At 34.5% G+C, this 57,671-nt stretch carries 44 protein-coding genes and 2 tRNA genes (2 of these 46 cut by a window edge); 27 read left to right on the top strand and 19 right to left on the bottom strand.

The genetic code is table 11. The features are described from left to right. Positions 1-355 carry the 5' portion of a LemA family protein gene (locus tag ACQKCJ_RS09070; RefSeq protein ID WP_271335504.1) on the bottom strand. Its footprint begins 203 nt before the window's first position, so only the first 355 of its 558 coding nucleotides appear in the window; its start codon is at positions 353-355; its stop codon lies beyond the left edge, outside the window. Positions 356-1,108: 753 nt separating this feature from the next. Then, positions 1,109-1,858, bottom strand: a complete 750-nt coding sequence (locus ACQKCJ_RS09065) for a DeoR/GlpR family DNA-binding transcription regulator (RefSeq protein WP_271335506.1) — start codon at positions 1,856-1,858, stop codon at positions 1,109-1,111. A gap of 224 nt (positions 1,859-2,082) precedes the next feature. Here ACQKCJ_RS09065 and ACQKCJ_RS09060 point away from each other — a divergent pair, with 224 nt between their 5' ends. The 22 genes from ACQKCJ_RS09060 (at position 2,083) to ACQKCJ_RS08955 (ending at position 26,823) form a co-directional block, all read left to right on the top strand. Beyond that, complete coding sequence (locus ACQKCJ_RS09060) at positions 2,083-5,145, top strand: SusC/RagA family TonB-linked outer membrane protein (RefSeq protein WP_427401877.1); 3,063 nt, start codon at positions 2,083-2,085, stop codon at positions 5,143-5,145. A 15-nt stretch (positions 5,146-5,160) separates the two neighbouring features. Continuing rightward, the gene (locus ACQKCJ_RS09055; protein WP_271335508.1) at positions 5,161-6,438 is read left to right on the top strand and encodes a RagB/SusD family nutrient uptake outer membrane protein; all 1,278 of its coding nucleotides are present in this window, start codon (positions 5,161-5,163) and stop codon (positions 6,436-6,438) included. A 68-nt stretch (positions 6,439-6,506) separates the two neighbouring features. Then, entirely contained in the window at positions 6,507-7,328 is an 822-nt protein-coding gene (gene murQ, locus ACQKCJ_RS09050) for an N-acetylmuramic acid 6-phosphate etherase (RefSeq protein ID WP_271335509.1), read from the top strand. Positions 7,329-7,353: 25 nt separating this feature from the next. After that, positions 7,354-8,859: a sodium:solute symporter gene (locus ACQKCJ_RS09045; RefSeq protein ID WP_427401876.1), complete on the top strand. Its 1,506-nt coding sequence runs from the start codon at positions 7,354-7,356 to the stop codon at positions 8,857-8,859. A gap of 69 nt (positions 8,860-8,928) precedes the next feature. Beyond that, positions 8,929-10,137: an anhydro-N-acetylmuramic acid kinase gene (locus ACQKCJ_RS09040; RefSeq protein ID WP_271335512.1), complete on the top strand. Its 1,209-nt coding sequence runs from the start codon at positions 8,929-8,931 to the stop codon at positions 10,135-10,137. A 299-nt stretch (positions 10,138-10,436) separates the two neighbouring features. After that, positions 10,437-12,008 carry a glycoside hydrolase family 10 protein gene (locus ACQKCJ_RS09035; RefSeq protein WP_271335514.1) on the top strand — a complete coding sequence of 524 codons (1,572 nt, stop codon included), beginning with the start codon at positions 10,437-10,439 and terminating at the stop codon, positions 12,006-12,008. After that, a complete protein-coding gene (locus tag ACQKCJ_RS09030) occupies positions 11,995-13,260 on the top strand; it encodes an MFS transporter (protein WP_427401875.1) in 1,266 nt (421 codons plus the stop codon). The genes ACQKCJ_RS09035 and ACQKCJ_RS09030 overlap by 14 nt, the downstream gene beginning before the upstream one ends. A 20-nt stretch (positions 13,261-13,280) precedes the next feature. Further along, on the top strand, positions 13,281-13,622 hold the full coding sequence (locus ACQKCJ_RS09025) for a hypothetical protein (protein WP_271335516.1): 342 nt from the start codon (positions 13,281-13,283) through the stop codon (positions 13,620-13,622). Positions 13,623-13,646: 24 nt separating this feature from the next. Next, a complete protein-coding gene (locus tag ACQKCJ_RS09020) occupies positions 13,647-14,096 on the top strand; it encodes a GNAT family N-acetyltransferase (protein WP_271335517.1) in 450 nt (149 codons plus the stop codon). A gap of 10 nt (positions 14,097-14,106) precedes the next feature. Next, positions 14,107-15,714, top strand: a complete 1,608-nt coding sequence (locus ACQKCJ_RS09015; RefSeq protein ID WP_276598210.1) for a glycoside hydrolase family 3 protein — start codon at positions 14,107-14,109, stop codon at positions 15,712-15,714. Positions 15,715-15,849: 135 nt separating this feature from the next. Beyond that, positions 15,850-16,488, top strand: a complete 639-nt coding sequence (locus tag ACQKCJ_RS09010; RefSeq protein ID WP_271335518.1) for a peroxiredoxin — start codon at positions 15,850-15,852, stop codon at positions 16,486-16,488. A gap of 175 nt (positions 16,489-16,663) precedes the next feature. Then, on the top strand, positions 16,664-16,972 hold the full coding sequence (locus ACQKCJ_RS09005) for a thioredoxin family protein (protein WP_041519142.1): 309 nt from the start codon (positions 16,664-16,666) through the stop codon (positions 16,970-16,972). Between the two features lie 108 nt (positions 16,973-17,080). Beyond that, complete coding sequence (locus ACQKCJ_RS09000; RefSeq protein ID WP_017495510.1) at positions 17,081-17,338, top strand: DUF6952 family protein; 258 nt, start codon at positions 17,081-17,083, stop codon at positions 17,336-17,338. Between the two features lie 718 nt (positions 17,339-18,056). Then, positions 18,057-18,554 (top strand): thiol peroxidase, encoded by a 498-nt coding sequence (gene tpx, locus ACQKCJ_RS08995; protein ID WP_427401874.1) that lies wholly within the window; start codon positions 18,057-18,059, stop codon positions 18,552-18,554. 10 nt (positions 18,555-18,564) lie between these two features. Beyond that, positions 18,565-18,939: a diacylglycerol kinase gene (locus ACQKCJ_RS08990; RefSeq protein WP_427401873.1), complete on the top strand. Its 375-nt coding sequence runs from the start codon at positions 18,565-18,567 to the stop codon at positions 18,937-18,939. Between the two features lie 18 nt (positions 18,940-18,957). Next, positions 18,958-21,405, top strand: a complete 2,448-nt coding sequence (locus ACQKCJ_RS08985) for a DNA translocase FtsK (RefSeq protein WP_271335526.1) — start codon at positions 18,958-18,960, stop codon at positions 21,403-21,405. 7 nt (positions 21,406-21,412) lie between these two features. Continuing rightward, positions 21,413-22,105 (top strand): LolA family protein, encoded by a 693-nt coding sequence (locus tag ACQKCJ_RS08980; RefSeq protein WP_271335527.1) that lies wholly within the window; start codon positions 21,413-21,415, stop codon positions 22,103-22,105. 8 nt (positions 22,106-22,113) lie between these two features. Beyond that, entirely contained in the window at positions 22,114-23,568 is a 1,455-nt protein-coding gene (locus ACQKCJ_RS08975) for an LptF/LptG family permease (protein ID WP_427401872.1), read from the top strand. Between the two features lie 2 nt (positions 23,569-23,570). Further along, positions 23,571-24,704 (top strand): 3,4-dihydroxy-2-butanone-4-phosphate synthase, encoded by a 1,134-nt coding sequence (ribB, locus tag ACQKCJ_RS08970; RefSeq protein WP_427401871.1) that lies wholly within the window; start codon positions 23,571-23,573, stop codon positions 24,702-24,704. A 9-nt stretch (positions 24,705-24,713) separates the two neighbouring features. Continuing rightward, positions 24,714-25,112: an acyl-CoA thioesterase gene (locus ACQKCJ_RS08965; protein ID WP_271335530.1), complete on the top strand. Its 399-nt coding sequence runs from the start codon at positions 24,714-24,716 to the stop codon at positions 25,110-25,112. Between the two features lie 139 nt (positions 25,113-25,251). Continuing rightward, positions 25,252-25,339, top strand: a tRNA-Ser gene (locus tag ACQKCJ_RS08960). A 260-nt stretch (positions 25,340-25,599) separates the two neighbouring features. Next, positions 25,600-26,823, top strand: a complete 1,224-nt coding sequence (locus tag ACQKCJ_RS08955) for a site-specific integrase (RefSeq protein ID WP_427401870.1) — start codon at positions 25,600-25,602, stop codon at positions 26,821-26,823. 1,179 nt (positions 26,824-28,002) lie between these two features. On the opposite strand, the gene ACQKCJ_RS08950 is transcribed toward ACQKCJ_RS08955, so the two are convergent. From ACQKCJ_RS08950 to ACQKCJ_RS08935, 4 genes are all read right to left on the bottom strand, one after another. Then, entirely contained in the window at positions 28,003-28,956 is a 954-nt protein-coding gene (locus tag ACQKCJ_RS08950; RefSeq protein ID WP_427401869.1) for a HipA domain-containing protein, read from the bottom strand. Next, positions 28,943-29,278, bottom strand: coding sequence for a HipA N-terminal domain-containing protein (locus tag ACQKCJ_RS08945; RefSeq protein WP_095384031.1), 336 nt, complete (start codon positions 29,276-29,278; stop codon positions 28,943-28,945). The genes ACQKCJ_RS08950 and ACQKCJ_RS08945 overlap by 14 nt, the downstream gene beginning before the upstream one ends. Beyond that, positions 29,253-29,477: a helix-turn-helix domain-containing protein gene (locus ACQKCJ_RS08940; RefSeq protein ID WP_095384033.1), complete on the bottom strand. Its 225-nt coding sequence runs from the start codon at positions 29,475-29,477 to the stop codon at positions 29,253-29,255. The genes ACQKCJ_RS08945 and ACQKCJ_RS08940 overlap by 26 nt, the downstream gene beginning before the upstream one ends. 663 nt (positions 29,478-30,140) lie before the next feature. Further along, positions 30,141-31,202 (bottom strand): HNH endonuclease domain-containing protein, encoded by a 1,062-nt coding sequence (locus tag ACQKCJ_RS08935; protein ID WP_427401868.1) that lies wholly within the window; start codon positions 31,200-31,202, stop codon positions 30,141-30,143. Between the two features lie 301 nt (positions 31,203-31,503). Here ACQKCJ_RS08935 and ACQKCJ_RS08930 point away from each other — a divergent pair, with 301 nt between their 5' ends. After that, positions 31,504-32,829, top strand: coding sequence for a hypothetical protein (locus ACQKCJ_RS08930; RefSeq protein ID WP_427401867.1), 1,326 nt, complete (start codon positions 31,504-31,506; stop codon positions 32,827-32,829). A 645-nt stretch (positions 32,830-33,474) separates the two neighbouring features. Here ACQKCJ_RS08930 and ACQKCJ_RS08925 read toward each other — a convergent pair. From ACQKCJ_RS08925 to ACQKCJ_RS08905, 5 genes are all read right to left on the bottom strand, one after another. After that, positions 33,475-35,169: a hypothetical protein gene (locus ACQKCJ_RS08925; RefSeq protein WP_427401866.1), complete on the bottom strand. Its 1,695-nt coding sequence runs from the start codon at positions 35,167-35,169 to the stop codon at positions 33,475-33,477. 44 nt (positions 35,170-35,213) lie between these two features. Next, positions 35,214-35,807, bottom strand: a complete 594-nt coding sequence (locus ACQKCJ_RS08920) for a hypothetical protein (RefSeq protein WP_427401865.1) — start codon at positions 35,805-35,807, stop codon at positions 35,214-35,216. 343 nt (positions 35,808-36,150) lie between these two features. After that, positions 36,151-37,872 (bottom strand): hypothetical protein, encoded by a 1,722-nt coding sequence (locus ACQKCJ_RS08915; RefSeq protein ID WP_427401864.1) that lies wholly within the window; start codon positions 37,870-37,872, stop codon positions 36,151-36,153. Between the two features lie 2 nt (positions 37,873-37,874). After that, on the bottom strand, positions 37,875-39,755 hold the full coding sequence (locus ACQKCJ_RS08910) for a hypothetical protein (protein ID WP_427401863.1): 1,881 nt from the start codon (positions 39,753-39,755) through the stop codon (positions 37,875-37,877). A gap of 448 nt (positions 39,756-40,203) precedes the next feature. Continuing rightward, positions 40,204-41,430 (bottom strand): hypothetical protein, encoded by a 1,227-nt coding sequence (locus tag ACQKCJ_RS08905; RefSeq protein ID WP_427401862.1) that lies wholly within the window; start codon positions 41,428-41,430, stop codon positions 40,204-40,206. Positions 41,431-41,825: 395 nt separating this feature from the next. On the opposite strand from ACQKCJ_RS08905, the gene ACQKCJ_RS08900 reads away from it, so the two are divergent. Beyond that, positions 41,826-41,913 (top strand) — tRNA-Ser (locus ACQKCJ_RS08900). Between the two features lie 172 nt (positions 41,914-42,085). Here the strand turns inward: ACQKCJ_RS08900 and ACQKCJ_RS08895 are convergent. From ACQKCJ_RS08895 to mobA, 4 genes are all read right to left on the bottom strand, one after another. Further along, the gene (locus ACQKCJ_RS08895; RefSeq protein WP_089048976.1) at positions 42,086-42,367 is read right to left on the bottom strand and encodes a DNA-binding protein; all 282 of its coding nucleotides are present in this window, start codon (positions 42,365-42,367) and stop codon (positions 42,086-42,088) included. A gap of 43 nt (positions 42,368-42,410) precedes the next feature. Then, positions 42,411-42,836: a hypothetical protein gene (locus tag ACQKCJ_RS08890; protein ID WP_427401861.1), complete on the bottom strand. Its 426-nt coding sequence runs from the start codon at positions 42,834-42,836 to the stop codon at positions 42,411-42,413. 359 nt (positions 42,837-43,195) lie between these two features. Continuing rightward, positions 43,196-44,476, bottom strand: a complete 1,281-nt coding sequence (gene mobB / locus ACQKCJ_RS08885; RefSeq protein ID WP_427401860.1) for a conjugal transfer protein MobB — start codon at positions 44,474-44,476, stop codon at positions 43,196-43,198. After that, positions 44,473-44,904 carry a conjugal transfer protein MobA gene (mobA, locus tag ACQKCJ_RS08880; RefSeq protein ID WP_068843448.1) on the bottom strand — a complete coding sequence of 144 codons (432 nt, stop codon included), beginning with the start codon at positions 44,902-44,904 and terminating at the stop codon, positions 44,473-44,475. Before mobA ends, mobB begins: the two co-directional genes overlap by 4 nt. A gap of 1,702 nt (positions 44,905-46,606) precedes the next feature. Here mobA and ACQKCJ_RS08875 point away from each other — a divergent pair. Further along, positions 46,607-48,118: a DoxX family protein gene (locus ACQKCJ_RS08875; RefSeq protein ID WP_427401859.1), complete on the top strand. Its 1,512-nt coding sequence runs from the start codon at positions 46,607-46,609 to the stop codon at positions 48,116-48,118. Between the two features lie 88 nt (positions 48,119-48,206). Further along, positions 48,207-48,488 (top strand): DUF6520 family protein, encoded by a 282-nt coding sequence (locus tag ACQKCJ_RS08870; protein ID WP_163399689.1) that lies wholly within the window; start codon positions 48,207-48,209, stop codon positions 48,486-48,488. A gap of 74 nt (positions 48,489-48,562) precedes the next feature. On the opposite strand, the gene ACQKCJ_RS08865 is transcribed toward ACQKCJ_RS08870, so the two are convergent. The 3 genes from ACQKCJ_RS08865 to ACQKCJ_RS08855 form a co-directional block, all read right to left on the bottom strand. Then, a complete protein-coding gene (locus ACQKCJ_RS08865) occupies positions 48,563-51,217 on the bottom strand; it encodes a prolyl oligopeptidase family serine peptidase (RefSeq protein ID WP_427401858.1) in 2,655 nt (884 codons plus the stop codon). A gap of 1 nt (position 51,218) precedes the next feature. Beyond that, on the bottom strand, positions 51,219-52,580 hold the full coding sequence (locus tag ACQKCJ_RS08860; protein ID WP_427401857.1) for a RagB/SusD family nutrient uptake outer membrane protein: 1,362 nt from the start codon (positions 52,578-52,580) through the stop codon (positions 51,219-51,221). An 84-nt stretch (positions 52,581-52,664) separates the two neighbouring features. Further along, positions 52,665-55,691, bottom strand: a complete 3,027-nt coding sequence (locus ACQKCJ_RS08855) for a SusC/RagA family TonB-linked outer membrane protein (protein ID WP_427401856.1) — start codon at positions 55,689-55,691, stop codon at positions 52,665-52,667. 605 nt (positions 55,692-56,296) lie between these two features. Here ACQKCJ_RS08855 and ACQKCJ_RS08850 point away from each other — a divergent pair. Then, on the top strand, positions 56,297-56,551 hold the full coding sequence (locus ACQKCJ_RS08850) for a helix-turn-helix domain-containing protein (protein ID WP_163399686.1): 255 nt from the start codon (positions 56,297-56,299) through the stop codon (positions 56,549-56,551). Positions 56,552-56,713: 162 nt separating this feature from the next. On the opposite strand, the gene ACQKCJ_RS08845 is transcribed toward ACQKCJ_RS08850, so the two are convergent. Beyond that, positions 56,714-57,671: the 3' portion of a patatin-like phospholipase family protein gene (locus ACQKCJ_RS08845; RefSeq protein WP_427401855.1), read on the bottom strand. The gene runs 230 nt beyond the window's last position; only the last 958 of its 1,188 coding nucleotides appear in the window; its start codon lies beyond the right edge, outside the window; it ends in the stop codon at positions 56,714-56,716.

Here is a 57,671-nt window from a genome sequence, read left to right as displayed (position 1 = left end):
GCAAATTAGTAAAGCTTGAGTTCGCCTTTAGATCGGGATAATTCTCAACATTTACCATTAAACCTCTTACAGTAGTACTCAATTCAGCATCAAGACTGGCTTTTTCTGTATCGCTAATCGCTCCGGAAGTTGCTTTGGCACGAAGCTCCACAATTTTAGTCAATGTACTTTGTTCGTAATTGGTATATTGTTTTACAATTTCAACCAAATTCGGGATTAGATCAAAACGTTTTTTCAGCATTACATCGATTGCCGAAAAAGCATTCGTTACCTGATTTCTTTTTCCGATAAGTGAATTGTAATAAAATATCCACAAAAATATAAAGATGATAATAATTGGTAATATGACAAACATGAATTTAGTTTTATTAGTTTGGTCAAATATAAATAAAAACGAAATAATACTACGTTTAATTTTATAAACTAAATCTTACTTTTAAGGAATCTATAAATTTTCCTGAAACAAGAGCTGAAATTTACAACCTTAAGTTTTGGAAACCACGAAATTACCTTAAAAAAATAAGAGGGCTCCTATTAATCCTCTTCCACAAAATCTAATTCCCTATTTTTCCTGTTTCTAAAATAATTGATCAGAAATACGATAAAACCCGAAAAGAGATTCAATAAAATCATAAACAAAAAAAACTGAAAACCTAATAAATTCCTACCTATAATCAGGTCTAATTTGGTAGATATTATCTGCTGATGATTGTAAAATTGCCAATTCTCATAATCACTATAGTCATTAGAATTTCTATTTATTACTTTGAGAAACCAAGCGCATAGTACAAAAATGAATACCGATAGGAATATCGATACTTTATGGTTTATATAATAAATAATACCAGAAAAAGTTGCGTTTGTAACAATACAAATAAGTAATACCGGCACAAAAAACATAGCAAACATAACGGGAGAACTAAAAAAAGCGATTATAGCCAGCATCACAATGACACTATTTGAAATTATAAATTGAATACCAAACTGTTTCATTCTTTTTTAGCTGTAATGGTTATACTGTTTCCCCGAAAATAAACTTCAAATATATCATTCTTTATTAAACTCAGGAATAGGATTGATTATTACCGCTGCAAAAAAACATTTTTAGTTAAAACAAACGAGCACCGGCATCTGCAAAGTTTTTAATTCGGGGGCTTGTAGGACTCAACTCTGTTACTATGGCATCTATTCTATCAAGTCCGCAAACTTTATGAGGCATTTTGCCGTTGATCTTGTCTGAAGTTGCTAAAACAATAATCTTGTCTGAGGCGTTGATCATTTCTTTTTTGATGATCGAAACTTCATAACCCATTTCTGTAAGTCCCTGATTGACATCTAAACTACTTACGCCTATAAAACAAACATCAGCTTTGATTTTCGACAAAACCTGAACCACATCGATACCAACAGTTACCATTGCATTTTTTTGCAGTTTTCCACCTATAAAAATCAATTCAATATTAGGATGTTGTGACAATTGCATCGCGATAGGCAAACTATAGGTATATATTGTAGCAGAGAAATCAATTGGAATGAGTTTACAAAACGACAAATTGGTGGTACCTCCTGTCATAATAATTACTTGACCTTCGCGTAAAAACGACAACGCTTTTTGGCCTACAATTATTTTTTTATCTTCATTGACGATATTGATATCAAATATATTACGCGACTTATCCTTTACCAGAAAGGCACCTCCATATACTTTTTCAATAAGTCCTTTGTTGTGCAATTCATTGAAATCCCTGCGAATTGTATCCTCAGAGATCTCTAATTCGAGAGCGAGATCGATCGTATTTACTTTATCGGCCTCTTTGAATTTATCCATGATAAATTGATGCCTTTCTTTTTTCAACATTTTCTTTTTTTAAACAAATATAAAAGATAATGCATTATTATGCACGTTTTAATTGAACAAATTTAAAAAATAGGAGTTTTATTATGAAATTTTTTTGATTTAAAACGATTATAATGCGTTATTATGCATTATCAAACATTTTATTTTAAAATATCGCACAAAATCGCATTAATTAAAAAAAATGTTTATATATTTCGGTTCTCTAACTAAACAAAAATTATAAAATGAAAAAACTATTATTTATTTTATTTGGAATTATTTTGTTTGCGCAACCCATATTTGCCCAATCAAAAACCGTAACCGGTACAATTACAAGTGAATCTGACGGACTTTCTCTACCAGGAGTATCTGTTCTTATTGAAGGAACATCTAAAAGTACGGTAACAGATTTAGATGGAAAATTTAGCATCGCTGTAAACCAGAATGAAACACTGGTTTTTAGCTTCGTTGGATTTGCTTCTAAAAAAGTTAAAATTTCAACTAACTCCAGTGTAGTCAATCTTAAAATGGCAGAAGAGACGAACACACTTTCTGAAGTTGTTGTATTAGGATCTACTGTGCGTGCTACTCGTAAAGAGTTAGGAAACGCAGTGACAAGCTTAAAAGGTGAAGATTTAGTAAAGGCGCAACCAGGCGGACTTTCTACAGCTTTGCAAGGTAAGATTGCCGGAGCTCAGGTTTCTCAAAACTCAGGTGATCCAGCAGGTGGTTTCAGCATCAAACTTAGAGGAACTTCTTCTATATTAGGTTCTTCTGACCCATTATATGTTATTGATGGTGTTGTTTTGAATAATGCAACTACAAACGTTACCAACCTGAATGTAACTTCCGGAAACTCTAATATGCAAATTGGTCAAAACAGATCGTCTGATATTAATCCTAACGACATCCAGAGTGTTGAAGTATTAAACGGAGGAGCCGCTGCAGCGATTTATGGCTCAAGAGCTGCAAATGGTGTTGTTTTGATTACTACTAAAAAAGGTGTTGCAGGCGAAACTAAATATACTTTCTCTACTAGTGTAACCTCAAATCAAATTAGAAAAAAATTAGACATGAATATGTCTGACAAACAATTTGTGAGTACTTCGCCAGCTTTGTTTCCTATCCAGGGCAATCCTGCAAGCGCAACTACTGTAAATGTATTGGGAAGAGATCTTGAAACCAGAACTACAAACGTTCAGCGATATGATTATCAAGATGATATTTTTACTACAGGTGTAGGAACTGACACTTACTTCTCTCTACAAGGCGGAGACGAAAAAACAAAATATTTTGCTTCGCTTGGTTATTTAGTAAACGAAGGAATTATAAAAAATACAGATTTTAAAAGAGCCGGTGCAAAAGTAAGATTGAAACATGACTTCAATTCGAAATTATCTGCTACTGTAGGATTGAATTATATTAATTCAGGCTCAAATGAAAAACCGGATGGAAACGTTTTCTGGAGCCCAATAAACTCTATAAACATTACCAACAATACTTATGATATCAAACAAAAAGATGCCAACGGTAATTATTTAGCTGTTGATCCTAACAGGATTAATCCGCTTTCTATCATAGACGATTTTAAAATCAAACAAAATACAGACCGTATTATTACAGATTTACAATTGAACTATGTTCCGTTTAAAAACTTCAATGCCGATATGATTTTTGGTTTAGACAATTACAACCAAAGAGGAAATGTATTTATCCCAAGATATACCTACACCGTTAACCCTGCTTATTATAATGATGGATATGTTTCTGAAGCAACTAACAGAGTAGTGCAATTCAATAATGATTTAAATTTAAGATACCTTTATAATATCAACTCAAACTGGAAAGCAACAACTTACGCGGGTTATAATGTACAAACTTACCGTGATAATTTCGTAGCGATTGAAGGACGTAACTTAAAACCATTTATCGAGACTATAAATGCTTTTAATACTTTAATTCCGGGTTCACCAAGTTCAAGCCAGTCAAAATACAATTTATGGGGTTACTACCTTCAGGAAACGATTGGTTATAAAGATAAATTATATCTGACTGTTGCCGGAAGACAAGATGCTTCGACCATTTTCTCAAGCGATAACAGATCTCAGTTTTATCCAAAAGCAAGTTTGAGTTATGTACTTTCTGATGAAACATTCATGGAAAGCATTCATGATGTAGTAAGCTCTGTAAGACTTAGAGGATCATGGGGTAAATCAGGAAGTTTAACAGCTATTAAACCTTATGCACGTTTTACCAATTATTCTACAGGAACACTTTTAGGAAACAGTACTTTTACTATCGAAGGTTTCAAACAAGGAAATTTAGATTTAAGACCAGAACAAAGTGTTACTTATGAAGTTGGTGGTGATTTTGGATTCATAAAAGATCGTTTAAACTTATCATTCAGTTATTATAATGCTGACATTGACGACTTATTGTTACCTGTTCAGTTAGCAGCTTCTGAAGGTGCTACAAACACTATTAAAAACATTGGACAAATGAACAATAAAGGATTCGAATTGAATCTTAAATATGCGCTTATCCAAAAAGAAAACCTGCATCTTGATGTTTTTGTAAACTATAGCAGCAACAGAAATAAAGTAACAGGATTACCACAGCAACGTTTTAAATTAGACAGCAATTTAGCAGGAGCTCCTGTTTTTGTTGAAATGGATAAACCAGTTGGAATTTACTACGGTACTTATTTTGCAAGAAACACTGATGGAAGTTTATTGTTGACTGCTAACGGATATCCTCAAACTGAAAAAGGAGACGTAAATACCGGAGTAGCACAAAGAGATGCTAACGGACAACCAACAGGAACGATTTTGAACAAACAAATTGGAAATCCAAATCCGGATTATATCATTTCGTTTGGGGCGAATTTAAACTACAAAAAATTCAGTTTATCTGTATTATTTGATGGTGTTCAGGGCGTAGATGTTTTTGATGCTGATTACAGAACAAGACAAGGTGTTGGTTCAGGAGCATTGGTTCAAAAAGAACTTAACGGAGAATTGCCTCGTGGATATATCTGGTCTGTTTATAATGTTGAAGAATTTAGAGTTGTTGACGGAAGTTACCTGAAATTAAGAGAAGTTTCTTTGAGTTATTCTTTTGGAAAATTAAACAATTTCTTTAATGATTTAAGCATTACCGGAAGTGGTAGAAACCTGATTTCATGGGATAAATTTACCAGTTTTGATCCTGAAACAAATTCAGGCGGACAATCTTCAGTTGCGAAATACAATTTTGGAACAGTGCCAATTCCTAGTTCATATTCATTGGCCGTTAAAGTTCAATTTTAATCAAATAAAAACATCATGAAAAAAATATTCATCCCTATAGTTGCTTTTGCATCCCTTTTTGTTAGCTGCAACGAAGATTATTTAGACCCAACAAAACCGTCTCAGGAATTAGTTTTTGGATCCAGAGAAGGTATTATTGGTGCGGCAAACGGATTGCAACAGCTTTGGTCTGTAGACAGAACAAGCCCTGTTTACAATACCATTACCGGTAACGGATTTACAACAAAAGAACTCCGACTTATAAATGCAGGAAATGTTGACGAAGGTGAACTTTCTGTTGGTGGCGAGGTTCTTTCTACCAAAAATGCCGTAGTAAACAATCTATGGTCGCAATGTTTGGTGATTAAATCTGAATCTCAAAAAGTAATCGATCATATTGATGTTCTAACAGCCGAAACTGAAAGATCAAGTGTTCTTGTTCATGCTACTATTTTTAAGGCAATGGCGCTTACTACTCTTGTACAATATTTTCAGAGTGTTCCGCTAAAAACGGCAAAAAATGCTACTTTCGATTCAAGAACTGATGTATTAAATGAGGCTATTAAGATATTAAAAGCAACAGAGCCTTTGCTGGATAAAGCAACTGGTGCACCAGGTTTAGTTAGCACACTTAATTATAAAAACACAGTTTATGCTCTTTTAGCCAGAACGTATTTAATGGTGGGAGACTATGATAACGCCATTGCTTATGCCGCTAAAGTTGATCTTGCTGCAAAATCAGTATTTGCTTTTGATCAAATAAGCCCTAACCCAATTGCTTATGTTTCGATCACGACTAATAACGTATTCCAACCAATAGATTTAACATTGGGATTACCAGCATCTTTAGCTCCTGCAAGTACTGACGGAAGATTGAATTTTTACATCAAACCGGGTTCAAACCCTACACTTGCAACTGGATTTTTTGATTCTAACATAAAACCAATCCCTGCTTATTTACCGGGAGAAATGACATTAATTACAGCGGAATCATATGCCCGAAAAGATAATTTACCTCAGGCAGTTATTGAATTAAATAAAGTTTTGACTAAAACTGCAGCGGCTGATGCTTACGGAATTGGAGCAAACCTTGCACCATATACCGGAGCAGTTACCAAACCTGCTATTTTGACTGAAATTTACAGAAACCGTTGTATCGAAATGTACATGTCCAGTTTAAAATTCGAAGACAGCAGAAGATTTGAGCGTCCTGCCGCCGGAACAACCGGAGCTGAGAGAAACCGTAACTGGTATCCTTATCCGGACTCTGAAAGAAACAACAATTCTAATACTCCGGCTGACCCAAAAATTTAAGACCCTCCTAAAATCGGGGCATCCTGTTATGCCCCGATTTTTTATACTATAACCCCAATTTATTTGTTATGAAAAATAAAAATCCAGAAACTGAGCAAGAATCTTTATATAAAGATCTAGATCAAATGACCGTTAAAGAGCTTCTTAAAAACATCAATACAGAAGACAAAAAGGTACCGCACATTATCGAACAGCAAATTCCCAAAATTGAAAAACTGGTAAAAGCGATCGTAAAAAAGATGCAGCTCGGTGGAAGATTGTTTTATATTGGTGCCGGAACTTCAGGACGTATCGGAATTCTGGATGCTTCTGAGTGCCCTCCTACTTTTGGAGTGCCACATGATATGATTATTGGTATTATTGCAGGAGGAGATACCGCTATTAGAAAAGCAGTTGAAAATGCCGAAGATGACACAGAACAAGCCTGGAAAGATTTGGCTCAATATCAAATTTCAAGTTTAGATTTTATCATAGGAATCGCAGCTTCCGGAAATACTCCTTATGTTTTGGGCGGACTTGAAAAAGCAAAAGAAAACAATATTAAAACGGGAAGCATTTCCTGTATCAGCAATGGCCTTATTGCTCAGGTTGCAGATCACCCGATAGAAGTTGTTGTTGGACCGGAATTTTTAACCGGAAGTACCCGTATGAAAGCCGGAACAGCTCAAAAGTTAACCTTAAATATGATCTCAACATCGGTGATGATTAAATTAGGAAAAATCAAAGGCAACAAGATGGTAGATATGCAATTATCTAACGAAAAATTAGTAAAAAGAGCCATTAAAATGATTATGGAAGAACTCAACATCGAATCTGATTTAGCAGCAGAACTTCTTCAAAAACACAAAAGTGTACGAGCCGTTTTATTAGACCATAGTGCTAAAAAATAATTTCCTCAACTAACCAAAAACCAAAATGTCTTCAAGCACAATATTAATTTTTATAGTCGTCTATTTTGGACTTTTGCTATTCATTTCTCATGTTATCAGCAAAAAAGGACAAGACAACGATTCGTTTTTTAAAGCCAATAAAAACTCGAAATGGTACTTAGTCGCTTTTGGAATGATTGGTACAGCATTATCCGGAGTTACATTTATATCGGTTCCCGGTGAAGTGGGATCTCCAAACGGAGAACAATTCAAGTATTTTCAGTTTGTATTAGGTAACGCAATTGGTTTTATTATCATCGCAAAAGTACTGCTTCCTCTCTATTACCGAATGAATCTTACTTCTATTTACAGCTATATCGAACAACGAATGGGTGTGAATAGTTATAAAACAGCCGCATCTATTTTCCTGGTAAGCAGAACCGTAAGCTCCGCTTTTAGATTGTATCTCGTGATTATTGTCTTGCAGCGCTATGTTTTTGATTACTATGGCATTCCGTTTCCAATGACAGTATTTTTAGCCTTAACACTTATTTTTCTGTATACCTACAAAAGCGGTTTAAAAACGATAATTATTACAGATACTTTACAAACGTTCTTCTTGGTAACCTCTGTTTTTATCACCATTTATTTTGTGTGCGACAGCCTTAATTTGAGTGTTATAGAATCCATTTCGACCATTAGAAAAAGTAATTATTCACAAGTTTTTTTCTTTGATGATTTCATGACCAGTAAATATCATTTTGTAAAACAAATTCTGGGGGGAATTTTTGTTACTATTGCAATGGTTGGTCTTGATCAGGATTTAATGCAAAAAAACCTAAGCTGTAAAAACATTGGAGAAGCACAAAAAAACATGTTTACCTTTACAGGAGTATTTGTACTGATCAATATTATTTTTTTAAGTTTAGGTGCTTTATTGTACATCTATGCAAACAAAAACGGAATATCAGTACCGCTTGATTTAGTGACTAATAAACCAAGAACTGATTTACTTTTTCCTGAAATTGCGCTCAATCATTTATCACTTGTTCCTGCTTTTATTTTTCTTTTAGGAATTATCGCAGCAACATTTGCAACAACAGATTCAGCCCTAACTGCTCTGACAACTTCATTTTGTGTAGACTTTCTGGGAATGGACAAAACCGAAAATGCCTCTAATACTAATAATGTAAAAAGAAGACATCTGGTACATTTCGGATTTTCTATATTGCTGTTTCTGGTTATTATTATTTTAAATTCTTTCAACGACAGTTCTGTAGTTACCCTGATTTTCAAAGCTGCTTCTTATACTTACGGACCACTATTAGGATTATACGCTTTTGGATTATTGCAAAAGTCAAGGCGTGTAAACGATAAATTAGTTCCGGTAATTTGTATCATTGCTCCAGTTTTGACTTATTTTATCAGCGAACATTCAGCCTCACTTATCGGATATACATTTGATAATGAACTCATCATACTAAACGGCCTTTTTACTTATATTGGACTTTATTTTACCAGCAGCACTTCTGAAGAAAGAATATCTTTTTAATTAGTTTGTATTTAAAATAATCTGATTTTAGCATTTCAATTGAAACCGTTTTCATAAAATTCAATTTTCATGAATAAAAATATTAATGCACTTTATAAAATTGCACAAAAAGAAACCCGAAAAATTATTGGGTTAATGTCAGGAACCTCTCTTGACGGACTTGATATCGCTTTATGCGAAATTTCAGGCTCCGGTGAAAAGACAACCGTTAAATTAAGTCAATTTGAAACGATTGATTATTCCGAAGATATCAAAATCGAAATCCGCGAAGTTTTTGCCAAGAAAATTATCGATTTTCAGCACTTGGTTGTTCTCAACGAATGGATTGGTCTTTTGCATGCTGAGATGATCAATAATTGTCTTCAAAAGTGGAATATTCCATCACAAGAAGTTGATCTGATCGCCTCACACGGACAAACTGTTTTGCATGCTCCTAAGTTTTTACACCAACTTGAAAAATTTCCAAACGCCACATTACAAATCGGAGATGGCGATCATATAGCTGTAAAAACAGGAATTATCACACTATCTGATTTTAGACAAAAACATATTGCCGCTGGTGGCGAAGGTGCACCGTTAGCTGTTTATGGGGATTATTTTTTATTTGGAAAAAAAGGCGAAAACCGCATTATGCTTAACATGGGTGGTATTGCCAATTTTACATTTTTACCCGCTTCCCTAAACCCCGAAGAAACTTTTGTAACAGATACAGGAACCGGAAACACTTTGATTGACCTTTTTGTAAAACAATACTATCCTGAAAAAAGCTACGACAAAGACGCTGAAATAGCACAAAAAGGAACATTGAATCAGGTATTATTAGACAATTTAAAAGACAATGCTTTTTTTGTCCAGCAATTTCCAAAAACGATTGGCCCGGAACTTTTTGGGGCCGATTATGTAAAAGCAGCACTCTCAAAAAGCAACATCAACAATATTTCTGCTCCTGATTTATTAGCTACTTTAACGCGTTTTAGTGCCGAAACAATTGCTGAAGCCATCCAGTATTCTGTAAAAAACTCTTTAGATAAACTTGAAGATTTCAAAATCTATATGTCTGGCGGAGGCACGCATAACCCGCTGCTAGTAAAATGGCTGAAAGAATTATTGCCTTGCAAATTTCACAAAAGTGATGATCTCGGCATTTCCGGAGATGCTAAAGAAGCCGTTTTGTTTGCTATTTTAGCCAATGAAACTGTCGCCGGAGACGGCTTTAATTTTGGCACTCAAAAAGGAATTCCATCTGTTACTATGGGCAAAATTTCATTACCAGACTAAATACAATTTAAATTAAAAAAAATAAAAGACCGTATCATTTAATCAGCTGCTTCAAAAGCAATAATCGTACGCTTATAATTATGCTTATTCTTTTGAATTAGCGCCATTTTCGAGAATCAAATACCGGAATCATTAAGCTACCTATACTTTATACTCTAATTTAGAGTTTAGTATTATGTTATTTTTATAAAAAAGGCATGGTTTTTAAGGTGTAAACTATTAAAAATATCACATCAAAATTATAATTTCAAATAGTCCGCTAAAAAAACTATTTTTGGATTCTGTTAAAAAAGATTAAAATGCATAAAAATCAGCACTTAATATTTCCTTTTCTATTTTTATTGTTCTTTAATTGGAGCGCCAATTCACAAGAAAAAATACTATACCCTAAAAACGAATTCAGAGGGGTATGGATTGCAACTGTGGTCAACATCGACTGGCCAAAAACGGCTATTGATGGCGTAGAAAAAGAAAAAGCAGATTATCTGGAAATTTTAGATGCGTACAAAAAACTAAATTATAATGCAGTAATTGTTCAGATCAGAAGTGTTGGTGATGCTTTTTATCCATCAGAATTTGCTCCCTGGTCCCGTTTTTTAACAGGTAAAGAAGGTGTAGCTCCAAACCCATATTACGATACATTGGCGTGGATGATTGAGGAAGCGCATAAAAGAGGCTTTGAGTTTCATGCATGGCTGAACCCGTATCGCGCTACTTTCGATTTAAACAAAAATCTTTTAAGCCCTAATCACGACATTTTCAAACATCCGGAATGGATGATAGAATATGCCGGAAAACTATATTACGATCCGGCATTGCCTGAAGTGCAGGAACATTTAACCAAAGTCGTAAAAGAAGTTGTTGACAAATACGATATCGATGCGATTCATTTTGACGATTATTTCTATCCTTATACAGTTCCCGGAAAATCATTTAACGATACCGCTTCGTTTAGAAAATATGGTGCAGGTTTAAGCCTTTCTGACTGGCGTCGTGCGAATGTGAGCAATTTTGTACACACAATTTCGACTACTATCAAAGCAAGTAAACCATGGGTTCAATTCGGAATTAGTCCGTTTGGAGTTTGGCGTAATAAATCAGCAGACCCTAAAGGCTCTGAAACACAATCGACATCAAATTATGATGATTTGTATGCCGATCCTGTTTTATGGATGGATCAAAAATGGATCGATTATATCTTACCTCAATTGTATTGGAGCATGAACAACCCAAGAGCTTCTTATTCTAAATTGGTAAAATGGTGGTCTGAAAATTCTAATAATACTGCACTTTATATTGGTCATGCATCGTACAAAATCAGGGGCGATAGCGATAAAAGCTGGAATTTTATAAATGAAATCCCAACCCAAATCGACTTTGCCAGAAGTTTCAAAAAAGTAAGCGGAAGTGCTTATTTCAGTTCAAAATGGTTCATGAACAAAAACTTTGATCTTGTACGTATTTTAGAAGAAAACCAATACAAATATCCTGCGCTTCCTGCTGCAGTTCCTAATTTAAAACACATTGTCATCGATATTCCTGTCGTAAATGAATATCAAAAAGACAGTATACATTATGCTTTCAACATAAAAGCGCCGTTGAATACAAAAGTGCGTTATATGGTAATATATGGAGGAGAAAGCACATCGAAAGTTGACATTAATGATCCATCAAAAATAATTGATAAGATTACAGTTTGTGAAACCAACGGAACTATTCAGTTTTCTATCCCGGCTGAAAAAATGAATCAATACAAAGCTTGCGCTGTAACATTTATAGATTATTATGCAAACGAAAGCACTCCAACTACCATCGATTTAAAAAAGACATTTAAAATTTATACACCTGCACAACCTAATGAAAACAGATAACAAACCCTGGTTTTGGATTCCTCTTCTTAATTTTGCATCTGGCTTGCCGTATGCTGTAATTATCTCCGTATCAGTAATTATGTATAAAAATCTGGGGATTTCAAATGAAGATATTGGCGTCTACACCAGTTTATTGTATCTGCCTTGGGTTATAAAACCACTTTGGAGCCCTCTTATCGAAATCGTAGGAACCAAAAGAAAATGGTTTCTGACCATGCAGCTTATTATTTCTATTGCCTTTTTATTGGTTGGACTGGCAATCCCAACCAGCGGTTTTTTTATGATGACCTTAGCCATATTTTGGGTTGCTGCTTTTGCATCAGCTTCAAATGATATTGCCAGTGACGGATTCTATTTATTAGTATTGCCAGAAGATAAACAATCTTTTTTTATAGGAATCAGAAGTACTTTTTACAGACTCTCAATGCTGGCCGGAAACGGATTAATCGTGCTTTTAGCAGGATATCTCGAACATAAATATGGTGATAATACCAAAGCCTGGTCATACACCATGATTTTTGTAGGTTTACTAATGACTTTTATTACGATATATAATTATTTTTCGACTCCAAGAACAGAAATAAATGCAGGAGAAAAACCAAAAGACGTTAACGAGAAAAGCTTCATCACCATCTTTATCAGCTTTTTCAAGAAAAAGCAAATTGGCTTAATACTCTCTTTTATATTGTTGTTTAGATTAGGAGAATCTCAATTAATCAAAATGTTAAGTCCTTTTTTAATTGATCCGGTAAATGTGGGCGGAATGGGATTAGATACTCAGGATGTTGGAATCATTTACGGGACTTTTGGAGTTGCAGCTTTAACCATTGGAGGAATCTTAGGCGGAATTGCAATCTCTAAACAAGGGTTAACCAAATGGATGCTACCAATGATTTTAACGATGCACCTGCCTATTATTGGTTTCATATTATTGGCACATTTTCATCCTTCATCAGTTTATTACATCTATGCCGTTGTTATTATAGAACAATTTGGTTACGGTTTTGGTTTTGCCGCTTTCATGATGTATTTAATTCATGTGGCAGAGGGAGAATCGAAAACAGCACATTACGCTCTTGCAACTGGTTTTATGGCATTAGGAATGATGTTACCCGGAATGTTAAGTGGTTTTATTCAGAAATATTTAGGCTACGGAAATTTCTTCATTTGGGTATTTCTGGCTACAATTCCCGGAATTATTTTATCCCTATTTATAACTTTTCCAAAAGATTTCGGTAAAAAAACAGCATAACAGCTATACATATAACGCCCATGGAAATCAATGAAAACATCCAGGTTGAACGAAACCTGAAAGCAATTGAATTTGAAAAAGCAGGAGAGATTGAGAAAGCAATTGCGTTATACGAACAAAATATTACCGAAGGTTTTAAAGGAAATCATCCTTATGATCGATTAGCGACAATCTACAAAAACCAAATCGATCTTGATAATGAGATTCGGATTCTAGAAAAAGCCATTATTGTTTACGAAGAAATTACACTGGAAGACCGTCTGGAAGGTTTACCAAAACTTTTCCGTTTCAAGAACCGACTCGAAAAAGCCTTGCACACTAAGGCTCAACTTGCCAAACAAAAGAAAAGCAAGCTCAAATAAAAATAAATTTTAGTACATTTTATTATGATCACCTTAAAAAGAACGAATTCTGACGATATCGATTTTAAAAATCTGGTTGTTTTATTAGACCGCGATTTAAAAATCAGAGACGGAGAAGATCACGCCTTTTACAATCAGTTTAATAAAACCGATGCTATAAAACATGTAATTGTTTTTTACGAAAATGATATTGCCGTGGGTTGCGGTGCTTTTAGAGAAAAAGAAAATGATACCGTCGAGATCAAACGGATGTTTGTACATCCTGACTATCGCAAAAAAGGAATTGCAACAACTTTGCTCGAAGCATTAGAAATTTGGGCTACCGAAGTAAACTATAATTATACCATTCTGGAAACAGGAAAAAAACAACCCGAAGCAATTAATCTATACCAAAAACTAGGCTATTCTGTAATACCTAATTATCCACCGTACGAAAGCATGGATAATAGTGTTTGCATGAAAAAAGCGTTATAATATTATAAAAATGAAAAATCAAACCTTAATACAAAAAGTGGGACAATTCTTTTTTCCCGCAGTATTTATAAACGACACCGAAGAAAACATTCAGGAAACAGAACGTTTAATAAAAGAACATAATATTGGCGGATTGACTTTTTTTCATAGTCGTGCCAGCGCAGCAACCAATTTCGAAAGCAAAAAGAAAATTGTTTTTAATGACGACAGTTATCAAAAAATCAAAGACCTTATTGTTCGTTACCAAAAAGCCGCTCCTACTCCACTCTTAATCAGTATTGACGCCGAATGGGGTTTAGCAATGCGTATCGAAAAAACACCGCAATATCCTTACGCCATTACACTTGGCGCTTTGCCTGAAAGTAAAGCGAACTTGGTTTACGAGGTTGGAAAACAAATTGGACTAGACCTAAAAGCAGCTGGAATTCATTATAATTTATCTCCCCTTGCAGACATCAACAACAACCCCAATAATCCGGTTATTGGCTATCGTTCTTTTGGAGAAGACAAAAAGAAAGTAGCTGATTTTTCTGTAGAATATCTCAAAGGAATGTCAGAAGTTGGCGTTTTAGGCTGTCTGAAACACTTTCCCGGACACGGAAACACCAATGTCGATTCGCATTTGGGATTACCGGTTTTAAATGAAACTCTGGAAGAATTAATGCAAAACGAGTTATACCCTTTTATTAAAGGAATCGAAAATAATGTCGATTCAATTATGATCGGACATCTTGCCGTTCCAAGTTTAAATGACGGAAAAAATACGTCGGCTACTTTATCAAAACCTATTATCGAAACACTTTTACGCGAGCAATTAGGTTATGATGGTTTGGTAATTTCTGATGCGTTAAACATGCACAGCGTTTCTAAACTATACGATACAAAAGGAGAATTGGAATGGGAAGCCTTCAACGCCGGAAACGATATTTTATGTTTTGCCGAAAATGTTCCCGAAGGAATTCAGGCAATCCTTAAAAATGCTTCGCCGGAACGTATCGAAGAAAGCTTCAACAGAATCATAAACGCTAAAGAAAAAGTGGGGATTTTATTTACTGACACTTTTACTTCCGGAGAATTGGACTTCGAAAAAGCATCAGCACTAAATTTTGAAATTGCTCAAAATTCAATCACAAAAATTATTGATAATTCGAATACTCAATTAGCTTTTGAAGCACATAAAAACAATCAGTTAGCCAAACTAAGTTTATATAAGAACACAGAGAATACTTTTTTCCAGACTTTAAATTCAAAATTAGATTCTCCTGAATTTGCTTTTGAAAGTTTAGAAGCTTCTGATATAAAATCTATTGCAAATGATTTAGAAAATTTCCAAACAATTATCATTTCATTATTTGTTCCAAAAGCAAAACCAATGAATAATTTCGAAATCAATGATGAAGTTTTAGGATTGCTTTCGAACTTGCTGCAAACTAAAAAATGTATTATTTACGTATTCGGAAATCCATATGCATTGCCTATTATTCCTAATATTAAAAAGGCTTCAGGATTAATTCAGGTCTATCAGGATTTTGAGGAGTTTCAAAAAAATGCGGGAATTCAATTTCTTGAAAATTCAGTTTGCAACGGAAAACTCCCTGTAAATATTGACTTACACTAAGTTATAAAAACAAAACCTACACAATAGTCAAATACTATCAATATATAAATATTTATAATCACTTCTTATTGCAAGAACACTTAGTTATGCGCTACTTTTGCACCAGAAATAAATTTTTAACGTAAAACGAAAAATATGTCTTTAGTAGGAAAAAAATTCCCAAGTATTGCAGTAGATGCTATTTCAGAAATGGGTGATAATTTAAAAATCAACATTCTTGAAGAAGCAGTAAACAACAACAAAAAAGTATTATTGTTCTGGTACCCAAAAGATTTTACTTTTGTATGCCCAACTGAATTACACGCCTTTCAAGCTGCATTACCAGAATTTGAAAAAAGAAATACAATCGTTATTGGAGCTTCATGCGACACAAACGAAGTACACTTTGCTTGGTTAAACACTCCAAAAAACAATGGTGGAATCGAAGGTGTAACGTACCCAATCTTAGCTGATACAAACCGTAATTTAGCTAACATTTTAGGTATCCTTGATATCGAATCTACAGAATACAGCGAAGAAACTGATTCAGTTATCATCGAAGGTTCAAACGTAACTTACAGAGCTACTTACCTTATTGACGAAACAGGAAAAATCTTCCACGAAAGTGTAAACGATATGCCATTAGGCCGTAACGTAAACGAATACTTACGTATGGTTGATGCTTATACTCACATCCAGGAAAAAGGAGAAGTTTGTCCTGCAAACTGGGAAGCTGGTAAAGAAGCAATGTCTGCTGACAGAATCAGTACTGCTGAGTACTTAAGCGCAAACTAAATTTTTATAAGTTGACAAGATACTAAGTTGCTAAGGTTCTAAGTTTTTTTAGCTTATAGCCTTAGTAACTTAAAATCTCACTGCCTAAAAATATCAAAAGAGAACTGAGAAGATATGCTAAAAAAAACTTAGCAACTTAGATACTCAGCACCTCAGAACCTTAAAAAACAAAACTATGTTAATCGACTTAAACGAAGATACGTTAGCAGATTTAGTTGCTAAAAACGAAAAAGTAGTAGTACAATATTCAGCTTCATGGTGTGGAAATTGCCGTATTATGAAACCAAAATTCAAAAAATTAGCCACAGAAAATGAAGCTATCACTTTTGTTTTGGTTGATGCTGAAAATTCTCCGGAATCAAGAAAATTAGCCAATGTAAGCAACTTGCCTACTTTCGCTACTTTCGTAAACGGAAAATTAGTTGGAGAAACTCAAACTAACAAACAAGAAGTTTTAATCGACTTGGTAAACGCTATTGCTTAATGAAATTGGTTAGACTTGCTTAGATTTTTAGACTTCTTAGATGTTGTCTAAAGTTTCAAAAAAAATCTAAGAAGTCTAAGAATGTCTAAAAATCTAAGAAATCTAATTATGAAGTTACCCGTAATAAAGCAATTAACCCAATTCATCGAAGAAAACGATCAGGATTATATCATTGAAACGATAGAAGTTCTTGAAGCAATGACTGAAATTCCTTCTCTAAAAGATGAAGAATTAGATGTAATTGGCGAATTAATATCCAATATGTATGGTGCACTTGAAGTACACAAAATGGTAGTTCAGGGCACAGATAAAAAAGAAGCTTTAAATGCGTTCATGAAACGTGTTTTAGGCTCTATCGATAAATAATCGAGCACTACAAATTAAAAAAACATGACCTAAGAAACGCTTTCATTCCAAGAAAGCGTTTTTTTTGTTTCAAACTTTCAGTTGTAGCTTTCAATTTATCTCAACTTCCTCATCCTGAGACATGCATTATTATCTTTTGTCACCCTGAGCGGAGTCGAAGGGCGCGCCAATTGGAACGTGAGCTTCGACTCCGCTCAGCCTGACAAACTGCATAAATCTTAAAATCTAAATTCTAAAAATCATTTGAGCGAGAGCAAGAAAATGGTTTTCATTCTCAGTCTCAGTTTTCAGCGCAATCTTGTCATTGCGATTTCCATGATAACACCAAATCTTTTGTTCTTTTCAACGGATTAAAATCTATCTTTCGCAATCATAACCGCAAGCAAAGTCATTGCGAGGAACGAAGCAGCTACATTTACAAAATCAATTTTATGTCTCATCGTTAGTGAGATTGCTTCGTTCCTCGCAAAGACACCTAAATCAAATAATCGCTTCCGGAGATCCCACATTCCCCGGGATAACATAAAACAACAATAAAATCCGTAATAATCCGTTTAATCTGCGTTATCCGCGGGCAAAATATGCGCAATCCTATATGAGATTGCTCAGTTCTTCGCAAAGACAAATTCACATCTTAATCTATACTTAAACCCACAACAAATACTTTTAGATTCAAATATTAATCCTTACTTTTGAACCTCATAAAAAATTAAAAATCATGGCTTCAATAACATTGGGAGGAAATCCTATTCATACTTCAGGCGAATTACCAACAGTTGGATCACAACTTGCTGATTTCAAATTAGTACAAAACGATTTATCAGTTGCTTCATTAAGTAACTTCGCAGGAAAAAAATTAGTTTTAAATATTTTTCCAAGTATTGACACAGGAACTTGCGCAACTTCTGTTAGAAAATTCAACGAAAGTGCAAGCAATTTAGAGAACACAACTGTTTTATGTATTTCAAGAGATTTACCATTTGCTCAAAAACGTTTTTGTGGAGCTGAAGGATTAGAAAATGTAGTTAACTTATCTGATTTTCAAGCCGGAACTTTTGGAAAAGCTAATGGCTTAGAAATCATTGACGGACCTTTGACTGGTTTACATTCAAGAGCGATTATTGTTGTTGATGAAAACGGAAAAATCACTCACACGGAACAAGTTGCTGAAATTGCAAATGAACCAAATTACGAAGCTGCTTTAGCGGCACTATAATATCCTTTAAATGGAATTTCAAAAAGATAATACTTTTTTTACTGGCCGATTAAAAAGCATGTCTTATGCTTTTAACGGGGCTGTAAAACTTATTCGAACGGAACACAGCATTATGGTTCAATTCTCATTGGGGATTTTAATGACCATTGCCGGGTTTTATTTTCATATTTCACAAACCGAATGGCTATGTCAAACATTAGCCATAGGTTTAGTTTTAAGTGTTGAAGGACTGAATACGGCAGTAGAAAAAATTGCCGATTTCATTCACCCTAATTATCATGAAAGAATCGGTTTTATTAAAGATATTGCTGCAGGAGCGGTATTTTTTGCCGCAATGACAGCAATAGCAATAGGCTTGATCATTTATATCCCAAAATTCATATAGGCAACAGGCAACGCAAGAATGGCAAAAACAACAAAAAAAGAAACTTTAGACAAAAAAAACGGATTAAAAACTGAGACGCTAAAATCTTGGAGACCCAACAAACAGCAACGTTTTGTTTTGGGCTGTCTTTTGGTACTATTTTCTATCTCATTATTAGTCGCATTTATTTCTTTTTATGTCAACGGACAATGGCAGACTGACCAAAGCGCGGTAAGCCAACTTGGCGATCGCTCTGAAGTGGTACAAAACTGGCTAGGAAAATTTGGCGCTTATCTTGCCGATTTACTCGTATACAGAGGTTTCGGTATCGCTTCATTTTTACTGGTTCGACTCTTTTTCTTAACGGGAATGTTTCTAGCTTTAGAGCTATCTCTGAAAAAACTAAAAAACATCTGGTTCTGGGATATATTTGCCATTATTATAGTTTCAATTTTATTTGGCTTTTTCGCAACTTCAGCACCTGAACTTGGCGGAACAATTGGATATGAGTTAAATCTATTTCTGCAGGATTACATCGGAAAAACAGGTACTTTACTGACATTGCTTTTTGGATTAATTATTTATCTGATCTTTAAAATTAAATTATCTCCCGAGAAAATTCAGTCCTATTTTGATTCTACTAAAAAAGAGTTCAAATCAGAATTGGGTTCTCTAAAACCGCAACAGGCAGAAAGTGCTTATAATCTTGAAGAATTTGTTATTGAAGAAGATCCCGAATTAGATAATATTCACTTAAAATCTGATGTTACACAATTCGAAATCAACAAAGAAGCCCTAAAGCCTACTATTTCTCATTCATCAGAAATAGATTTGAATCCGGTTGTAAAACCTGTTCAAATGGAAATAAAACCGGCAACAGTAACTCCTCCTGTACACGTAGAAGAATTTGTTATCGAAAAAGCCGAAGAAGAAGATATTATCGAAGAAAACCTGGCTTCACGTCTGGTTGCTGATTTTGGATTATTTGATCCAACATTGGATTTATCGAATTATAAATTCCCAACCATCGATTTATTAAAAGAATATTCGACTGGAGGAATTACAATTAATCAGGAAGAATTAGAAGAAAATAAAAACAAAATTGTAGATACACTTCGTAACTATAAAATTGAAATTGCACAGATTAAAGCAACCGTTGGACCATCGGTAACTTTATACGAAATTGTACCGGAAGCCGGAATCAGAATTTCTAAGATTAAAAGTTTGGAAGATGATATCGCTTTATCACTTTCGGCACTAGGAATTCGTATTATTGCTCCTATCCCAGGAAAAGGAACGATTGGTATCGAGGTTCCAAACAAGAACCCAACAATGGTTTCTATGAAAAGCGTTATCGGTTCTGCGAAGTTCCAGGAAGCTGAAATGGAATTACCAATTGCTTTGGGAAAAACAATTTCAAACGAAACTTTTGTTGTCGATTTAGCAAAAATGCCTCACTTATTGATGGCAGGAGCTACAGGACAAGGAAAATCTGTTGGATTAAATGCCGTTCTAACTTCACTTTTATACAAAAAACATCCAGCCGAAGTAAAATTTGTCCTGGTAGATCCGAAAAAAGTAGAGTTAACATTATTCAATAAAATTGAAAGACATTATTTAGCCAAACTTCCGGATACTGATGATGCAATTATTACAGACAATGCGAAAGTGGTAAATACCTTAAACTCACTTTGCGTTGAAATGGATAATCGTTATTCATTATTGAAAGATGCAATGGTTCGTAATATCAAAGAATATAACGATAAATTTAAAGCCAGAAAATTAAACCCTGAAGCCGGACACAGATTCTTACCGTATATTATATTGGTTGTCGATGAGTTCGCCGATTTGATAATGACAGCCGGTAAAGAAGTCGAAATCCCGATTGCGCGTTTGGCTCAATTGGCGCGTGCTATTGGTATTCACTTAATTATCGCAACACAAAGACCATCTGTAAACGTTATTACAGGTTTGATTAAAGCGAATTTCCCTGCCAGAATTGCTTTTAGGGTAACATCAAAAATTGACTCCAGAACTATTCTGGATACACAAGGAGCTGATCAGTTAATTGGTCGTGGAGATTTATTATATACCAACGGAAATGATGTCGTTCGTGTACAATGCGCGTTCATTGACACTCCTGAGGTAGAAAAAATCACGGATTTTATTGGTTCGCAAAAAGCATATGCCACAGCTTATTTGCTTCCCGAGTTTGTTGGAGAAGAAACTGGCATTAATCTTGATGTGGATATTTCCGACAGAGATACCTTATTTAGAGAAGCTGCTGAGATTATTGTCAATGCACAACAAGGTTCTGCTTCATTATTGCAAAGAAAATTAAAATTAGGATACAACAGAGCCGGTCGTTTGATCGATCAGCTGGAAGCAGCTGGAATTGTTGGTCCGTTTGAAGGCAGTAAAGCAAGAAGTGTGAACATATCTGACTTAAGTGCTCTTGATCAATTTTTTAATAATGAACAAAATTAATCCTATCATGAGAACAAAAATTCAGGAAATCCCAAACAATTCTATTACTAAGTTGACTAAAAAGTGCTTTCAAATGGCTGTTATATTGCTATTGAGCTTCACTTCTACTCAGGCTCAGGATAAAAAAGCCAAAGATTTATTGAACGAAGTGACTGCCAAAATAAAAAGTTACGACAATATTGTTATTGATTTTAAATATTCTTTGAATAATGCCAAAGAAAACATCAATCAAGACAGTAAAGGAAACGTAACGATGAAAGGCAATCAATATGTTCTTAATTTCATGGGGGTTACTAAAATATTTGATGGTCAAAAAACATACACTATAGTTCCCGAAGACGAAGAAGTTACGGTTTCTAAAGTAAACGAAAAAGATGATGCCGCTATAACACCGTCAAAAATGCTTACTTTTTTTAATTCCGGATACAAATACAATATGGATATTGTACAAAATGTAAAAGGAAGAAAAATTCAATACATTAAATTAGCACCTACAAACGCAAAAGATCAAAGAAAAGAGATTCTCTTAGGTATTGATGTTCAGACAAAACACATTTACAACTTAATCGAAACTGGTAAAAATGGAACAAAAACCACTTTAACCGTTAATTCTTTTAAAACCAATCAGCCTTTATCAAAAAATCAATTTACATTTGTAGCGAGCAAATATCCAAAATACTACATCAATAAATTAGACTAATTACAAGGTTGAAAATTTTAGACAAATATTTACTAAAAACATTTCTGATTACATTTACTACGGTATTTGTAATCCTTTTTTTTATATTCATACTTCAAACTGTATGGCTCTTTATTTCTGAACTTGCAGGTAAAGATCTTGATTTGATTTTGATTGTAAAATTCCTTCTATTCTCGATGCCCCGAATAATTCCTTTGGTTTTACCCTTATCGGTTTTACTGGCTTCTATTATGACTTTTGGAAATTTAGCTGAGAATTATGAATTCGCAGCCATGAAATCTTCCGGAATATCTCTTCAGAGAGCCATGAGGGTTTTGATTGCTTTTATATTTGTCTTAAGCATCGTGGCATTTTGGTTCGCCAACAATGTGATTCCCTACGCCGAATATAAATTTATAAATTTCAGAAAAAACATCGCCCAGGCTAAGCCCGCAATGGCAATTGCCGAAGGTCAGTTTAACGATGTTGGCTTTTATAACATCAAGGTAAATAAAAAATCAGGTGAGAACGGAAACATTCTGACCGGAGTTACTATTCACGAAAAACCAAATAACGTTGGCGAAAACAAAACCGTTATCAAAGCGAAAGATGGTAAATTAATGAGTAGCGAAAAGTCAAGTATTTTAAAACTGGTTTTAAATGATGGCTATTACTATCAGGATGTAACCCCAAAAAAATATGAAGACCGCACTAAACTTCCTTTTATAAAAAGCTCTTTTAAAAAGCAGATTATTAACATTGATTTATCTGAATTAAACAAGGTCGACGAAGACAAAGAAAATACAGGAAGCACCAATGCAATGCTGAATGTTAACGAATTACGCTATACTTTAGATTCGTTAAATAAAAACATGGAGAATGAAATTATCTCATTTTCAGAAAACATCAATCAGCGTGTTGGAATTAGAAAATCTCCAATTCCTGTAAAAACTGATAAAAAGAAAAAGGCTTTGCCTAATAATATTTTATCTTTATATACAAATAAACAAAAGGCCGATATTCTAAAAATGGCCGGCAGCAATGTTACCAGCAATATCTATTCGATTGAATCAACTCAAAAAGATTTAAAAGACAAGCAGCGGGAAATCAATAAACATTTAACTGCTTTATACGAAAAATTCGTAATTGCATTTGCTTGTTTCTTAATGTTTTTTATTGGAGCTCCATTAGGTGCTATTATTCGAAAAGGCGGACTTGGTTTACCAATTGTTTTTGCCGTTTTAATCTTTATTACTTTCCACTTTATCAATACTTTTGGAAAAAGACTCTCCCAAGAAGCTGCAATGTCTCCATTTATGGGTTCATGGATGTCCTCTTTTGTATTATTACCATTAGCTGTATTATTAACGTATCGCGCAACAAACGACAACGGATTAATCAACTTTGATGCTATTACAACTCCAATTTTACAATTATTCCAAAAAATTTCAGAGCGGTTTTTCCCTGCTCAAAACAAAAAATAACTATGTCAACAACAAAAATACAACTGAATACCATTGAAGAAGCTATAGAAGATATTCGTCAAGGTAAAGTAATCATTGTAGTCGATGATGAAGATCGAGAAAATGAAGGTGATTTTTTGGCAGCAGCCGAAAAAGTGACTCCTGAAATGATCAATTTTATGGCTACTCACGGACGCGGATTAATTTGCGCTCCATTAACTGAAAGCCGTTGCAAAGAATTGGATTTAAGACCAATGGTTACCAATAATACCGATCATATGGAAACTGCCTTTACAGTTTCAGTTGATTTAAAAGGACATGGAGTTACAACAGGAATTTCTGCTGCTGACAGATCTAAGACAGTTTTAGCGTTGACAGATCCAAATGTAAAACCACATGAATTAGCACGACCAGGACACATTTTTCCATTAGTAGCTAAACAAGGTGGTGTTTTAAGAAGAACCGGACACACAGAAGCTGCAATTGATTTTGCAAGATTAGCCGGATTTAAATCGGCTGGTGTAATTTGCGAAATTCTAAATGAGGACGGAACCATGTCCCGTTTACCTGAATTAGTAAAAGTCGCTAAGAAATTTAATTTAAAATTAGTTTCAATCGAAGATTTGGTTGCCTACAGAATGCAGCACGACAGCCTAATTGTAAAAAAAGAAGATTTTGATATCGAGACTCGCTTTGGGACTTTTAGACTTAGAGCTTACGAACAAACTACAAACAAACAAATTCATATTGCTTTAACAAAAGGAACATGGAATCTTGGGGAACCGATCTTAACGAGAATCAATTCTTCTCAGGTAAATAATGACTTATTGGGAACTTTGACCAATAATGCCGAGCAACAATTAGATGATATGTTTAAAGTTATCAATGAAGATGGCAGAGGTGCCGTTTTATTCATTAACCAGGATATGACAGCAGTAAACTTATTGAATAGAATTACTGAGCTTAAAACACTTCAGGCAGAAGGTATAATGAAAGCACCAAAAGTGATCATTGATAGCAAAGATTACGGAATTGGAGCGCAGATTTTGCATGACATTGATATTTCTAAAATAAGATTAGTTTCAAACACTGAACAAACAAAACGCGTGGGAATGATTGGATATGGACTTGAAATCACAGAATACGTAAGCTACTAATATATGAATATGGGGACTTTAGAAGAAAGAATTGTAAAATCTGAGACACGTATTTTTAAAGCGGTTTTTCCGAGCACTACAAATCATTATGACACTTTATTTGGAGGTACAGCATTACATCTCATGGATGAAGTTGCTTTTATTTGTGCTACCCGTTTTAGCCGTAAAAAAGTAGTAACAATATCTACAGGTCAAATTGACTTTAAAAAAGCAATTCCGGCCGGTACTTTAATCGAATTGGTAGCAAAAGTTGATAGCGTTGGAAGAACAAGCTGTAAAATTCACGTTGATATTTTCATGGAACAAATGTATTCAGAACTTCGCGAAACGGTAGTTTCAGGAACTTTTTCGTTCGTTGCGGTAGACGAAAACAAAAAACCAACACCGATTTTAGACGATTTGGAATAATTTTTATCAAAATCTCTTTTTCGGAATACTGGTAATTAGACACTTAAAAATTATCTTAAAAAAATCACCGAAAAAGTTTTTATAATCGGAAAAGCGCACTATATTTGCACTCGCAATCATCAAATGATCGCAACATACTGGAGAAATGGCAGAGCGGTCGAATGCGGCAGTCTTGAAAACTGTTGACTGTAACAGGTCCGGGGGTTCGAATCCCTCTTTCTCCGCCAGTAGAAGTTTCAAAAGAAACTTTAAAAATCAAAAGCCTTTAAACACTAGTGTTTAAAGGCTTTTTCGTTTTTACACACTTTTCAAAAAGCACATGTTTTATCAAAGAATGGTTACCCTATTAGTTACCCAGTCTTTTTTTGAATCTTTTTTTCAAAAATGGGTAACTAAAATAAAAGAATTCCCCGGGAATTCCCTGCTATCAATGGGCTCTCTTAAAATTTTTAATTCAATTTGATTATTAATTTTAAAACTAGATAACATGTTAAAAGTAATTTTTTACCAGAAATCCGACAGAGTAAACAAGAACGGCGAATCTCCAATCTATGCCCGTTTGAGCTACAATGACAAACAAATTTCAATGTCAACCGGGCAAGCCATTTCAAAAGAAAGATGGGCCTGCACAAATAACCTTAGAAATCCGCTTAAAATTGAAAAGGAAATAGTAATCAAAAATCTACTTGATCTTTTCCAACTTAATGCAGCCAAAAAATTTACTGAACTCTTCAGAATTGATCCTGAGGTTAATCTTCAATTATTAAAAGCTGAACTCACAGGAAAAGTCAAAATCGACCAGCCTGAAGGCCCAACCATAATTGAGATTATGGACACTTACACCTTATTTTTTACCAAAAGAGTCAACTCAGGAGAGCGCGCACCAGCTTCTTTGCAGAAGTATAAAAGAGCAAAAGACTTGCTTTTGAGTTTCATCAATAGCAACTATAAAAAGGAAGACTTGCCCGCATCTGAGATATCAAGCTCATTTGTCTTTAAACTGGAACAGTTCCTTAAATACGAAAGCAGTTTCAAAGACCAGACAGGCATCAAAAACAATTCAGTGGTAAAGTATATGAAAATGTATAAAACTGCCTGCAATTATGCCATTAAAATGGATTTGATCATTAAAAATCCCTTCAACGTTTATGACGGAAGGCTGAGTGTCAAGGATGCTGTTTTCCTAACCCAGCTGGAACTGAATACGATCGAGAATAAAATATTTTCAACGCCCCGCCTTGAAAAGGTCAAGGATATATTTCTTTTCAGCTGCTATACAGGATATGCGCCGGTCGATGCAATGGATCTGTCCGAAAGAAACTTATCTGAAGATTCAAATGGAAATTTGTGGATTATGACCAGCAGAGCAAAAACTGCTATTAGAGCCAATGTTCCGGTACTACCTACCGTTGAGAAAATTATTTCTAAATACAAAAATCAGCAGAAAGGTCTTATCCCGAAAATTTCCAATCAGAAAATGAATGCCTATCTAAAGGAAATTGCTGATGTCTGCGGCATAAACAAACACCTTACCTGGTATGTTGCCAGACATACTTTTGCAACCACAGTTACTTTAGGAAATGGAGTAAGACTGGAAAACGTATCAGCCATGATGGGCCATACCAATACCAAGCAGACACAGCACTATGCAAAGGTTTTAGATGTTAATATAATGGAAGATATGGAAAAACTTAAATCTAAGTTTAAGTGATATTTTATTAAAAACAGTCTTCTATTTCGAAACCTCTTTTCGCTCGTAGTTACCTTTAAAAATCTGATTATTTATTTTTCAAGTATGACCGAATTACGGTGAGTCACATCGAAAAACAAAACTTAAGTAAAATCATGAGATCAAACTCTAGATTCGAATCACAGACATCCCTTATATCGCATATTGCGATATGCAATATGCGATATAAATAATTTGTTTATCAATAAAATATAACTAACTAACATCTCCAATTGCGTCCGCATTGCGGACGCAATTAAACTAGACAGAAGATAAACATTTTAATATCTCTTCTTAATCAAGAAAAAAAAGAGCTTTATATTGTCAAAAGCATTAAAAAACAACCGGACATTGCGCCAGCTGGAATGCAAGATAAGCACCAGTTTAGAAGCATCTTTTAATAAGCAATGATAAAGAAAGTGATTGACAGCTCATAATCTAGTGTATTCCTTTTTTTTTATTTTAGAATGCGACTAGTTATTTATTGCTAAAAACTTCATAGATAATCGGAATTTTTCCGATTATAGTATAAAAAATTAACAGTAATGGACTTAAAATATTCCAAATAATCTTTAGTATAACCCGTGTAAACCTTCACATTTACAAACCTTTACAATTGTGTCCACATTGCGGACACAATTGAGCGGGACAAAGTATAATCTTTGCTATTAATTGATAATAAACAAAAAAATAGATTTCTATAATACTGAAAGCGTTAAAAATAATTACACATTATGCCCATTTGAACGGCATATGAAAAAGGAATTGACGATAAGAAAAATCAAGATATAGGAGATAGTAAAAATAATAATTCTAAAAGAAAACAATTACTATAAATAATCCTAAAGATCATATAGCATTAACTTCTGAAAAATAAAAACATCTAATAATGTTTGTTATTATGAACATAAACGCTATTCTTGTTCATAATAATGAACATTTAACGAGATGAACAGAAAAAACAAACCATTTTTCTTAAGCAGATTATCTTAGAAAAAGAGGCGCCACCTGTATCGAAAGCGCCAGTAACACTGGCTGTTATGTCAAAAATGAAAGGGTACTAACAGGGCTGTCTTAAAATTAGTGGGTTAACTAACCTCTGTAAATGTAAAAAAAAACGAGAAAATTGCTGAGAAGCTTCAAAAAAGCAGGGTGCAACTTTTAAATTTCAGTAAATAAATTAGTGCGTTTTTTTATCAGATCCTTATACTGCAATTTTAAATCTTCGTCTAAAAAAGAAATGCTAACAAGTTCGATGGCTTTTGGAAGCCAAATGCTGAATCTTCGATAAACATTATTGACCTGCCTTGGATTTAATTTTAAAAAACTGCCCAGCCTGTCAAAATACACTTTGTTGAAATTTTTCTTTTTGCCTCCAAACATCAAGGCGGTATCTTCGTCATCTTTTGGCAATATTATTTTAACATTCAAAAGGTCATACGCGGGTGATAGTATCCAGCCAAATTCTGAATGCCACATTGAAAAATTTTTCAAATGCATATCATTGTTTCCTATGATAAAATTAAAAATTGCCAGTTCAAAAAATCGAACTTTATCGAGCAGTGAATTTACAGATAATTCACCGATAGTTTGTCCGAGAATTTCCATTGATCCCTTGTATTTATCACCTAATTCCAAAATTTGCAAAAAATCAATCATATGAATTTTTGAACCGTCATTTTTCCGATCAATCCGTTTTGTAATATAACATAACTCGCCTGATATAAGCCGAATCATATTCGAAGGAACTGTATCTATTTTATACAGTTCTGCAAGTTTCATTGAAAGATGCTCATTTTCAGGCATCTGTTTGTATTGGAGATTTTGAGGTTTTAAGATATAATTTCCGTCTAATGCATCTAGTATGGTCAAACGTCCATCATGTCCGTTTTCCAGAAATGTTTTAATCCATCCTAATGATAATTTAGGTTGAACTCCGGGAACGGATATCGAAAGTTCAACTGCTTCTTTGGCCAATTTTTCCATATCCTCCAGTCTGTATGGCAGGACAGGAGGCTGGCTGGTACCATAGAATGCTATGCTGCATTTTGAATGATAATCAACTTGATCCTCATCAAGTTCCAGGTAACAATATAGGCATTTATTCATTTTCATTTTCATTTAAGGGATGAACGCTGACTGCTCCAATAGCATTTTGACAGCACGCCAGCAGAAGCGCCATACGATCATTTTTGTTTATTTTCCAGCTTTCAGCCGCTATATTTAAAAGCCAGCCTTCGGGAATTAGTCCATCAAAAAAAGGAAATAGTCTTTTGCTTTTATAAGGGCGTACGCGGACCGGCATATCAAAAGTTATAAAAAGGCCTGGAAAGTTTGCTATATAATCCTCATTATATGTAAATTCATATTCTCCGTCAGCAGATTCGCTTAAAATTCCAGTTGGAATTGAATTATACTTTATTAGTGCCTGGCGCATAATTATTTTCTGTTATTGGTCCGAGAATATGCCCAAACATTTTTAAGACCTGGTTTACTTTTGATAAACTTAAATTTTCTTTTCCCTGCTCTATCTTTCGAATAACGGTTAATGCTACACCAGTTTTCAAAGCAAACTCTTCCTGAGTAAGACCAGCTTGTTTTCGTCTTTTCTTAACGAATTCTGCAATTAAATCCATTTTATATGTTTTTGAATATAAAACTAATCAAAAATTTTCAATTATATGCTTTTGGATATAAAAATTTACAAAACTCTAAAAATATATGTTTTTGCATATAAAATTAGTCGATTGTTGCCTATTATATGCATTAAGATATAAATAATATTAATTTAATTTTAAAGAGGAAGAAAAGTAATATTTATCGTTTTGTCGTTCTAAGTTTATGAGACAATTCGTAGAGTTATTTTTACTGCATAACGCACTCTTTTTTAGCACACCGACCAGTAAGTTTTCGAGGATACCTTCATAAATCAAAAGATTCCATCTGGCTTTTTGATTTTATAATTTTTTGATCCAGTTTGTTAGTTTTTATAAAATCAAAAAGCCAGATAAGGCATAGCGAAGTTAGGCATTTTTTTTTAAAATGTCAACTGTTTGCAAAACACTACCTTTTATAGGGTCTAAATTTTGTAATCTGTTTATCGTGTTTGAAACTTCCGGAATTTTTGGCAGTTTCAGATTTATGTTGCGGAGTCTGAAGTTCCGTCATACGTTTTTTTCGAGTGCAGCTTCAAGAGTTTATTTGTAATTCTGAGATAATGAAGTATTTTTAACTTTTCATATGCGTCAGCATACTTGAAAATCAAATCAAACTTTCTACTAATTTTTTAAGAATAAAACTCATTTTAGATATCCAAATCCATTATTATGGGCTATCGTAATCAGCGGTTGAATACTTTCTTTATATCTTATATAGTCAAAACCATTTATATTGACTAAATCTGGAAATATTCCAAGATACTCTTCAAGCAATTTGTTTTTCGGAGCATGATCGGTCATAATCTCAAAAGCTGTTTTTTGTATTTCGAAAAAGTTTTCAAAGTGATTTTCCATTATAGGTAGTTTATCACTCTTTATGGAGTTGAAATGAATATCAATAGGAACCAAATTCCAAATCAAATCATGAGACACAAAAGCATGCGGAACAAAATGATCCAAAGCATATTGACCAATTGTCAATGTTTTACCGGTAAAGATACAATTAACTGTCCCCAACTCTTTAAATACAATATCCCAATAGTTTTTCCGCTGGTTATATAGAGAACCTCTAAGAGGTGGTTTAATAAGCTTATTGGCTAAATCTGGAATATTAGGGTTGCGTACCTGCAAAAAAAGAGTCAGGTTCCAATAAATAAAATCCTTAAGTATTTTTGCGTTTGTCTTTAAATAATCAACCCATTTAGGATTAATAACTATATGATTGTCATAAAGCGCATACATACATTCATTTTCAAATTTCTGCGAAGATATATATATATACTTCCTATAATTCGTATCATTATCTCCCTTTTCTTTAGTGAACCACGGAGATAAAAACCAATGCGGCACATTTTTATTAAAGTGATGAAGTGTTTGCTGCGTACTTTTGAGTGAAGAGGTCATTAAGACATCTAATAAAAGATCTTTCTTTATATCAATAGACAGCCCCTCGTGTTTTAATATAGACTTTACCGCCTGTTGTATCAAATCTTGTTTACCAAAAGATACATGAAAATAATTTACTGTATACCATCCATTACAAATCATACGAGCAAACAAAACTCTTTTAGAAAGTATTAGCTGGGCTTGCTCCACCATCTCGATAATAGATAAAAACCAATAAAATTTGTAGGTGGCAGAAGTATTACCAAAAGCTGAGGCAAGTTTAGATACAGGAATATCATTGGAATTTGGTAGATTCATAAAAGTATTAAATTGTCAGTGTACTAAGTTAACTAAAGTAAAACACTAAAATCATAAAATAACAACATCTTCTGAATATGAAGTAACAGATGAGTCCTTATTTCTCTGCGAAATGAAGTCTCAAAATTAACTTTAAAAGTCAAAAGTCTTTAAAAATAAAAGAATAATAAGCTATATTGCGAAGAAATGTAGAACAATGATCCCTTCCAATGAACGATAAGCAGTAGCTTGAAAATTTTAAGAAATGTTATTTTAAAATTAAGGAATCGGAAATAACTGAATAGTTCAAAAATGGAAATAAATGAAATTTTTAAAACAAATTAAAAGCTGGAAAAAATTTCCCAGTCTTGACACGTTAGGCTACTACTTTCCACTTGGGAATTACATTTATCTAGATCAGTATACAGACGAAAACGATTTTGCAAAAGCCCTTGAAAACCCAATAATTGATAGAAACAGGTTCAGTGTTTTTGTACATGAGTACCAGCATTATATCGACCACGTCAGCACTTTATGGGGTGCAGAAAATATATTTAAAATCTTCAGGGCCTTTGATGCTGTTCTAAAAGAGGACGAGCATAAATTTTTCAATTATAGGGAATTGCATCTAAACATGAAACGAAACTATTTTTTAGATTACTATACCGAAAATTATAAAATTGCACCAGGTGGTAACGGCAGGCACTGGAAATTCCAAATAACTACCGGAACAAGATTTGATCACAATGGAAAAGTATATGAAGAGTGGCCGATTCCATTTATAGTTTTTAAAAACCTTGATAATAGTAGAATCAGCAGGGTGCCAATAAGCATAGCATCACTATTGGAAACAACAGCAACAGCTGCTGAATATTATTTTCAATATAATGCTATACAAACACTTGGACCTGCTTATAAAGAAATACAATTGTCGGCGCTTTATCAAAAAATTGACGAAAAACTTTATAACCCCGAACTGGCATTGTATTCAGCTGCTGTGCATATAACTTCTGCATATCTAAAGATAACAGATCCAATCCTTGCCTACCGACTTTCATCAGTGTTTGCCAAAATTGCCTTAAATATACCATCATCAGAATTCAAAAACTTGATAATACCTAAAAATGAAGATGAAACACCAGGGTCCGAACCAAGGCGTCTTAAATTAGTTGCAAATTTAGACCGTGGATATGCCTTTTGTATTTTAATACTTAATTATGTCGCAAAATACGGCCCTTCGGGAAATTCTGAAATTGAACTTGAAGACATACTGTCTGCCTCAAATTTGCCTACTGAGAAAAAGATGCAGGATTTGATAAATGCCGAAATTGTCAAACTGAACCAGGATTCCATCTTACAGAGGAATGACTTCAGCAGAATGATTACCGACAAAATATACTTTGGCAGAAAATTCAGAGAACAGACCGGGATAGGACAAACCAATGAGACAGGAGATCTGAGCGAGTTTATTAGAGAGATGCCACATATTATATATAATTCTACATTTTTTGACTATGAGGATCTGGAATTGGCTCCCATTTTTGAAAAATCCATCAAGCAGGAAGAACTCACTATGGAAGAATGGTTTAAGTTATCCACTTACTGTGAAAAAAAAATTGACGATTTCAATAAAATCTGTGGTATTTAGTATTCTTTTGCTGCGTGCTTTTTCCAGGAAAAATGTTGAACATTAAATAAAGTACAGAGATACTTTAGCATCCAAAAAACATTACGACTCCAATCGCATTGTTGCTGTGTGGCAAAAAGCCGAATTTGAGTTATCAACATGTACGGGACTTATTTATATCAGGCAGCTGAAGATGTCTATATCTCTAAAAAAGAACATAACCATCACAACTCTACCTAACTAAAATAGTAAATATCGTTAATCAATTGTGATTGGCACTAAACTGTACAGTATTATGCAAAACTGAGAAGTATTAATTACATTGAATTTACGTTTTTCAAAATCCTCTGTCTGATTTATAAGTTTATAAACAAATAAATTAAAGTTTACTTCTAAAAAAACCCATCTGGAAAGATGGGTTTATAGTTTAAAATAAAATTTTTAAAATCTTTAAAAGACGCTTAAAGTCTACTCTGATCAATATATAATCGTCACCTAACTCAAGCTTTAAAGCAAGCCTATTCTTTTCTTTTTTCATGATAGAAAATTTTAAAATTAAGGTGTATATATCATCGAGGAACTTTTCCGAAATGCAAGCCTAATTATTGCAAAAAAAAATGCAAATTATTAGAATCGTCTTGTTTTACAGCTTGTCAGAAGTTAAAATCAACTGGAAGCGTGCTGTCTAAAAGCTTTTATTATTTGGAAAATCATAATTCCCAAAAAAATGCGATGCAATAGATCAATAAAATAAATCCAATCAGATTCTATATCACTGCCATAGGTCAAATCCATTCTTCTGGCAGGATTAAATAGATACCAAAATGTTTTTATATTAGAAGAAAAGACCTCAAATGTAGTTTTGATATCGTAAGCATCAGACGAAAAAGAAAAAAGAATTTTATCAGATATTCCTGCAAGAATCAATGTGTACAGAAGAAATGTGCTAAAAAAAACAATTAATACTGGCTTTATCCAATTAATGCCATAATCGTTAAACTGGCTGAATGTCATAATGATTTTATCATTGAGACTATAATTTTTAGATTGTTTAAGCTGATTTCTATAGCATTCCATTTCCCTGGCTTGAAATAAAAGGCTATCAATCTGATTGCCGCTGTTTTTCAAAGCCTGCTTCAATTGCCTGTAGATTTCTCTCTTTCTTTTGAAACGCTCTTCCTCAGATTGTTCAGAAACTTGTATTTTAAGCAAATAATCCTCAAACCATTTGATGTTTGTCGGCTTGATTTTATCTAAGGAAACATTGTCAAATCGCAAAAGTTCAAAACTATTAAAATCAAATTCATTAAATTTTGTACTACCTAAGTCGCAATCTGAAAGATTCAAAGTGCTTCCTTCATATCCTCTGCATTTATCAAAACTGACATCGCTGTAATTTGTAAAATCATTAATCACAAACCATCGAAATGAAATGCTTTTAAATAATAGTTTTAAATTTTGATTAATCCCCGTGATAAAGGCATTATCTATTACCCATCCTTGGAACTTTAATACTCCTTTCAATTCGGGATTACAATTTATTTCCAGCCTGTCTAATTTTTTGCCTAATCCATTAAAATCAAAGCCTTGCGTGAAATTTGTTTCTGATATATATAGTTCACTAATATATGTTTCTTTAGGATCACCAGATAGAACCCTATTTTCCAGTTCTCCTTTCCTATGAAAGGAATCACCAAATAACATTAGTTTTTTAATTCTAGACCCGCTAGTGCTGAATTTATCATTATAAATGTTTTCACTGGATGAAAATGTAGAGGGGCATTCAATATTCAGGAGTTCAATATCTCTTTTGAATTCATTTTGCAAGAAAAAAATATCACCTTTTAATGAATCGATTCTAAATGAGTTTTCAAAATTTGAATTTTGAAAATTCAAATTGAAACCTGATGTCATAATATGTAAATATGAAATAGAAGAGCCAAAAATACAGAGACCACCATTTTTTATTGTCGTATCGGTTATAAATACATTTTCAATCTTACATTGATCCTCAATAATCACCTTTCTAGTGAGATTGCATTCTCTTTCAAAAGATAGTAGCTTTATTTCACAGTTTTTAAATACAATACTCCCAGTGAAGCCTGTTTGCACATTACTCGTCTTTATATTACTGAACATGATGCCTTTTTCAAACTTGCAATTATCAAATGAAAAGCCTAACTTTATTTCTGCATTTTCAATTATAAAAACTTTCTTAAACGTAGCATTTTTGAATTCCCTGTATTCCCAATTCAAAATTGATTGATCAATGTACACTTCAAAATCAACGAAAATTTCATCATCCATTATATCACGATTAGCTAAATCACTATAAAAATTGGTTTTCGAGGCTTCTGTCATAATATGTAATTAGTTGTATATGGTTTCACTTGTTAACCAAATTATTAAATGGAACAGCAATTTACAAATTCAACCCCTAAAGCTGTAATTTGACTAAAAGTGAATGTGGGTATAACAAATTTACCGCCGCCAAAACTTTGTGAATCTCCAACTTGACCTATCAACCCTAATCTGGTAATGTTTGAAATTTCCGAAGCTTTTAGATTTAATTCCGTAGTTTTAAATGCTCCGACATCTTTAACTCTTTCAAGTTCCTTAAGTTCATTGGTAGATATTTGATTCAATATAAACGGAAAAATGCTAGATTCAAATACCTTGCTTGAATCACTAAAATTTACAATTAAGTTTGACCATTTCTTCTGTAGAGTTTCATCTTCTTCTAGTGAAGAAAATTCAAGTAATGGCACAATAGTTTTTAGATTAATCTGTTTGATGGTTATATTATTTTGTTCTGCTATTTTTTTTGCATCTGAAAATATCTTTATTTGATTGTTTAATCTGCGAATTTTTACTTTTTCGCTTAAATACAAGCCTGCTTCCTCCAAAGAAGAGCCTACAAGTTTTTCTATAAATCCTCCTATGAGATCAATTCCTTTTTCAATTGCAGTTGAAGTTATATCAATTTTTTTATTTTCCATAATACCGCCTTAATTATCTTTTTCCTTGTAGTTCAGACAAACATAATAAAAAAAACATGGGCATTATATTGAATGCCACTGATTACTTTGTCCTTTAAATAAAAAATAAAACAATATGAATAAGAAAATTAGATACAAAACAAATATTCTAATGATTATTAAATCAAATTTAGATTCGTATTCAAACTTATTAAATTGATTTTTATCTCATTTTTTACATCCTGATACTGTTCATCAAGTGATTTTTCACTCGGCAAATAATTTTTAGATAGACATGTAAAACTTATTTGAAATTAGGAAACACTACTTATCTATGGTATTTATTATATTATAATGAATATTTTTACACATTAACAGATCTCCATTTATCTGGAAAGTAAGGTGTCTTAAAATAAAGATGCGCCAGATCTTTTAAAAAACCGTACCCCGCCCTGTCAGTGCGGTAATCATACCTGAACTCATTTTTTCTCTTACCTATTTTAATTTTGAAATCTGCAAAATTCAGATCATCACTAATTTTTTGATTTAGCCTCAGCTCAGACTGGTAGCCGTCTGTCAATGATCTTGAAAACAGCTGCTCCTCCAGATCATTTTCCTTATCGTCGATCAATTCAAGAGAAGTTGAATCAATGCCGTGGTGCGGTACAAATAATCCCAGATCAATTTTGTTGTCTAAAATGAACTTTTTCATTATATCGTATTCTTCCTCCATATCCAGAAGGGCGGTATATTCCATTAAAACCGCAAGCAGCGGAGAAGTGCTGTCCGAATAATAAACGGGTTTAACTCCTGTCAAAGTAAACTTGATCACGCTTTCAATGCTGTTGTTTGCATCGGGAATAAAACCTAACATTTCCTTGGCCGCCTTAAGTTGCTGTAAAACAACTTTGAGATAATTTTTAGCGTTCTGCGCCTCACCAAAATCAATGAACAGATTAAGGATGCTAATTACAGCAGACGAATGAATATCCAGCAGCGGCCTCCAGCATACATTGTTCTTATTGATCAGCTGAACCAGCTGCAGATGGTTATGCTTGTCGTTTGCCGTACTGAAAAATCGCTGTACATTCAGAAAAAAACAGTAAATCTCCAGATATTCAAATGTCCTTTTTGCATACCCTATTTCCTCGTAACGTCCTGAGGTTTCCCATGACAATCCGTCCTTTAAGCTGGCAATAGGAAGTGTTCTTTTGAAATATTCTATAAGCACCCCAAAGTAGAGATTGAATACCTGACCGAAATATTTAATAACCGTTTTATCCTCTTCTAATTTGTTCTTTAATATCCAATTCCAGAATTTTAGCACCAGATGGGTCAAATAGCGCTTTGCTGTTTCAAGGTTGTTGTGCTCCCTGGATTCTGTGTAGATGATAAATCCAACAAGCTTGAACGTTTCAAATAAAACCTGCCATCTTCTGGATAATTTTTTAGATTTATTCCATTGTTCTTTACTGAACAGCAGTTCTAATAAATCACGAAAATCAGCACTTATGCCATCGGTTGTATTTAAATTGACCAGCACCCTGTTAAAAAGTCTGGTTGTCTGCGGATCCACAAGTAGATATTCGCTGAAAAGTTTTTCTGAAAACAGTTGCGTAAGACGCGATATGTCCCAACGATCAAAAGATGTATTTACCAAATTTCTCTGTGTCGCGACAATAAATGCCTCCAGTGTTGCCTGTACATTGCCCTTTATTATTCCGTTATGGACAATCACGATTTTCAATGGCAGCTGTTCAAACTCAGGAAATGCCGAAACGAACTTATTATAGCTAGCCTGAGTCAGCGAGTCCTGAATGCCGTCTTTACCATAAAAGTTAGCATCGGTGATATCTCTGTCGGCACCTCCCTTTAACTCAAAGTAAAAACGCTTTTTAATGCTATCTCCATCCACGCCAACCGCAACAATATCTTTTCCATATTCAGGAAGCCCTATATATTCTGTCGGTTTGGATAAAATTGTGAATCCCATAACTTCCAGAAGCATTGGAAAAATGCGATTAAGCTCATTTTTCTCAGTTAAGGATTCCAAATATTCCTTAACAACTATATTTTTGATATCCATCTTTAGAAATTTTCAAGGTTCTGTTCATAAACCAACGGGTTTTTATAAGCCCTGCTGTCGATCATCATTTTTGACTCAAAATGCACAAGAGGCCGGATTTCACCAGAATGCTCATTTTTCAAAGATTTGGCCCGCACAATAACCGTTGTTTTTACATCATATAAGAATGAGTTTTTATCCTCATTGATGTCTTTAGGTATTTTAGCATGCACTTCGTGTTCAAGACTGTAATAGAGATCCATTAGAGCACGCTCATTTTTTATCGGGTTTAAGTCGTTGAATTCTTCCTTGAATTTTTTAATTTCAAGATACTTTTCCAGGGCTTTCTCCAGAGGCTTTAAAAAATCCTGATCTGTTTTCGAACTGCCAAGATTTACTTTTATGGCATCAAGCAGCAATTCATGGTAAACTTCCAGCACTAATTCGGAAAGCTTGTCCTGCAGATACTGTCTTACTTCCTTAAAAGAAGATTCCCTGAACTTCAGCAGCAGTATAAGCAGATCATCAATTGAATGTGGAAAACTGCACATGCTTTCAACTGCCTGCATCTGCGCTTCCTTACTCCCCTTTAATAAGTTAATGTGATAAATCCCCCCACTGATGCAGAGAATAATTTTTAAGGCCAGAAAACTGTAATTTCTAAAATTGAACAAGTGCAGGATCTGCGCTTCGGTTTCTTCCCTGTTTATATCGAAAAAACGATTAATGGCACTCTTAAACAATTCAATAGATCCCCTGAAACCTAGCAATTCATGTCTTTTGACTAAAATTTCAAAAAGATACTGTGGGTCTTTATAATTATAAAAAAAATGCTTTAAGACTTTTAATTTTTTTGTATTCTCGAGATATATATTAAGTAAATAGTACTTTTCAAATTCAAAATCTACCATATTGTACTGGATATTATTAAGTACAGTCAGGGCATTTTCAGGGTCTTTAGCCTGCAGCATTGTGCGGAGTTCTTTGATGCAGTCGGCTTTCAGCTGGTTAGAAGCGGCATTATTTTCAATTATACGGCAGAATAAAAGACTTTTTAGGTTTGTCAGTTCCTCACTTACAGGTTCAATATTTCTGAGTAGCTCGAAGAGTTTTTTAATCATTTGCTCGTCGGAAAAAGTAAAATCACTCAATGCTTTCAGGGCTGTAACTTTATCTTTTTCAAACAATGATAAAGCAGAAGCGAAAACATTATCTTGATTTTTTGGAAACAGTCCGACAAGCAGTGGCGGAATAAAAACCGCATATTTTTTGTTAGTATCGTTGCACGCATATTCAGCAAGACTTTGTGCTGTATCGGAATAATTCTCCGACAATCCCCTCAGATAATTATATGTAAAATTATGATTGTATTTCTCCTGCGTATTATAATCCATACAGGATTTTAAAATATTTTCTTCAGTGGTATTGGAAATGATTAAAAACTTAAAGTAGAAAGATATAAAATCCATACGCTCCTTTCTGTCCTGTTTTTTATCTTTTAGAACTTTTATAAAATGCCTGTAAACCAATACTGGAGAATTTAAATTCTGAAGCAAAAACGCCTTAAAGCCGTTAATCATCTTATCCAGATTATTTTTTTGATAATCAAGACTATTTATATTAAGAAGATATTCCTTCAGATCGTCAGCAAAACAAAGAGCATCAACAATCAAAGCTCCAGGTTTGGAATCCAGTTTCTGTTCTGCAACAATCAGAAGCGCCTCATTAAATAAAATGGAATCAAAATTGATTTCAAGATGATCTGAGTCGCTTTCTGAAATTTTTACGACTCTCATCTCCAGAAGTTTATCATACTGTCCTATTTCCCCCAATTGATATCTATCTTTTATGGTTGAAAATACAGCATTGATCAAATTAAGTATTCCTTCATTGTCTCGACTCATTAATTTCATATTTATTAATTGATGGCTGGATATAATACCCACGGTAATTTAATTTGTACTTTATATACATACTCAAACATACAAAATTGCCAATTGTATGTTTTACGTTTTTCCGTAGTATTTAATTAAATTAACAAATTAATTCCCTTGCAGCTTCAACATTTAAAAATATTCCATTATATAAATAGCGTGGAAAATTTAGGATCCTTTTCATTTCAGGGCATCAATTAAAAATGTTACAGAAGTGAAGTCTTAATAAAAATCTTAAGCTACTGTTTTGATTTTCTCATTGTAAATTGTTTCTTCACTAAGCTAATCTTAAATTCGTAATACTGCTTATTGTTCAAGTGTGGCCAAAAATTAGTTTATTTCTTTGCGTTACTCAATATCCTATGCTCCAGCCCAACCAGGTAATTTTGCAAAAGGAGAAATTTTATAAAGCCCAAAATTATCTTGACGTTAAATTCAATCGATTAAACTCCTTCATAACTGGATTCATAAATTCAGGTAATTCATAACCACTTGATTTCGCAAACATTATCGATGCAATATACTTAAAATCATCTATCTGCAATGTGTCATACCCATGCGAGATGGTTGCTAATTGCTTATCAACCATATAAAATGCCAAGATTTCACTTTCCGCATGTCTAATCCTTTCGTGACTGTCCAAATTTTCTATTTTATGCCTGTCATAAATGTACATTTCTGTTACAAAAAGGATATTGACTATTTTATCAGATTCAATTCGACTAGCTACCTCATTAAACTTTCTGTATAACGTGGTTTTGATCGAGAAGCCAAAAGAAACTAATTCAAAGGTTTCATCGCTATACACAATCATGCATGTTGGCATTAGTTTTTTCTGCATTTGGAAAAGCACCAAATGCATTAGTTCAAATTTGTTAAACACATCACCATCAGGATAGGTTTCGTTTAGATTTTCAATTGGAACTTTTATAGGTCCTGGGCCGCACTGTAGCACAATTCTTGATGCCTTTTCAAAATTTTCATTTTTACAATAAAAAATATAGTCATCAACAAAAAGAAAATCTTTAGGCACTTGATAAAAATTCATCTTATTTATTTTCCCTTCTAGTTCATTGGATAATCTGCAATCCCCATTGACCACCTCTTTCATCTCGGACAAGAAGAGTTTCATCTGGTTTATCCCAAATATCAAATTATCATATAAATCTTCGGTACGGCCGCACTCAGAAAATAAAAACTCTGCTGAAAACATGACTTCTAATTGTCCCATGCTTAGGAATGTTCCTCGCAGCGAATCAACTATTGTTGAAATTTTCACATCATTATCAATAGTAAAAACCAATTCCGGCAGTGACAATGTCTGTCCCGAATAAATGGTGATGGTAATTCGCTTCTCTAGATTAAATGGTTGCTGTTTAAGCACCTCGTTCCGTTTTTCTATAAACCATTTACCAACATGGTTAACGAGGTATTGATCACGCAACTTTTCATATTCTGGCATGAATAAGGTATGAGCCAAAGATTTTTGCAGCACAAAGGTGATGTTCCTATATTCCGAAAAGAAATTATCCAGATAACTTATATTATCGAAGAAGTTCGTCCCTTTTTCAAATTTTTCCAAACTGCTTAAAGCGTTATAAAATTTATGGAGTGCCGGATAGAGCAAGCCTCTTGAGTTATTCATTTTGTCTTTAATTAAAAATCTAAAGATAAGGAAAACTGCAAATTCGATCTAAGTCAAAATAGAACTGATCATAAATTTTCTATGAATGACATATAATAATCAAAATCACCAATGCTTTGATAACTTAAAAGATGGAATTCAAGTTAATCCATGAGAGTATTTAATAATAAATTATTTAAAGATTTTGACCTTACAATTCATAAACCAATTATGAAAAAGCATTAAAAAATGAATGTAAATTGCATTTTAAATACCTCAATCCCTTTAATTCAGTTACAACCAAATGTCTAAATGGAGTAATGTCGTTTTCTTAACAAATAGTATTAAAAAAATTTCTGTAATCGAAAAAACATCTTATATTTGCACCCGCAATGAGAAAATGATTGCGTCTTACTGGAGGAATGGCAGAGCGGTCGAATGCGGCAGTCTTGAAAACTGTTGACTGTAACAGGTCCGGGGGTTCGAATCCCTCTTCCTCCGCCAGATAAAGTCCAAAAAGCGACTTTTAAAAACAAAAAGCCTTTAAACACTGGTGTCTAAAGGCTTTTTTATTTGGAATGGTATTGAACCCTACTTGAAAAACAGCCCTCATTCCAGTTACCCTCTTTATTTTAGACTGTTTTTTAAAAATCTGGGGAACAAACTAAATGCTGAATTATGATTCATTGCTTCTCAGTATCTTATCGATCTTGCCGCTGTCATACAAAAAAATATCTCCAAGCTTAGTGTAGGGCAGAATTCCGGTCTGTCTGTATTTAATAATAGTGTTATTGGACAGCCCAAACATTTTTTTTAAATCTTCATTTCTGTAGTATTCAGGCCTCAAAACTTTCCCCTGGCTGATTTTTGAATCAATTGTTTCCATTCTTGCCAGCACAGGCTCTATCAACTCCTTCACTTTCATCACGTAAGATTGCCACTTTTCTTTCTTCATCATTGGTGAGTTTTTTACTTATTATTAATTTTTTCTTCTTTTAAATCTACCAGCTCTCCAGCCTTCTCTTACGCTCCTGCATTACTGCAATAAATTCATCTAAAAATTTAATCTGTTTTACCTTATAAGTATAGCCTTTACATTCGGAGAACTGTCTGCTGATCGACTTAATTTTCGACTGCCCACCCTCATCGCTGGCATATGTGAAATTATTTTCGAGAAAAAACTGAAACTTGCTTCTATTACTTTTTTGGTCTGCAGTATCAAAAAACAATAAACCTTCATCCATCAAAACATAAAACAGCTGGGCAAAGTCAATTTTGTTATAACAGGATTTACATTTTTCATTTGAAGAAATGGATTGCATTTTGTTTTCCTGATCACTTACACTAATTAGATGTTCTACTAATCGGAGCCTTTCATCAAATTTTAATATAACATTTAAGTACTTTATTAGCTTACCACTTTTCATTGTCTCTAAAATTTAGTCATCATCCTGTAAATGAAAATATACATTGCTGCGTTTACTTTACTCCTTGTTGCATACATAAGATATCTGCACCAATACAGCTTGCGTATGTATTTATAAGACAAATATATAAATGCATTTTGAAGTCATTCGAACCATGGTCATTGTTTGCTTTCTTTGTCTTTTAATGGCCGTTTATAAAAACTTGATTTTCAGGTGATACTTGAAGGTAGGTTATCTGTTGAAATAAAAAATTAAAAAAGATCGCAGACTGATTAAAATACTGAATCATAGGAAATTTAGCTGCCTATTTTTTATTAGTACAAGTTGTTCTTTGATGGGCAGGAAACTCAAATTTATACCTACAATCTTCTGCGTTTAACCTTTCGTTTCATCCTATTGTCAAATGCCTGTTCCTCGTAATCCTGTGCCTGTGGCAATAAACCGCCCAATACGTCAAAACTGTTTTGTTCATAAGCATGGGGCATATTTTCCTTTCTTAAAAAGTCAAGAGTGTTAGGCGATTGGTCTATTTCTGTTTTCATCATAGCCTCTTTTTCGGAAACACAGCTTTTATATGCTGGATTTTCTGGTTTCCTACTATTATTCCACCAGTCGTTAAATGAATTGGCCGAGAGGTTTTTGCCAAGCTCAGAGCCGTTGCACACACAACGGGATTTGTGGTCAATAAAAGTTACGCCATAGATACGCCCTTCAGCATTTCGGCGTATCACGAAATTCATACCCTCTTCTAATAGTTTTTTCTTAAATTCAGATTCGTTAGAAACAGCCTGCATTACTGATTCGATCCTGCCTTTAACTGATTGTTTAGTCGGACTGTCTTTTAGATTTATCCTGCTTCGCTCATAGTGGGATTGCAGCTGTGTGAATCCTGCATTTTTTCCAAACAGCGAAGCCTTAAAGGGACTGCTTGCTTTTTCTCCCTTTTCATTTAACGCAAAATATACTAATCCCAGTTTTGGAATTCCATTATACTCGCCTTTCACTTCCTGGGCAGTAATATTAAAAAGTGAAAGTAAGGCATTATATGCCCCAAAAGTTTGGAACTGGTAATATATAGGCAGATGGCGCAGTACCGAAGCCATCTGGCTTTTTATATCTCCTGCTTTATATTCAACAGGTTTAAATGTTGGGTTGTGTACTTCTTGCTTTTTTTCTAAAGCTGATATAAGACCGTATTGTTTTTCCAGCGTCCGGCAGACAGCCATCGAGCGCCTTTTTTCAAATTTATCTGATATTTTCCTGCCCTCCGCGTCCACGCAGACTGATACGATATGTATATGTGTACGATCAATATCGGTATGTTTGAACACCACAAAAGGCTGATTTCCGTAGCCCATCTGCTTCATATAGTCTTGTGCCATATTCACAAAATCAATATCGCTTACATTATCTTTCGGATCAGGGTTCAGGGAAATATGAAGCACAGGTTTCTCCGTTTTACGATTAGCCAATAAGTGTAATTCAAAAGAACGGGAAAGCTGTTCTACGGAATAATTACCATCAGGGGTTTCAATTATCTTTTGGGTAAACAAAACCTGTGCACTTTCTTTTTCAAGTTTTTGATAATTATAGGCTAATGCTCCGTACAAACTGCTTCCTCTTCCTATTTTTGCTATCATTTTTTTAGGTGTTTTTCTTCAAATTCCGCTGTAAGCTGTATTATCTTTTGAGCTAAAAGAGCAAATTCCATTGTTTGATTTACCAATTTGTAGAGATACACGGGAGCTTTCTTTTCGGAAAAATTACGGTACATAATCTTCACAACCTGATTGTAATTAACCCCAATAGCCCGAAACTGTCCGAATAAGGCAGTTAGAAGTATGTAATAATCCATTGTTGCTTTATCGATCTTAACTGTCTTGATCCCTTTTTGAAAAATACAGGCTGTAATAAAATGTGCCATAACATTCATGCCCGAGCTCTCAAAAAGAATCAGGAATCGTGCATTTTCCTCAGCGGTAAGACTGATAGAATAGCGATGGACAGCAGGGTCATCTTTAGGATGTCTGCCACCTTTACGGGGATTGGCTGTACTTTTGTTTTCCATTCCTATACGTACTAGTTATTATTTAAAAATAAAAACCAATATATTTTATTATCAGTAACTCCTCTTAGATTTGGAAATCTTTGGAAGCATTTGGCCTGATGTGTCTCAAAGAAAGGATAGATATTTTTACATGTAACTTTATTTTTTTAATCAAAGAAACAATAAAAAGAAAACCAAGGTAGGACGTGCTGGATCAGCCTGACCAAAAGACTACGGCATAATGTTTTGCTCGCGTGCTCACAAAACACCCTTCGGGACTTATTCCGTTTCCTTTTGGTCTGTCTGCATCCCGTCCTTTTAAATTACTTTCTTTTTCTTTTTTCCGTTTTTCTGTTTCTTTTGGAAATATATGTATGGTTTTATACAGGTAGATAAGGCTTTAACTGAAAGCTTATTTGCCTATTTACATAAAGAAGCATTTATGTCTTTACGTAAAAGCATAAATATGTAAAAGAGTAAAACTGTAAATACATATCTACATCAGTACAGTTCTGCAACTTCATTTGCTTACAGGGTTACAAATAGCTGTAAATGGGTCTATACTTTTAGCCTTATGCATATAACCAAATAAGTACGAGCAGTTGTAAATGAGTATGTAAATTTTATTGTACAGAGCAATATAGTTACAATTCAGAGAAAAACTAAACTTAAGATCTTTGGAATTTACCGGAAAGGATTGAAGTTAGAACTGCCAATACTATTATGTTTTTTTTAAGCCTTATAAAGGTTGATTTTAAAAATTAATTATAAAGCATGAAATACCTGCTAAATTTAAAAAGGGCATCAAGCCCTTTCAATTAAATCTATTGCAATAATATTTTCGAGAGAAAATAGCAAGTTGTGTTTTGAGCTGCTTGAAATACTTTCCGCAGCTCAAAACCACTTGCCCTGCCGGGGGCTGGAAAAAACTCCAAAGTCGTTTTTTTAATTAGTATTATTGAATGTTTCAGTGTTAGCTCCCCTCTTTATAAGCTCCCCTGATTTTTTAGTATCGATATCATATTAAACATCCTTTCAGGTTTACGACGTTTTTTATACTCCATAATTCTAAGGTTATTTTTAGGTATAAAAGGAAAAAACTATTGCTTTTTCGTCATAAGGCCTTTATTTGCTAGCCTTTTTATATGTTTTAGCTTTTTTAGAGAGCCTGTAAAATGGATCGTTTTTTGCAAATTTTGGATCGTTTTTGTTAACAATCCTTCTACAATATTGTTCTAATTTAGCTTTACAAAATACTAAATATGTGATCGTTAGCTAATTTCTAGCAGTACGAGCTAGGGGTAAATTAGTATGCCCGAACGACATGTCAATTATGATTCACAGAATATGCGCGGATTTATATTCTGCTATTGTATATACATCCATAAGCAAAACATTCGATTTTGAAAATTTGTTATTCAACTATAGTTACTAATGACATTTTTAATCCGTTTTAGGCATATGATCCTCCTGATTAAACAAGGGTTAATTAATTATTTTACAGAACTTTACATTACAAATATCAATTGCATTACAGTAAAATTTAGACAACGTTATAAGTAAAAAACTGATCGTTTTTTACATCAATCCTTTGGTGGCTTTGTTCTAATTTAGATTTATAAAACACTTATAAAGTGGATATTTTAAAAAAAACACACCTATTAGACTATTTAATATGACTTAAGTCACATTATAAAACATTGTAAACATTAAAAGCAATGACATGAAAACATCAATATCCTTTAAAAATACCATAGCCGACATAATCTGCCTGCTTTATATCCTGCTTTTTGTTTACGCGTCTGTAAGTAAACTACTTGACTTTGAGAACTTCCTAGTGCAATTGGGGCAGTCACCTTTATTAAGTGCGTTTGCCGGATATATTGCATGGATGGTACCGATGCTTGAATTATTCATTGCATTGCTTATCGTTTCAAAAAGGTGGAGAATTACGGGGCTTTTTGGAGCGTTGTGCCTGATGATTATGTTTACCGCATATATTTTCATTATTTTAAATTATAGCCCATTTGTCCCTTGTTCCTGTGGAGGAATTTTGGAAAAAATGGGATGGAGGGAGCATTTCATTTTTAATTTTGTTTTCATGATGCTGGCCGCAGCAGGTATCCTGATACTGGCCGTAAGAGTGCCAAAAGTGCACTTTATTTCAAAACCTGCTGCACTGGTCAGTGCCTTTTCGATAACTGTTTTTTTTAGTATTGGTACTATTGCCCTGCTATTTATGTTATCAGAAGACATCATTCATCATCGAAACAATTTCGTTCGTCGTTTTTCTGGAAATGCTGTAAAAGTTAACGACATCGATCTAAAGTTTAGTTCCTATTATTTTGCCGGAGCTTCAAAAGAGAAGATATACCTAGGCAGTCACACTGCACCTTTATTAGTAACAATGCTGGATACAGCCCTTCTGAAAAGAAATGAGTTTAAGATTCATCCCAATAGGACAGATTTTTTATTCCAATCCGTCCAAGTTAGAATTTTACCTCCTTATTTTTATCTTATAGACGGATCTGTTCCTGTTATTTTTAAAGGAAATATGAACAATTGGAAGGGCTATGTAAAATGGAATGGGTCTACTACTTTTTCCCATTATCAGCTCATGGATTCACTCACATTAGCATTTCGTTCCAACAGCAATGTAAATGGAGAAAGTATACTGGGCTCCTTAGATTTTGGTAGGAGACCAAAAACACGTTTCAATACAAGTCTGTTACAGAAACAGATCGATGGAATTTTTGATGTCGATGGAACGCTGCATTACGACAAAGACATTCAGAAGTTGGTATATATTTATCTCTACCGTAATCAATTTATTGTAACAGATCCAGTGCTTAATCTTGACTATCGAGGCAAGACAATAGACACCATCAGTAAGGCCCAAATTAAAGTGACTACTGTGGCAAGCAGACAGGAAATGAAATTCTCAGCACCCCCTGTAATTGTCAATAAAACAAGTGCCGTTTGTAAAAATTTATTGTTTGTCAATTCATCACTGTTGGGGAAATATGAGCCTGCTGAGATGTGGAAGGATGCCAGTATAATTGATATATATGACCTTAATAACAATTCCTATCAGGGTAGTTTTTACATCTATCATCTTAAAAATGAAAAGTTAAAAAACTTCTTTATTCTCGACAACAATTTCTATGGATTTATAGGAACACATTTGGTTCATTATAAATTAAGCAAGAAACTTACAAACTCATATCAAAAATAAGATTCCGTCATCAAAGTATACTGCAGTGTCAGGGAAAAGATCGAAAACCTGTAAAAGAGTAGATCACTAACACTTTAAATTTTTTATTATGAAATTAAATTTTGCAAAACAGGTTTTACCTGTAGCGGTATTTGCACTTGCAACAGTTGGTGCATTTACAACCCATGCCATGAATGAGCGCGCCAAATCATCTGCGCCAATTCGAGGGTACATCAAATTGAACCCAGAAGCAACCTCTTGTGAGGAGCATGATATGTGTTCAACAACCAATAATGGAACCATCTGTAGAGTTGGTTTGGTACCAAGCGGTGCACAATTATTTGGTAAAAATTCTGCCAACGAATGTAAGGTTCCAGTTTATAAACCGTGATTCAATTTCTGGTAGAAATGGCAATGCAGTTCCATCAGGGAACTGCATTGTTTTTTATTGGCGGTCTTATATTTTTAAAACCATTCCAGTCTTTTTTCTCCTTTTAAATAATAGTCGAACCACTGTTCAATTCTACCGGTCAAGTCTTGCTGATGTTTTTCTTCCATTAGTACATGATCTTCTCCGGGATAAATCAGCATCAAATTTATCTTTCCGAGTCGTCTGAGCGCCAAATAAAATTCAATACTCTGATAATAATGCACCACACTATCCATTTCGCCTGCCCACGACAAGAGTGGAGTTTCTACTTTATCCGCATGATATACGGGAGAGTTTCTTAAGTAAGCAGGATAATCCTCATACAATGATTTACCTATTCTCAATTGCCCAAATTCATAGTGCCAAAAATTAGGCTTTTGAAGCCCCCATGCTACCCGAAGGTAACCGCTCACATAATCAGTAATGGCTGCGCCTGCCACTGCGGCTTTAAACATATTAGTCTGGGTGATGATGTAATCCGCTTCATACCCGCCATAAGAATGGCCGGTAATACCAAGTCGGGTGCTGTCAATGGATTCACGGGCAATGACTTTTCTGGTAGCGGAGACTACACAATCTACTGCCGAAGATCCCGGATTTCCAATTTCATACACAATATCTGGTAAAAACACGAAGTATCCTTTTGAAGTAAAATTGGCAATATTAAATCCTGTTGGATTATTCTGCGATGGGTTTACATAATTATACAATTCTTTGGATTGTTTTTCATAGACATGGATCACCATCGGATATTTTTTATCTGTATGATAATTTGCAGGATAGAATAAAACGCCATTTAAAACAGTGCCTTTGGAATTCGTATAGGTTATCAGCTTAGAATTTCCCCAATTGTATTTAAAATGTTGTAGGTTGCTTTGAAAAAGTATTTTTTCTTTTGAATTTAGGCTTTCTTTTATGACTAATCTCGGTGGTAAATTAAAGTTTTCCTCAACATAAACGTAAGCTTCACTCTTTGCAGTGGTTATAAACTGGCTAGTGTGCATTTTCTTGTCCAATAATGATTTTAAACCATTTTTCTTATCCCAAAAGTAATATCCGGTATGTTCCAGTGCTTCAGTTTTGATTAGTAACCTGTCATTGGCCCCAAACTGACCTTTATAACTACCCTCAAAATTCATTTTATTGGATTCATCTTTAGATTTTGAAACGATTCTATACACTGTTTTATTTTCGCGTCCCCTAGTGAGTCTAACCGCACCTCTTCCATCTATTACAATACTCCAGATATCATACTTATCATAAACAAAAAGTGTTTTGTCGTCCTGAATCCATCCCGGATTCCCGAAAGGACTTGCTTCTTCAGGCCAGTCAGATTCTTCATCTGAAAAAGTCACACCAAGATCTTTGGTGAGATTTTTATGCAATCCACTCTCCAGATCATAAACCCACCAATGTTTGTCTTTAAAATAAACGATATGCTTTTCGTATATAGAAACACAAACCCCCGTTTCGCCTCCTAACTGGTTTTGCAATACTAATTTCCGATCCTCTGTTTCAAGATTCAAAATATAAATATCCAGAGGAGCATCACGGTTTGCCTGCGGCTCGTACTGCTGCGGATTATAGAGCAAAGCCTGCTTTTGATCCCCGCTCAACATCATTTTCGGAAATTGATTGTCCGTAATGCAGTTAAAGCGATTCTGCTCAGGCCACCAAACAGCTACTTTTGCTGTTCTGTCCCATTGATCAATCTGTACTTTGGCAGGATAGAGAAATTTATCCTGCGCATTCCAGGTTTGTACTTGTGATGAATCCACAGGAATTACAGTTTTCTGTAGCCCAAAGAATATTCTTTCGCCATCTTCAGAAATGCTGAGATAGGCAAAAGAAGATGACATAATCTCCATATCAGCCGGGAAATTATCCTGCTGAGCCGGATTAAAAGTATATAATGTATGTTCTGCTATAATATAATACCCAACGCAAGTATGGGCTGTTTTTTTATCATTATTCAAAGGCTGCTGCAAAAAGGCTATGGAATTTCCGCTCTTTTGCCAAACGATATCGGAATATTCAAAAACGTTAGGATTACTGCTTATTACAGTTGTGGTTTTATCACTTAAATTCAGTAGCGCAATTGTGGTATTGTTTTCAGACTTTGTAGTGTAGACCACTGCATCGGCTTCCGGATTATACCAATAGTTGACAATATCATTTAAAATGATAGATTTATTGGAGGCTGCATTTTTCAACTCCAATTCTTTTTTTCCATCAGATTGCTTTTTCAAAAGGATGATATCTTTGGTTCCGACTCTCAAATCGTACCTGAGCACCTTGGCAGTAATCTCTTGTTTTGAAGTTAACAAGTCTGTAATTAGAAGTTCTCCCTTGAGAGATATCGCACAAAACCAATTGTCACCGATAAATTCTCCTTTTCCTGCTCCTGAGAAATTGTAGATCTTAGTCCCTTTACTGTTTTTAACAAATAAAGTGTCGCTGCCATTTTCATACGAAACAGAAAAACTTACCCATTTTGCATTTTCGGAGAGTTTCTCAGCTTTAAGATAACTCCATAAGTGATAATCGGCAGCCGTAAGCTGCTTTTTAGGATTGTTTTGCGCAAAACCAAAAAATGAGATCAGCAAAGCGGTGAGCACTATATAAAAAACTGGCACTCTCTTACTGAGAGTACCAGTTTTCCTGTTATATTTTATGTTATTAGGTCTCATTTTAGTAGCCCGGATTTTGAGGATTTAGATTCGGATTGAGCGCAAGTTCCGATTCAGGCAGTGGCAATAATCTGTCTGTAGGATTCCAGCCTACTTTTACAGACAATAATACATCGTCCAAATGATTAGTTCTTTTTAAATCGAAAAAACGGTGTCCCAATTCTGTAAAAAACTCCACTCTTCTCTCATGTAATATGGCACTAAGTATATCTTGCTGGCTCACGGCAGTTGTTGCTGCAAGTCCGGCTGTGTTTCTAATTTTATCCAAATCTTCTTTGGCTCCTATAAGGTCACCTTGCTGTGCGCGGGCTTCGCTGCGGATCAGGTATTGCTCAGCTAAACGAAATACTATAGAATACTCTAATGAACTAGGAGTATTTGATTTCTGTTTGTACTTATTGGCATGATACCAAGTGTCTGTTCCGTTTGTAATGGTATGAGTCCAATGATCCTTTCGCTGGTCACCCGATTCAAATTCGCTTATAAGTTCAGCATTTAAAGCAACAAGTGATGGAGGTGGTGCCGTAAAGATGAATGTTTCGCCCTCTTGTGTATTCTGCCCACCGGTTCTGGGCATGAATTGCCAAATCGTTGTGGTACTTTCTTTTAAGAATATAGCGTCAAGATTGGTCTCCCAAGTGTACAGCCCAGTATTGTTTAGGGTAAAAGAAGCCGCATTAGATGCTTCTGTCCACATGCCTTTGTAAAGGTAAACCCTTGCCAATAGTGCTGTCGCTACAGATTTATTGGGACGTACACGGTCACTGGAAATATAATCTTCCGGTAATAATGAAACGGCCAGTTCCAGATCACTTATAATATGGGAATACAGCTCAGCAGAAGACATTCTGTGCGCCACTTTATTCTGCTGATAGTCTGTTGTGGTGATATAAGGAACATCCCCATAGAGATTAAGAAGATAAAAGTGCAACAGTGATCGTACAAACAAAGCCTCTCCCGTAAGCTGGTTTTTATCTACAGTATTGAGCGCCGTAGAAGCATTCACTCCTTCAATAATGGCATTTGCAGCATAAATTTGGTTGTAACTGCTGCTCCACCAGTTAAAGACCTCCGAATTGGAAGCAAGTAATGTATTGTTGTAAAAGTTTCGGGTTGTGCCGGAAATATCACCGTAATACACGAGCTCATCCACATAGTTCCCCATTTGATTGGAGATTCCTGCAACACTCCCGCTTAAAATACCATCGTCGCGCATTTTAGCATAAATACTTACCATAGCCGCATTGGCTGTAGCCCTGTCCTGAAAAACAGCGCTTGCCGTTAGTTGTGAGGACGGAAGGCCAACCTCGACAAAGTTATCACAGCCATTTAGAAACACCATACAGGACACTAGTAATCTCATTAGAAACCTGTGGTTTATTATTCCAATTTTATAATGATTTATAAATCGTAAAAATGATTTCTTTTCCATAATGTTTAAATTAAGTTAAAAAGTAAGCTGAAGCCCGGTTGTAAATACCTTTAAAGGCGGAAGGCTTGTCGTGAATATAGATTCGGGATCAGCACCCTTATAGGAAGTGATCGTGAAAAGATTCTGTCCCTGAAATACCAATCGGCATTTTACTCCTTTAAGCCACTGCTCAGGGATAGTATAAGACAATGACAAATTCTTGAGCCTTACATATGAGGCATCCGTTATCATGGCATCACTGGCATAAAACTTGTAAAATGCATCCATAGCTTCACTATTTACCCCTGTGGTGTACTGCTGATACATTGCAGTATCTCCGGGGTTCTGCCAGTGGTCCATTACCGTCACAGGCTGATTGGTCATGCTGCCCGATAGTCCTGTGCCGTATGATCCGCTATAGTTGAGCTGATTTACAAACTGAAACAGAAAGTCCAATTGCCAGTTTTTATAGGTAATAGTATTTTGAAACCCACCAAAATATTTTGGATTCAAATCACGGATAGCCTGCTTATCCTGTGGCGATGTAATTAAACCGTCTGCATTGAAATCCTCAAATTGGTAAATTCCTGTCGTAGGATCTATTCCCGTATAGTGGTATAATTTCTTAATGTTTAAAGGCTGGCCTATTAAATATTGGTTCTCATAAGTTGATCCTTTCAGATCAGGAAAAGACAACAGTTTATTGCGGGCGATTGTCAAATTAAAATTGCTTGTCCAGTTAAAGGACTCTTTTTGAAAATTTACAGTTCTAAGGGTAAATTCAAGCCCTCTATTTTGAACTGTAGCATCTAAATTTGCCTGTATGGAATTAAATCCGGTTGTTGCAGGTAGTGGAATTCCAACCAATTGGTTCGAAGAACGGTTGCTGTACCAGCCAGCCGTTATAAAAATGCGGTCTTTTAAAAAACCGGTTTCAAATGCCACTTCAAGTTTTTTATTGGTCTCCCAACCAAAATTAGGATTAAACAAACGTGTCGGTTCCAGACCATTGATACCTCCATAGTTGTTTCCCGAGGAACCATAGGTGTTTAAAAACTGGTAGTCACCAATCTGATCATTTCCAGTAGTACCATAACTTAGTCTTAATTTTCCGAAACTTAGAAAACTAAAATTCTCTTTTACGAATGTTTCATTTGAAAACAGCCATGCGCTTCCAATCGCCCCGAAGGTAGCAAACTGTCTTCCGGGGCCGAACCTGCTTGAACCGTCCCTGCGCCCCGTTAGGTTTAAGATGTACCTGCCATTCCATGAAAAATTAACCCTCCCGAAAAAAGCCTGATATTTATAGATTGATTCACTATGCACTACATCAAATACATGAAAGGCTGAGGAAAGATTATAAATCAAGCTGTTGCTGCTGAATCCGTTGGCTTCCTGTAACAATTGGTTTGCTGTCTGCTGTTGAAATGTACTTCCAATGAGGATTTCGGTTTTTCCTTTGCCAAATTTTTTTGACCATGAAATTTGGGGTTCGATAATCCATGATTTTCTGGTCGTATTATTGACATAAATGGAGGAGTATTCACTGCCTAATCCATAAGCTGGATCATACATCGTGGAAGGTTGTGTGCGACTGTCATCAAATCGGGTATCGGTAAAACCGAAACTCGCTTTAGCAATTAAATTGGGTAGTATATTATAAGATAGCAGGCTATTAGCAAAAAGGTCATTAGATCTTGAAGTATATTTCCCTTCCAAATTGCTCATAGGATTATTCCAAGTGCTATTTTCCCAGTTTAAATTGCCTTGCTCATCATACAATTCGGGTGCATTGGGAGGAAGAAGTATAGCTTGTTGGGTAATATCAATTCCCGGCTGGTTATTTTCCTGCGCTGTGTAGCCCATAGAAAAATTGATATGAAATTTTTTGTTTTCAGATTCATGATTCAAATTTGCATGGAGATTTCCTTTACGATAATTGTAGTTTCCGGGAAAAACCGTGGTTTCCTTATGAAAATTGCCGTTGATAAGAAATTGCGTCTGGGAAGAACCTCCATATATGGAAGCTTGCACATCATTAATTTCTGAAGTTCCTCCTATGAGTACTTCTTGCCAATCCGTATAGCGGTTTTGATCCCATGTTCCATTGACATCATAATCGGCTGGACCATAAGGAATAACATCATTGGAAAAAGCTTCCCTACGCATTTGCAAGTACTGCTGTGTATTCATTAGTTCCATAAGGCGTGTCACTGATCCAAATCCACCAGATACATTTGCAGTAAATCTTGTTTTGCCTTCCTTGCCTTTTTTAGTAGTTATAAGTACCACTCCGTTAGCTCCCCTTGAACCATAAATAGCGGTTGCATCTGCATCTTTAAGGACTTCAATACTTTCAATATCTGCTGGATTGATACTGCTTAACGGACTTGTTGGACCGGGGAGAACAATCCCTGTCAGATCAGAACCTACTGCATCTGAGGAATAAGGGACGCCATCAATAATATATAACGGTCTGTTCCCGTCAGAGCGTAAACTGTTCTGTCCTCTGATTTGTATATCGAAACCGCCCCCTGCAACACCTGTATTTTGAGTAATATTAACACCTGCCATTCGTCCCTGCATAGCTGCAAGCACATTGGTGACAGGCTGTTTTTCGATATCTTTTGAACTGATTTTTGAAATGCTTCCGGTACGCTCACTGTTCTTTACAGAGTAGTAACCGGCATTGATCTTAACTTCCTGTAAGGAGGTCGCATCTTCTCGCATTTGCACATTGATTATTTTGCGATCAGCAACGGGAATTGTTACGGTCTTAAAACCAAGGTAAGTAAAAATCAGGGTATCGTTATGAGATACATTTATGGCAAATTTGCCATCGAAATCCGAAAAGACTATTTTTTTTTGGCCTTTGACTGTAATGCTGACACCAGGAAGGGGATTTGTACCATCGGTAATGGTACCCATGACTTGAGATTGTTGTTGTGAAACGGAAAACCGCAAGGGATTCCTTGCTAAGGCTGGCGTGCAAAAAAGGTAAAACCCGAAAATAAACGGATACCAAAGTGCCGCCAACCCTTTATTTAATGAAAAAGTTTTCATAATATTGGGTTAGTTTAATGAGACGTTAGTTTTATTAGCTTTGGTCCTCTATTACTTGTTTGTCGACGGGTTAGAGGGCCTTTTTTTGTCTAGGCTCAATTAGGAAGCTTACTGAGACCATGACTTAATTTGCCAGTCTTTAATAGCCTGCAACTGTACAATGACTAATTCAAAGTAAAAAATAGGACAGCACAGGCATTAAATATTGGCTTTAATCTTTTTTAATTCATACGCACGTAGGTTTATTGGTTGGACAAAAGCTAATTGCGAGACTATGAAATACTGAAGTTCGCTAAGAATAAAAGTTGAGAAAAATTTAGAATGGAGCACAAAAAAAGGCGCGGGACTCAACTTACTGCGTTAGAGGTACTGGTATACCCGGAAACAATAAGTGTGAGCCCACGCCATAAAGCGTGAGCATCTTACTTATCATCTCGTTTCTATAAAATTACCAGTTTTCTAACGCGAGATTCAAAGCGAATGCTTCAAATATTTTTATATGAAGTATCGCAAATATAATTTATTACTGCCAAATATAACAATATTATTTCAAAAGCAATATATATGTTGCCTTTTTTCTTTGTGTAAAAAGCGAATTTTATCAAATGGAAAAAGAACGCTTCGTAACGGAAAGAATACTGCTAGGAAAAAGAATAACGCAGTTACGGAATAAATGTATTAATAAGGATACGGGAAAACCTATTTCACAAGAAGAGCTTGGATTAAGAGTAGGATTAGTAAAAAACCATATAGGTTTGATAGAAAGAGGTCAAACTAATACAACTGTTGAAGCCTTATTTGGAATAGCTAAAGAACTTAATGTCAATATTAAAATGCTTTTCAATTTTGAAGAATTATAAAAAGATGCTTAGATATTTTTTTTTAAAATTAATGGAATTTCATTGATCTATTTGTTATTGGAAGTTGTATATCTTTATGATTTAAGTCTTTATGAATTTCAAGAATATACTCAATGTCAATATGTCCCACCTAGAAAGCTCGATGTTCTTTCTCTATTTTAATTATATTAAATTATACCCAATTATTCCACCAATTAATACCAGAAGAGTCAAACTTAAATAAATTGCTCTTGTCCTTTTTTTTGCTAAAATTAGTCTTTTTCTAGTTGCTTCAAGATTCCTTGTTCTATTTGTGTAATTGTGATCGTTTTTATTCAAATGTTTATTCTTATCAAGAAAATCTAAAGCTGATAGCCTTCCAGATTCCAATAAAAATTCTTTCTCAATATCATTTAATTTAAACTTTAAAGTTGAAATAGGGCTAGGATCAATTATAATGATTTTCTCTTTGTATTTTCTAAGAATTTGGGGATCATCAGATTCTGTCCAAATTTTTAATGCGTCCCAAAATACTGAATTTTGTTCATGCTTATAAGTTTTGTTACCTAGATAGAGACCAATAAAACTACTGCATTCATCTTTTAAGATTAAGTCAACTGGAAAATTGTTTTTCATACCACCATCTAAAACGTTTCTACCATCAATCTTTTGTGGTGTAAATACATATGGAATCGACATACTACATCTTGCAGCAAAAGAGGCTATGGATTGTTGAGAGTCTAATTTATGCGAGTCGAAAACTTGTACACTTTTATCTTTTCTGCTTGCAAATACAGTAGTTCGAGAGGTTAAATCTCTCATTTCGACTGAAACAGCAGAATCTAACTTTACTGCTAATAATTCTTCTAACCAAACATTAAATGTATGTGCTTCATAAAGACCGCTTCTTGTAAATAAGTTGTATAAAGCTTTTAATATATGTGCATCTTTAAAATCCTTAAAATTTTTCGTACCAAGAACATCTTTCAACTCTTCAACAGTATAACCAGCGCCTAAAAGAATTGCTGTAATTGCTCCTGCTGATGTTCCTGCATACCAATTAAATGTATAATGCTTTTGAAGTTCTTCTAATGCCCCAACATATGCTACTCCTTTAATTCCCCCACCTTTCATTATTAAG

Source organism: Flavobacterium sp. NPDC079362 (assembly GCF_050267765.1).
Lineage (GTDB): Bacteria > Bacteroidota > Bacteroidia > Flavobacteriales > Flavobacteriaceae > Flavobacterium > Flavobacterium azizsancarii.
Note: the sequence above shows the minus strand (reverse complement) of the source record. Positions and strands in the feature narration are given on the sequence as shown.

Bases quoted from the DNA above. Each gene is read 5' to 3' on its own strand.
- ACQKCJ_RS09010 (WP_271335518.1), top strand. From the start codon at position 15,850: ATGTCTTTAGTAGGAAAAAAATTCCCAAGTATTGCAGTAGATGCTATT.
- ACQKCJ_RS08945 (WP_095384031.1), bottom strand. From the start codon at position 29,278: ATGCGCCAGGCACTAATAAAGTATAATTCAATTCCAACTGGAATTTTA.
- ACQKCJ_RS09065 (WP_271335506.1), bottom strand. From the start codon at position 1,858: ATGTTGAAAAAAGAAAGGCATCAATTTATCATGGATAAATTCAAAGAG.
- ACQKCJ_RS08935 (WP_427401868.1), bottom strand. From the start codon at position 31,202: ATGAATCTACCAAATTCCAATGATATTCCTGTATCTAAACTTGCCTCA.
- ACQKCJ_RS09025 (WP_271335516.1), top strand. From the start codon at position 13,281: ATGGAAATCAATGAAAACATCCAGGTTGAACGAAACCTGAAAGCAATT.
- ACQKCJ_RS08950 (WP_427401869.1), bottom strand. From the start codon at position 28,956: ATGAAAATGAATAAATGCCTATATTGTTACCTGGAACTTGATGAGGAT.
- ACQKCJ_RS09005 (WP_041519142.1), top strand. From the start codon at position 16,664: ATGTTAATCGACTTAAACGAAGATACGTTAGCAGATTTAGTTGCTAAA.
- ACQKCJ_RS09035 (WP_271335514.1), top strand. From the start codon at position 10,437: ATGCATAAAAATCAGCACTTAATATTTCCTTTTCTATTTTTATTGTTC.
- ACQKCJ_RS08990 (WP_427401873.1), top strand. From the start codon at position 18,565: ATGGAATTTCAAAAAGATAATACTTTTTTTACTGGCCGATTAAAAAGC.
- ACQKCJ_RS08915 (WP_427401864.1), bottom strand. From the start codon at position 37,872: ATGGATATCAAAAATATAGTTGTTAAGGAATATTTGGAATCCTTAACT.
- murQ (WP_271335509.1), top strand. From the start codon at position 6,507: ATGAAAAATAAAAATCCAGAAACTGAGCAAGAATCTTTATATAAAGAT.
- tpx (WP_427401874.1), top strand. From the start codon at position 18,057: ATGGCTTCAATAACATTGGGAGGAAATCCTATTCATACTTCAGGCGAA.
- ACQKCJ_RS09040 (WP_271335512.1), top strand. From the start codon at position 8,929: ATGAATAAAAATATTAATGCACTTTATAAAATTGCACAAAAAGAAACC.
- ACQKCJ_RS08895 (WP_089048976.1), bottom strand. From the start codon at position 42,367: ATGATGAAGAAAGAAAAGTGGCAATCTTACGTGATGAAAGTGAAGGAG.
- ACQKCJ_RS09060 (WP_427401877.1), top strand. From the start codon at position 2,083: ATGAAAAAACTATTATTTATTTTATTTGGAATTATTTTGTTTGCGCAA.
- ACQKCJ_RS08855 (WP_427401856.1), bottom strand. From the start codon at position 55,691: ATGAAAACTTTTTCATTAAATAAAGGGTTGGCGGCACTTTGGTATCCG.
- ACQKCJ_RS09020 (WP_271335517.1), top strand. From the start codon at position 13,647: ATGATCACCTTAAAAAGAACGAATTCTGACGATATCGATTTTAAAAAT.
- ACQKCJ_RS08850 (WP_163399686.1), top strand. From the start codon at position 56,297: ATGGAAAAAGAACGCTTCGTAACGGAAAGAATACTGCTAGGAAAAAGA.
- ACQKCJ_RS08930 (WP_427401867.1), top strand. From the start codon at position 31,504: ATGAAATTTTTAAAACAAATTAAAAGCTGGAAAAAATTTCCCAGTCTT.
- ACQKCJ_RS08865 (WP_427401858.1), bottom strand. From the start codon at position 51,217: ATGAGACCTAATAACATAAAATATAACAGGAAAACTGGTACTCTCAGT.
- ACQKCJ_RS08870 (WP_163399689.1), top strand. From the start codon at position 48,207: ATGAAATTAAATTTTGCAAAACAGGTTTTACCTGTAGCGGTATTTGCA.
- ACQKCJ_RS09055 (WP_271335508.1), top strand. From the start codon at position 5,161: ATGAAAAAAATATTCATCCCTATAGTTGCTTTTGCATCCCTTTTTGTT.
- ACQKCJ_RS08910 (WP_427401863.1), bottom strand. From the start codon at position 39,755: ATGAGTCGAGACAATGAAGGAATACTTAATTTGATCAATGCTGTATTT.
- ACQKCJ_RS08925 (WP_427401866.1), bottom strand. From the start codon at position 35,169: ATGACAGAAGCCTCGAAAACCAATTTTTATAGTGATTTAGCTAATCGT.
- mobB (WP_427401860.1), bottom strand. From the start codon at position 44,476: ATGATAGCAAAAATAGGAAGAGGAAGCAGTTTGTACGGAGCATTAGCC.
- ACQKCJ_RS08905 (WP_427401862.1), bottom strand. From the start codon at position 41,430: ATGAATAACTCAAGAGGCTTGCTCTATCCGGCACTCCATAAATTTTAT.
- ACQKCJ_RS09000 (WP_017495510.1), top strand. From the start codon at position 17,081: ATGAAGTTACCCGTAATAAAGCAATTAACCCAATTCATCGAAGAAAAC.
- ACQKCJ_RS08955 (WP_427401870.1), top strand. From the start codon at position 25,600: ATGTTAAAAGTAATTTTTTACCAGAAATCCGACAGAGTAAACAAGAAC.
- ACQKCJ_RS08940 (WP_095384033.1), bottom strand. From the start codon at position 29,477: ATGGATTTAATTGCAGAATTCGTTAAGAAAAGACGAAAACAAGCTGGT.
- ACQKCJ_RS09045 (WP_427401876.1), top strand. From the start codon at position 7,354: ATGTCTTCAAGCACAATATTAATTTTTATAGTCGTCTATTTTGGACTT.
- ACQKCJ_RS09015 (WP_276598210.1), top strand. From the start codon at position 14,107: ATGAAAAATCAAACCTTAATACAAAAAGTGGGACAATTCTTTTTTCCC.
- ACQKCJ_RS09030 (WP_427401875.1), top strand. From the start codon at position 11,995: ATGAAAACAGATAACAAACCCTGGTTTTGGATTCCTCTTCTTAATTTT.
- ribB (WP_427401871.1), top strand. From the start codon at position 23,571: ATGTCAACAACAAAAATACAACTGAATACCATTGAAGAAGCTATAGAA.
- ACQKCJ_RS08985 (WP_271335526.1), top strand. From the start codon at position 18,958: ATGGCAAAAACAACAAAAAAAGAAACTTTAGACAAAAAAAACGGATTA.
- ACQKCJ_RS08980 (WP_271335527.1), top strand. From the start codon at position 21,413: ATGAGAACAAAAATTCAGGAAATCCCAAACAATTCTATTACTAAGTTG.
- ACQKCJ_RS08890 (WP_427401861.1), bottom strand. From the start codon at position 42,836: ATGAAAAGTGGTAAGCTAATAAAGTACTTAAATGTTATATTAAAATTT.
- ACQKCJ_RS08875 (WP_427401859.1), top strand. From the start codon at position 46,607: ATGAAAACATCAATATCCTTTAAAAATACCATAGCCGACATAATCTGC.
- ACQKCJ_RS08920 (WP_427401865.1), bottom strand. From the start codon at position 35,807: ATGGAAAATAAAAAAATTGATATAACTTCAACTGCAATTGAAAAAGGA.
- mobA (WP_068843448.1), bottom strand. From the start codon at position 44,904: ATGGAAAACAAAAGTACAGCCAATCCCCGTAAAGGTGGCAGACATCCT.
- ACQKCJ_RS08965 (WP_271335530.1), top strand. From the start codon at position 24,714: ATGGGGACTTTAGAAGAAAGAATTGTAAAATCTGAGACACGTATTTTT.
- ACQKCJ_RS08860 (WP_427401857.1), bottom strand. From the start codon at position 52,580: ATGAGATTACTAGTGTCCTGTATGGTGTTTCTAAATGGCTGTGATAAC.